General features: G+C 66.6%; 51 protein-coding genes and 3 tRNA genes (2 of these 54 running past the window's edge). 27 read left to right on the forward strand and 27 right to left on the reverse strand.

The window, feature by feature from the left end:
- Positions 1–1,553, reverse strand: the 5' portion of a protein-coding gene (hrpB, locus tag AC3A5N_RS13005; RefSeq protein WP_487737749.1) for an ATP-dependent helicase HrpB. Its footprint begins 889 nt before the window's first position; only the first 1,553 of its 2,442 coding nucleotides appear in the window; the start codon lies at positions 1,551–1,553; its stop codon lies off the left edge, out of view.
- Positions 1,554–1,754: 201 nt separating this feature from the next.
- Entirely contained in the window at positions 1,755–2,765 is a 1,011-nt protein-coding gene (locus AC3A5N_RS13010) for a polyprenyl synthetase family protein (RefSeq protein ID WP_487737750.1), read from the reverse strand.
- 78 nt (positions 2,766–2,843) lie between these two features.
- Here AC3A5N_RS13010 and AC3A5N_RS13015 point away from each other — a divergent pair, with 78 nt between their 5' ends.
- Complete coding sequence (locus AC3A5N_RS13015) at positions 2,844–3,149, forward strand: chorismate mutase (protein ID WP_487737751.1); 306 nt, start codon at positions 2,844–2,846, stop codon at positions 3,147–3,149.
- A gap of 9 nt (positions 3,150–3,158) precedes the next feature.
- On the opposite strand, the gene AC3A5N_RS13020 is transcribed toward AC3A5N_RS13015, so the two are convergent.
- The 5 genes from AC3A5N_RS13020 to AC3A5N_RS13040 form a co-directional block, all read right to left on the reverse strand.
- A complete protein-coding gene (locus AC3A5N_RS13020; protein ID WP_487737752.1) occupies positions 3,159–3,662 on the reverse strand; it encodes a hypothetical protein in 504 nt (167 codons plus the stop codon).
- An 83-nt stretch (positions 3,663–3,745) separates the two neighbouring features.
- The gene (locus tag AC3A5N_RS13025) at positions 3,746–5,083 is read right to left on the reverse strand and encodes a sensor histidine kinase (protein ID WP_487737916.1); all 1,338 of its coding nucleotides are present in this window, start codon (positions 5,081–5,083) and stop codon (positions 3,746–3,748) included.
- A gap of 112 nt (positions 5,084–5,195) precedes the next feature.
- On the reverse strand, positions 5,196–5,873 hold the full coding sequence (locus AC3A5N_RS13030; protein WP_119512900.1) for a response regulator transcription factor: 678 nt from the start codon (positions 5,871–5,873) through the stop codon (positions 5,196–5,198).
- A 104-nt stretch (positions 5,874–5,977) separates the two neighbouring features.
- Positions 5,978–6,280, reverse strand: a complete 303-nt coding sequence (locus AC3A5N_RS13035; protein ID WP_487737753.1) for a PepSY domain-containing protein — start codon at positions 6,278–6,280, stop codon at positions 5,978–5,980.
- 82 nt (positions 6,281–6,362) lie between these two features.
- Positions 6,363–7,079: an SIMPL domain-containing protein gene (locus tag AC3A5N_RS13040; RefSeq protein ID WP_487737754.1), complete on the reverse strand. Its 717-nt coding sequence runs from the start codon at positions 7,077–7,079 to the stop codon at positions 6,363–6,365.
- Positions 7,080–7,201: 122 nt separating this feature from the next.
- Here AC3A5N_RS13040 and AC3A5N_RS13045 point away from each other — a divergent pair, with 122 nt between their 5' ends.
- A complete protein-coding gene (locus tag AC3A5N_RS13045) occupies positions 7,202–8,776 on the forward strand; it encodes an amidohydrolase family protein (protein WP_487737755.1) in 1,575 nt (524 codons plus the stop codon).
- 50 nt (positions 8,777–8,826) lie between these two features.
- A complete protein-coding gene (locus AC3A5N_RS13050; protein WP_487737756.1) occupies positions 8,827–10,659 on the forward strand; it encodes an ABC-F family ATP-binding cassette domain-containing protein in 1,833 nt (610 codons plus the stop codon).
- 51 nt (positions 10,660–10,710) lie between these two features.
- Here the strand turns inward: AC3A5N_RS13050 and AC3A5N_RS13055 are convergent, their stop codons facing one another.
- Positions 10,711–11,187, reverse strand: a complete 477-nt coding sequence (locus AC3A5N_RS13055) for a DUF6456 domain-containing protein (RefSeq protein WP_487737757.1) — start codon at positions 11,185–11,187, stop codon at positions 10,711–10,713.
- A 93-nt stretch (positions 11,188–11,280) separates the two neighbouring features.
- Here AC3A5N_RS13055 and AC3A5N_RS13060 point away from each other — a divergent pair, with 93 nt between their 5' ends.
- Positions 11,281–11,853 carry a helix-turn-helix domain-containing protein gene (locus AC3A5N_RS13060; protein ID WP_487737758.1) on the forward strand — a complete coding sequence of 191 codons (573 nt, stop codon included), beginning with the start codon at positions 11,281–11,283 and terminating at the stop codon, positions 11,851–11,853.
- Complete coding sequence (locus AC3A5N_RS13065; RefSeq protein WP_487737759.1) at positions 11,850–13,034, forward strand: glycosyltransferase; 1,185 nt, start codon at positions 11,850–11,852, stop codon at positions 13,032–13,034. Before AC3A5N_RS13060 ends, AC3A5N_RS13065 begins: the two co-directional genes overlap by 4 nt.
- Before the next feature lies 1 nt (position 13,035).
- Here AC3A5N_RS13065 and secF read toward each other — a convergent pair whose 3' ends face one another.
- Genes secF through yajC form a run of 3 tightly spaced genes read right to left on the reverse strand, consistent with a single transcriptional unit; the run spans position 13,036 to position 15,957 of the window.
- Positions 13,036–14,013 carry a protein translocase subunit SecF gene (gene secF, locus AC3A5N_RS13070; RefSeq protein WP_487737760.1) on the reverse strand — a complete coding sequence of 326 codons (978 nt, stop codon included), beginning with the start codon at positions 14,011–14,013 and terminating at the stop codon, positions 13,036–13,038.
- Positions 14,014–14,026: 13 nt separating this feature from the next.
- Positions 14,027–15,622 carry a protein translocase subunit SecD gene (gene secD, locus AC3A5N_RS13075; protein ID WP_487737761.1) on the reverse strand — a complete coding sequence of 532 codons (1,596 nt, stop codon included), beginning with the start codon at positions 15,620–15,622 and terminating at the stop codon, positions 14,027–14,029.
- Between the two features lie 14 nt (positions 15,623–15,636).
- The gene (gene yajC, locus AC3A5N_RS13080; protein ID WP_487737762.1) at positions 15,637–15,957 is read right to left on the reverse strand and encodes a preprotein translocase subunit YajC; all 321 of its coding nucleotides are present in this window, start codon (positions 15,955–15,957) and stop codon (positions 15,637–15,639) included.
- Positions 15,958–16,168: 211 nt separating this feature from the next.
- On the opposite strand from yajC, the gene AC3A5N_RS13085 reads away from it, so the two are divergent.
- From AC3A5N_RS13085 to accC, 6 genes are all read left to right on the forward strand, one after another.
- Positions 16,169–16,245: transfer RNA gene (locus AC3A5N_RS13085), tRNA-Pro, on the forward strand.
- A 74-nt stretch (positions 16,246–16,319) separates the two neighbouring features.
- On the forward strand, positions 16,320–17,210 hold the full coding sequence (locus AC3A5N_RS13090; protein ID WP_487737763.1) for an HpcH/HpaI aldolase/citrate lyase family protein: 891 nt from the start codon (positions 16,320–16,322) through the stop codon (positions 17,208–17,210).
- A 74-nt stretch (positions 17,211–17,284) separates the two neighbouring features.
- The gene (locus AC3A5N_RS13095) at positions 17,285–17,698 is read left to right on the forward strand and encodes a holin family protein (RefSeq protein WP_487737764.1); all 414 of its coding nucleotides are present in this window, start codon (positions 17,285–17,287) and stop codon (positions 17,696–17,698) included.
- 25 nt (positions 17,699–17,723) lie between these two features.
- Positions 17,724–18,170: a type II 3-dehydroquinate dehydratase gene (aroQ, locus tag AC3A5N_RS13100; protein WP_487737765.1), complete on the forward strand. Its 447-nt coding sequence runs from the start codon at positions 17,724–17,726 to the stop codon at positions 18,168–18,170.
- Positions 18,171–18,247: 77 nt separating this feature from the next.
- Positions 18,248–18,730 carry an acetyl-CoA carboxylase biotin carboxyl carrier protein gene (accB, locus tag AC3A5N_RS13105; protein WP_487737766.1) on the forward strand — a complete coding sequence of 161 codons (483 nt, stop codon included), beginning with the start codon at positions 18,248–18,250 and terminating at the stop codon, positions 18,728–18,730.
- A 3-nt stretch (positions 18,731–18,733) separates the two neighbouring features.
- The gene (gene accC, locus AC3A5N_RS13110) at positions 18,734–20,083 is read left to right on the forward strand and encodes an acetyl-CoA carboxylase biotin carboxylase subunit (protein ID WP_487737767.1); all 1,350 of its coding nucleotides are present in this window, start codon (positions 18,734–18,736) and stop codon (positions 20,081–20,083) included.
- Here the strand turns inward: accC and AC3A5N_RS13115 are convergent.
- Together AC3A5N_RS13115 and AC3A5N_RS13120 are read right to left on the reverse strand one after the other, a co-directional pair.
- Positions 20,080–20,610 carry a hypothetical protein gene (locus AC3A5N_RS13115; RefSeq protein ID WP_487737768.1) on the reverse strand — a complete coding sequence of 177 codons (531 nt, stop codon included), beginning with the start codon at positions 20,608–20,610 and terminating at the stop codon, positions 20,080–20,082. The genes accC and AC3A5N_RS13115 overlap by 4 nt on opposite strands.
- Before the next feature lie 14 nt (positions 20,611–20,624).
- Complete coding sequence (locus AC3A5N_RS13120; RefSeq protein WP_119511419.1) at positions 20,625–21,089, reverse strand: Lrp/AsnC family transcriptional regulator; 465 nt, start codon at positions 21,087–21,089, stop codon at positions 20,625–20,627.
- A gap of 212 nt (positions 21,090–21,301) precedes the next feature.
- On the opposite strand from AC3A5N_RS13120, the gene AC3A5N_RS13125 reads away from it, so the two are divergent.
- The 4 genes from AC3A5N_RS13125 (at position 21,302) to AC3A5N_RS13140 (ending at position 24,276) form a co-directional block, all read left to right on the forward strand.
- The gene (locus AC3A5N_RS13125) at positions 21,302–23,005 is read left to right on the forward strand and encodes a histidine kinase dimerization/phospho-acceptor domain-containing protein (protein WP_487737769.1); all 1,704 of its coding nucleotides are present in this window, start codon (positions 21,302–21,304) and stop codon (positions 23,003–23,005) included.
- A 33-nt stretch (positions 23,006–23,038) separates the two neighbouring features.
- Complete coding sequence (locus AC3A5N_RS13130) at positions 23,039–24,037, forward strand: polysaccharide deacetylase family protein (RefSeq protein WP_487737770.1); 999 nt, start codon at positions 23,039–23,041, stop codon at positions 24,035–24,037.
- 60 nt (positions 24,038–24,097) lie between these two features.
- Positions 24,098–24,171: transfer RNA gene (locus AC3A5N_RS13135), tRNA-Ile, on the forward strand.
- A gap of 28 nt (positions 24,172–24,199) precedes the next feature.
- Positions 24,200–24,276: transfer RNA gene (locus tag AC3A5N_RS13140), tRNA-Pro, on the forward strand.
- Positions 24,277–24,376: 100 nt separating this feature from the next.
- Here AC3A5N_RS13140 and nhaA read toward each other — a convergent pair.
- From nhaA to AC3A5N_RS13160, 4 genes are all read right to left on the reverse strand, one after another.
- The gene (gene nhaA, locus AC3A5N_RS13145) at positions 24,377–25,561 is read right to left on the reverse strand and encodes a Na+/H+ antiporter NhaA (RefSeq protein WP_487737771.1); all 1,185 of its coding nucleotides are present in this window, start codon (positions 25,559–25,561) and stop codon (positions 24,377–24,379) included.
- A 183-nt stretch (positions 25,562–25,744) separates the two neighbouring features.
- Entirely contained in the window at positions 25,745–26,593 is an 849-nt protein-coding gene (locus AC3A5N_RS13150) for an undecaprenyl-diphosphate phosphatase (RefSeq protein WP_487737772.1), read from the reverse strand.
- Between the two features lie 361 nt (positions 26,594–26,954).
- Entirely contained in the window at positions 26,955–28,493 is a 1,539-nt protein-coding gene (locus AC3A5N_RS13155; protein WP_487737773.1) for an alkaline phosphatase D family protein, read from the reverse strand.
- Between the two features lie 69 nt (positions 28,494–28,562).
- Positions 28,563–31,193: a TonB-dependent receptor gene (locus AC3A5N_RS13160; RefSeq protein WP_487737774.1), complete on the reverse strand. Its 2,631-nt coding sequence runs from the start codon at positions 31,191–31,193 to the stop codon at positions 28,563–28,565.
- A gap of 475 nt (positions 31,194–31,668) precedes the next feature.
- Between AC3A5N_RS13160 and AC3A5N_RS13165 the strand changes: the two genes are divergently transcribed.
- From AC3A5N_RS13165 to AC3A5N_RS13175, 3 genes are all read left to right on the forward strand, one after another.
- Complete coding sequence (locus AC3A5N_RS13165) at positions 31,669–33,834, forward strand: TonB-dependent receptor (RefSeq protein ID WP_487737775.1); 2,166 nt, start codon at positions 31,669–31,671, stop codon at positions 33,832–33,834.
- Positions 33,834–34,943: a PepSY-associated TM helix domain-containing protein gene (locus AC3A5N_RS13170; RefSeq protein ID WP_487737776.1), complete on the forward strand. Its 1,110-nt coding sequence runs from the start codon at positions 33,834–33,836 to the stop codon at positions 34,941–34,943. Before AC3A5N_RS13165 ends, AC3A5N_RS13170 begins: the two co-directional genes overlap by 1 nt.
- Before the next feature lie 157 nt (positions 34,944–35,100).
- Positions 35,101–36,372 (forward strand): MATE family efflux transporter, encoded by a 1,272-nt coding sequence (locus tag AC3A5N_RS13175; RefSeq protein WP_487737777.1) that lies wholly within the window; start codon positions 35,101–35,103, stop codon positions 36,370–36,372.
- On the opposite strand, the gene AC3A5N_RS13180 is transcribed toward AC3A5N_RS13175, so the two are convergent.
- The gene (locus tag AC3A5N_RS13180) at positions 36,369–36,869 is read right to left on the reverse strand and encodes a DUF421 domain-containing protein (protein ID WP_487737778.1); all 501 of its coding nucleotides are present in this window, start codon (positions 36,867–36,869) and stop codon (positions 36,369–36,371) included. The two genes, AC3A5N_RS13175 and AC3A5N_RS13180, sit on opposite strands and share 4 nt — an antisense overlap.
- A 62-nt stretch (positions 36,870–36,931) precedes the next feature.
- A complete protein-coding gene (locus AC3A5N_RS13185; protein WP_487737779.1) occupies positions 36,932–38,311 on the reverse strand; it encodes a M20/M25/M40 family metallo-hydrolase in 1,380 nt (459 codons plus the stop codon).
- A gap of 112 nt (positions 38,312–38,423) precedes the next feature.
- Between AC3A5N_RS13185 and ettA the strand changes: the two genes are divergently transcribed.
- Positions 38,424–40,103, forward strand: a complete 1,680-nt coding sequence (gene ettA / locus AC3A5N_RS13190; RefSeq protein WP_487737780.1) for an energy-dependent translational throttle protein EttA — start codon at positions 38,424–38,426, stop codon at positions 40,101–40,103.
- Positions 40,104–40,238: 135 nt separating this feature from the next.
- Positions 40,239–40,589 (forward strand): nuclear transport factor 2 family protein, encoded by a 351-nt coding sequence (locus AC3A5N_RS13195; protein ID WP_487737781.1) that lies wholly within the window; start codon positions 40,239–40,241, stop codon positions 40,587–40,589.
- 22 nt (positions 40,590–40,611) lie between these two features.
- Here AC3A5N_RS13195 and AC3A5N_RS13200 read toward each other — a convergent pair whose 3' ends face one another.
- The 8 genes from AC3A5N_RS13200 to proB all read right to left on the reverse strand — a co-directional run bounded on the left by AC3A5N_RS13200 (position 40,612) and on the right by proB (position 49,452).
- Positions 40,612–41,049 (reverse strand): DUF2267 domain-containing protein, encoded by a 438-nt coding sequence (locus tag AC3A5N_RS13200; RefSeq protein ID WP_487737782.1) that lies wholly within the window; start codon positions 41,047–41,049, stop codon positions 40,612–40,614.
- 23 nt (positions 41,050–41,072) lie between these two features.
- On the reverse strand, positions 41,073–41,498 hold the full coding sequence (locus tag AC3A5N_RS13205; RefSeq protein WP_487737783.1) for a CBS domain-containing protein: 426 nt from the start codon (positions 41,496–41,498) through the stop codon (positions 41,073–41,075).
- Positions 41,499–41,808: 310 nt separating this feature from the next.
- Positions 41,809–43,995 carry an NAD-dependent DNA ligase LigA gene (gene ligA / locus AC3A5N_RS13210; RefSeq protein WP_487737784.1) on the reverse strand — a complete coding sequence of 729 codons (2,187 nt, stop codon included), beginning with the start codon at positions 43,993–43,995 and terminating at the stop codon, positions 41,809–41,811.
- Between the two features lie 4 nt (positions 43,996–43,999).
- Positions 44,000–44,650: a hypothetical protein gene (locus AC3A5N_RS13215; protein ID WP_487737785.1), complete on the reverse strand. Its 651-nt coding sequence runs from the start codon at positions 44,648–44,650 to the stop codon at positions 44,000–44,002.
- Positions 44,647–45,558, reverse strand: a complete 912-nt coding sequence (locus AC3A5N_RS13220) for an alpha/beta hydrolase family protein (protein ID WP_487737786.1) — start codon at positions 45,556–45,558, stop codon at positions 44,647–44,649. Before AC3A5N_RS13220 ends, AC3A5N_RS13215 begins: the two co-directional genes overlap by 4 nt.
- Complete coding sequence (recN, locus tag AC3A5N_RS13225; RefSeq protein WP_487737787.1) at positions 45,555–47,219, reverse strand: DNA repair protein RecN; 1,665 nt, start codon at positions 47,217–47,219, stop codon at positions 45,555–45,557. Before recN ends, AC3A5N_RS13220 begins: the two co-directional genes overlap by 4 nt.
- A gap of 71 nt (positions 47,220–47,290) precedes the next feature.
- Complete coding sequence (locus AC3A5N_RS13230; protein ID WP_487737788.1) at positions 47,291–48,097, reverse strand: outer membrane protein assembly factor BamD; 807 nt, start codon at positions 48,095–48,097, stop codon at positions 47,291–47,293.
- A gap of 203 nt (positions 48,098–48,300) precedes the next feature.
- A complete protein-coding gene (gene proB / locus AC3A5N_RS13235) occupies positions 48,301–49,452 on the reverse strand; it encodes a glutamate 5-kinase (protein ID WP_487737789.1) in 1,152 nt (383 codons plus the stop codon).
- 200 nt (positions 49,453–49,652) lie between these two features.
- Here proB and AC3A5N_RS13240 point away from each other — a divergent pair, with 200 nt between their 5' ends.
- From AC3A5N_RS13240 to AC3A5N_RS13270, 7 genes are all read left to right on the forward strand, one after another.
- A complete protein-coding gene (locus AC3A5N_RS13240) occupies positions 49,653–50,432 on the forward strand; it encodes a pyrroline-5-carboxylate reductase family protein (RefSeq protein ID WP_487737917.1) in 780 nt (259 codons plus the stop codon).
- Between the two features lie 46 nt (positions 50,433–50,478).
- Complete coding sequence (locus AC3A5N_RS13245; protein ID WP_487737790.1) at positions 50,479–51,744, forward strand: glutamate-5-semialdehyde dehydrogenase; 1,266 nt, start codon at positions 50,479–50,481, stop codon at positions 51,742–51,744.
- 305 nt (positions 51,745–52,049) lie between these two features.
- Positions 52,050–52,949 (forward strand): hypothetical protein, encoded by a 900-nt coding sequence (locus AC3A5N_RS13250; protein WP_487737791.1) that lies wholly within the window; start codon positions 52,050–52,052, stop codon positions 52,947–52,949.
- Positions 52,950–53,177: 228 nt separating this feature from the next.
- Complete coding sequence (locus AC3A5N_RS13255; RefSeq protein ID WP_487737792.1) at positions 53,178–53,429, forward strand: hypothetical protein; 252 nt, start codon at positions 53,178–53,180, stop codon at positions 53,427–53,429.
- Positions 53,430–53,580: 151 nt separating this feature from the next.
- Positions 53,581–54,660 carry a DNA cytosine methyltransferase gene (locus tag AC3A5N_RS13260; RefSeq protein ID WP_487737793.1) on the forward strand — a complete coding sequence of 360 codons (1,080 nt, stop codon included), beginning with the start codon at positions 53,581–53,583 and terminating at the stop codon, positions 54,658–54,660.
- Entirely contained in the window at positions 54,661–55,080 is a 420-nt protein-coding gene (locus tag AC3A5N_RS13265; RefSeq protein WP_487737794.1) for a very short patch repair endonuclease, read from the forward strand.
- 35 nt (positions 55,081–55,115) lie between these two features.
- Positions 55,116–56,393 carry the 5' portion of an ATP-binding protein gene (locus tag AC3A5N_RS13270; RefSeq protein ID WP_487737795.1) on the forward strand. It continues 342 nt past the right edge of the window, so 1,278 of the gene's 1,620 nt are visible here — the first part of the coding sequence; its start codon is at positions 55,116–55,118; the stop codon falls past the right edge of the window.

A 56,393-nucleotide genomic window follows, 5' to 3' on the forward strand; every position in this document is an offset into this window, starting at 1 on the left:
GAGGAATCGCGGCGGCGCGCCACGTTGTCGGGCAGGCCCGCGGCGAGGAGGATGGCCGATGGCACTTCGCCCCTCGCGCGCCCGGAGACTTGCCGCGTCGCCCGCTCCGCCCAGCGCGCCGCGAGCTTGCGGCTCGCCTCGGCGCGGGGGGAGCGGTCGGCGCTCCAGCGCTGCAGGCGCGCGGCGAGGTCCTCGTCCCGCCCGCCGAGGCCGCGTTCCTGGAGGAGCAGCGCGATCCTGGCCGCCTCCCGCGCGGCACCGTGCTCCGCGCCGAAGAGGACCATCGCCCCATGCGCCGGGTCGAGCGGCAGGGCCGCAAGCATCTCGCCGCGCGGCGTGATCCGCCCCTCGCCGTCCAGCGCGCCGAGCCGCATCAGGCGCTCGCGCGCGGAGGCGATCGAGGCGGCGGGCGGCGGGTCGAGCCACGCGAGTCCGGCCGGGTCCGCGGTGCCCCAGCGCGCGAGGCTGAGCGCGAGCGGGGCGAGGTCGGCGGTGGTGATCTCGGGCAGGTCGAACTCCGGGCGGCCGGGGTGCGCGGCCTGTTCCCACAGGCGATAGGCGACTCGGGGCCCCTGCCGCGCGGCGCGGCCCGCGCGCTGGCCCGCCGAGGCCTGGCTCGCCCTGCGCGTGACGAGGTGCGTGGTGCCGGCCGCCCGGTCGAACTCGGCATGGCGGGCGAGGCCGCTGTCGACCACGACCGAGACGCCGTCGAGCGTCAGCGAGGTCTCGGCGATGGCCGTGGCGAGGACAATGCGGCGGCGGCCCTGCGGATCGCGGCGGGTGGCGGCGCGCTGCCCGGCCGGTTCGACCTGACCGTGCAGCGGGAGGATTGGCACCTCGGGCAGGCGTTCGGCCAGCCGCTCGCGCACTCTCTCGATCTCGCGCACGCCGGGCAGGAAAGCGAGCACGTCTCCTGTCTCCTCGCGCCAGGCGGTGAGCACGGCTTGCGCCATGGCGTCTTCAATCCGCTTGTCGGGTGACGACCCCAACCATCTGATTTCGAGTGGAAAGGCCCTGCCCTCGCTCTCGATCACCGGCGCGTCGCCGCCCAGCAGGCGGGCGAAGCGCGCGCCGTCGATCGTCGCAGACATGATGCAGATGCGCAGGTCCTCGCGCAGGACGGCGCGGCTCTCGAGCGCGAGCGCGAGGCCGAGGTCGCTGTCGAGATGCCGCTCGTGCGCCTCGTCGAACAGCACGGCCGAGACGCCTGCGAGCTCGGGGTCCTCGACCACCCGGTTGACGAAGATCGCCTCGGTCATGACGAGCACCCGGGTCCGGGCGGAAGTTCGGCTGTCGAGGCGGGTCAGATAGCCGACCGTCTCGCCTGCTTTCTCCCCCAGCATCTCGGCCATCCGCTCGGCTGCAGCGCGCGCGGCGACCCGGCGCGGGCTGAGAAGGATCACCTGCCCGGTGCACCAATCCTCGCTAAGCAGCGCAGGAGCTACGGCGGTGGTCTTGCCCGCCCCCGGCGGCGCGACCAGCACCGCTGCGCCGGACGTGCGCAGGGCGGCGAGGACGTCCGGCAGGACGGCGTGGATGGGGAGGTCGGTCACGCGGGTGCCCTAACCCACCTTGTCGCCATGGCGAAAGCTAGATCGGGCGAGCATAGCCCTCTCCCCTTCAGGGGAGAGGGTTGGGAGAGGGGAACTCGCGCAACATCCACCGTCGTTGCGATTTCGGCCCCTCAACTCCGGCTAGCGAGCAAGCTCGCACGCCTGCGTATCTCTCCCCTGAAGGGGAGAGAGCAGGAACCCTCAATACCCCCGCATCACCGCGAAGTGCGCGGCTTCAGCCATGGCGGCGCGAGCCCTGCCGTCGGGGAAGATCGAGATGGCGTCGACCGCGCGGGCAGCGAAGTGGCGGGCGCGGTCGCGGGTCGCCTCGACCGCCTCGTACTTGCCGATCAGCGCGATGGCTTCGGCGAGATCGTCGTCGGACGTGCGGTGGCCGGCGATCGCGGCCTGCCAGAACTTGCGTTCCTCAGGCGTGCCGCGCGCGTAGGCGAAGATCACCGGCAGCGTCATCTTGCCTTCGCGGAAGTCGTCGCCCTGGTCCTTTCCCATTTCGGCAGCGTCCGAATCGTAGTCGATCGCGTCGTCGACGAGCTGGAAGGCGACGCCAAGGTTGCGGCCGTAATCGTCGAGCGCCTGCTCCTCCCGCTCACCGCATTCGGCGACCACGGCGCCGATCCGGCTGGCGGCGGCGAACAGGGCGGCGGTCTTGGCGCCGATGATCTGAAGATAGCGTTCCTCGCTCGTCTCGATCTGGCGCTGCGCGGTGAGCTGCGAGACTTCGCCCTCGGCGATGATCGCGCTCGCGCTGGAGAGGATCTTGAGCACCTTGAGGCTGCCGTCCTCCGTCATCAGTTCGAACGCGCGGCTGAACAGGAAGTCGCCCACCAGTACGGTCGCCGGATTGCCGAAGATGATGTTCGCGGCGGCCTTGCCGCGCCTGAGTTCGCTGCCGTCGACGACGTCGTCGTGCAGCAGCGTGGCGGTGTGGATGAATTCGACCGCCGCGGCCAGCTTGTGCTGGCGCGCGCCCTGGTAGCCGACCAGTTCCGCCCCCGCGAGCGTCAGCATCGGACGCAGGCGCTTGCCCCCACCCGAGATCAGGTGCCCCGCGAGCCGCGGGATCAGCGGAATGTCGCTCTGCATCCGCTCGAGAATCACGGCGTTGACCGCGTTCATCCCGTGGGCCGTCAGCGCGAGCATCGGGTCGAGCGTGGGGCGGCGGCGCGGCAGGGAAACGACGTCGGCTGTCATGGCGGGCACGCATTGCTGCGGCGGAGAGGGCTTGGCAAGCTTGGAATTGCGCGCTGCTGCGTGATAAGCCCCGCCGCGATGCCCGATTCCGAGCCCTCCACCGCAGGCGACGCGCAGCTCGCCGCCTTCCGCCGCAGCATCGACAATATCGACGCCGCCCTGATCCACATCCTGGCGGAGCGGTTCCGCATCACGCAGGCGGTCGGCGAGTACAAGGCGGCCAACGCCCTGCCCCCCGCCGATCCGGGGCGGGAGGAGAAGCAGATCGCGCGCCTGCGCAAGCTGGCCGAGGAAGCGCACCTCGACCCGGAATTCTCCGAAAAGTTCCTGCGCTTCATCATCGACGAAGTGATCCGCCACCACGAACGCGCGCGCGGCGGTTAAAGCAGCGCGTCAGTCGTCGCGGTCGCGCCGCCAGCGGCGATCGTCGCGGTCGCGATCACGGCCGCGCCAGCGGCGGTCATCGTCCCGGTCCCTGTCGCGCCAGCGCCGGTCGCGGTCCCAGCGGTCGCGATCACCGCGCCTGTCCCGGTCACGCCAGTCGCGCCGGTCGTCATCGCGGCGATAGCGCGACCAGTTCTCGCGCCGGTCGCCCCGGTCGCGGTAGCGGTCGCGGCGCGATTCCCAATAGCGGCGCGTGTCGTCGTCCCACCGGTAGCGCTGACCGCCGCGGTCGTAGATGTAATAGCCCGTGCCCGGATAGTAGTAGTCGTTGTGCCAGCCGTAATAGGGATAGGAGCGGCCGCCGTAGTACCCGTCGTAATAGTCGTCGTAGTACCCGCTGCCGTAGCCGACCGAGCCGCCGTAATAGCCGTAGCCGTCGCCATAGGTGCTGCATGCGCCGAGACCGATGGCCGCGGCGGCAAGAAGGGCGGATGCAATGATACGCTGGGCCATGGCGGCCTCTCCCGGGTAACGAAGTTCGGCTAACCGATTATGCGCGAAACGGCCTGCGGTTCCGAAGAACCCGGGCGAAGCGCTCAGGCCGCCCGCGGCAGGATCAGACGCACGAGCAGTCCGCCGAGGTCCTCGCTCTCGCCCAGATCCACGCTGCCGCCGTAGATCTCCGCCACGTCGCGCACGATGGCGAGGCCCAGGCCGGTGCCCGGCTTGCCGGTGTCGAGCCGCGCACCCCGGTCGAAGATGCGGATGCGCTCCTCCTCGGGAATGCCGGTCCCGTCGTCCTCGACCCAGATCACGCAGCGTTCCGCCTCGCGCTCGGCGTCGATCGTTACGAACACGCTGCCGCCGCCGTACTTGGCCGCATTCTCGATCAGGTTGCCGAGGATTTCGTCGAGATCCTGCCGCTCGATCGCGACGCGCACCTCGCGGTTGCCGTCGATGTCCAAGCGGACCTCCGGATAGAGCCGCTCGACTGCGCGGCGCACCGCCTCCGCGCTGTCCCACACGGTGGTCCGCGCATGGCCGACGGAGCGGCGGCCGACGGCGCGTGCGCGGGCGAGGTGATGATCGACATGGCGGCGCATGGCGCGCGCCTCGCGGATCACGGTGTCGGCGAGATCGGGCGCGTGCGCGGTGGCGGCGTTGTTGACCACCGTCAGCGGCGTCTTGAGGGCATGGGCGAGATTGCCGGCGTGGGTGCGCGCCTCCTCCGCCTGCCGCTCCGAATGGGCGAGGAGCATGTTGATCTCCTCCACCAGCGGCTGGACTTCGAGGGGCAGCGGGTCCGACACGCGGTTGCTGCCTGTCGTGCGGATGCGCTGGATCGCCGCGCGGATGCGGCGCAGCGGGAGCAGACCGTAGTAGCTCTGCAGCACGGCCATGGCGAACAGGCCGAGGCCGAGCGCGGCGAAGCTCCACACCAGGATCGAGCGGATGCGCGCGATCTGTGCGTCGAGGTTCTCGCGCGCGGAGGCGACCATGAAGGTCCAGCGGGTGTCGCTTTCGGGCAGGATCACCGTGCGCTCCACCACGCGCAGCGGCTCCTCGGGAAACTGCATGTTGTCGTAGAAGTGCGGCTCGTGATCGACGTGGTCGCCCTGCGGCTGCAAGGTCCGGTCCCACAGCGACTGCGAGGGCTGCGCGCCGAGCGAGAAGGATTCGAACCCCTCGCGCCCCTCGGCCGTGATCTGCCAGTACATGCCGCTGTTCGGCTCTAGGAAGCGCGGCTCGCCGATCGGGCGGATGAAGTAGACCTCGCCGTCCGGGCCCACCTCGGAGATCACGATCATCGTGTTCAGCAGGTAGCCGAGCTGTTCGTCGAAGCTGTTCTGGACCTGACCGGTCAGCGTCCGCTCGAGCGCGATCCCGCCACCAACCAGAAGCACAAGGATCCAGCCCGCGGCAATGAGCAGCATGCGCCGCGCGAGGCTGCCCGTGTGCGGCGTCTGACCGTCGCTCTCGCCGTCCGCAGCACCGTCGCCGGACGGAGCCTCCGGCTCGCCGGAGGCGGGCGCCGACTTCGGGGCGTCAGGCGCGCGGGGCGTCTGCGGGGTCGTCGAGGCTGTAACCGAGGCCACGGATGGTCGTGATGACTTCCGCACCCAGCTTCTTGCGGATGCGGGTGACGAAGACCTCGATCGTGTTTGAATCGCGGTCGAAATCCTGATCGTAGATGTGCTCGATCAGTTCGGTGCGGCTGACCACCTTGCCCTTGTGGTGCATGAGGTAGCTCAGCAGCTTGTATTCCTGCGCGGTCAGCTTGACCGGCTCCCCCTTGAGCGTGACGCGGCCCGAGCGTGTGTCGAGCCGCACGTCACCGGCGGTCAGTTCGCTGGAGGTATTGCCCGAGGCGCGGCGGATCAGCGCGCGCAGGCGGGCGATCAGTTCTTCGGTCTGGAACGGCTTGGCGAGATAGTCGTCCGCCCCGGCGTCGAGCCCGGCGACCTTGTCGGACCAGCTATCGCGCGCGGTCAGCACCAGCACGGGGAAGCCGCGCCCTTCGCGGCGCCACATGCCCAGCACGGTGAGCCCGTCGATCTCCGGCAGGCCAAGGTCGAGGATGACCGCATCGTAATCCTCGGTCGCGCCGAGGAAGTGGCCGTCTTCGCCGTCGGTCGAGAGATCGACGGCATATCCGTTCTGTTCGAGCGTGGACTTGAGCTGCTGGCCGAGCGTAGGTTCGTCCTCGACGATCAGGATGCGCATTGCTGGTTCGTTCCCCCTGGATCAGGCTGACGCTAAGTGGGCTTTCGGGGTGAACGCGTCAACAAGCGAGGGGGTTTCCCTCCCCGGCCCCATCCCACCCCGCATCAGCGGCTGCGGCGCACGACGCGGCCAGTGCGCGCGTCGACGTCGATGAAGGTCACACGGCCGTCGCGGATGAACTTGAGGCGGTAGATCATGGCCGTCGAATCGTAGGCCGGGCCGAGATATTCCGAACCCTTCATCCGCGGCAGCACGCGCCGTTCGATCTCGCGCAGGGGCAGCACATTGCCGGCGCGCATCTCGCGCCGCACCTCGCCCTGGTCGTTGCGCGACTGAGCAAGCGCCGGCGCAGCGAGGCCGGAGACGACCAGCGTGGCAGCAAGGCAGGAGGCGATGAGCTTTCGCATAGTGCCAACCTGCCTAGACTGCGCGGATTGAACAAGCTCTGAATGCACGCACTGCGCAGCGTTCAGCAAGAAAACCAGTGTTCTAGCGGGTCATCTCGTACTTGACGGTGACGGTTACGCCGGTGCCGACTTCGCCGGGCTCGATCTTGGTGCTGGCGCCAGCCTCTTGCACGTCCGCGCGCATCATCACCGGCTGCGGCCCGCCGTAGCTCTGGAAGGTTTCCGAGATCTCGAGCAGGCGCACGCCGGAGAAGCCGGCCATGCGGGCATATTCCTGGGCCATGGCCTGCCCACTCTGATAGGCCCTGGTGCGCGCCTCGCGCTTAGCGGCCTCGTCCGCCTCGAGCATGAAGTTCGGGCCGTAGATGTTGTTCGCCCCCGCCGAGACGAGCGCGTCGAGCACTTCGCCCGCCCGTTCTAGATCGCGCAGCTTCACCTGCACCTGGTTGTTCACGTCGTAACCCACGAAAGTGCGCGAGCCGCCGTTGCGGTCGAACTCGTACTGCGGGTTGAGGTTGAAGTTGGAGGTCTGGATATCGCGCGAGGCGATGCCGAGCTCGCGCAGTTTCGCGATCACCTGCTCCATCGCCTGCGCGTTCTGGCGCACTGCTTCCTGCGCGGTCGGCGCGCGGGTCGTGACCCCGGCGCCGATCTGGGCGACGTCGGGCGCGGAGTGGACGATCTCGTTCACCGTCAGCTCGACTACCGGCCCCTGGGCCTGGATCTGGACTTCGGCGGCGTGGGCGGTGGTTGCGGACAGCGCGGTCATGGCAAGCATGGGAACGGCGTAACGGATCATTGGGAAGCCTCCTTGGCGATTCTCGCCTTTTGTTGGGTCCGGCACGCTTACGCGTGGCTGAACCGGGTTGTTCCGAAGCGCCTTCGCGGCAATAGGGGTGCGCAAAGGGAGGACGGGTCAGAATGACGATCTTGCGCGCACTTACCATGATTTTCGTGCTGGCGTGGAGCGCCGCGGCCACCGCGCAGCCTGGGATGCAGCCGGTGCCCGACCGGCAGTCGGGCGAAGGCGAAGGCCCCTACACGACGCTGGTGATCCGCGGCGCGACGATGATCGACGGCACCGGCGGCCCGCCGATGGGGCCGGTCGACATCGTGGTCGAGCGCGACCGCATCGCCGGCGTTCACCTGACCGGCGCGCCGCAGGACGTTCTCGACAGTGCCGGCCGCACGATCGACGCCAGCGGCATGTACGTCATGCCCGGCTTTGTCGACGTGCACGGGCACAACGGCGACCCCGGCAAGGCGCCGCAGCCCTCCTACGGCTACAAGCTGTGGCTGGCGCACGGAGTGACGACGGTGCGCGGCGTCTCGTTCTACTTCGGCCCCGACCAGCCCGACCTCAGCGACGCCGCGCGCAGCGAGGCGAACACGATCGTCGCCCCGCGCCTGATCCCTTACGCCGCGTTCGGCGACAAGTGGGATGGCGGCACGCCCGACACGCCGGAAAAGGCGCGCGCCTGGGTCCGCTGGATCAAGCAGGCCGGCTTCCACGGGGTGAAGTTCTTCAACTCCGAAACGCCCCAAGTGCTCGGGGCTGCGCTGGACGAGGCGGACAAGCTGGGCCTCGGCACCGTCGCGCACCTCGCCCAGGTCGGCGTGGCCCAGGTCAACGCGCGCAAGGCGGTCGAGCTAGGGCTCGACGGCGTGACCCACTTCTACGGCCATTTCGAAAGCCTGCTGAAGGACGGCACCGTGCCGCAGTACCCGGCCGGCTACAACTATCTCGACGAACAGGACCGCTTCGGCGAAGTCGCCAGCCTCGCCGACCAGATCGTCGCGCCGGGCAGCGAGAAGTGGGACGAGTACGTCGACTTCCTGGTCGAAAGCGGCGTGACGCTGAGCCCGACGTTCAACATCTACGCCGCCAGCCGCGACGTGATGCGCGCCCGCACGCTCGAATGGCACGACAAGTACACCCTGCCCTCGCTGATGAACTTCTACGAGCCGAGCCTGACCAACCACGGCAGCTACTATCACGACTGGACTACGGAGGACGAAGTGGCCTGGCGCCATTTCTACCGCCCCTGGATGCGGCTGACCAACGAGTTCAAGAACGAGGGCGGCCGCGTCAGCGCGGGGTCCGACCCGGGCTATATCTACCAGACCTGGGGCTTCGCCTATATCGCCGAGCTGGAGATGCTGCGCGAGGCCGGGCTCAGCCCGCTCGAGGTGATTCAGGCCGCGACAATCAACGGCGCGCGCGAGATCTACGAGCCCGAGGGGATTGAGCCGCCGATGGGCAGCATTCGCGTCGGCAAGCTGGCCGATCTGGTGATCGTGCCAGAAAACCCGCTCGACAACCTCAAGGTCCTCTACGGCACCGGCCACAAGCGCCTGAACCGCGAGACGAACCAGATCGAGACCGTCGGCGGCGTGCGTTGGACGATCAAGGACGGCGTGGTCTACGACGCGCCGGCCCTGCTCGAAAGCGTGGCGCGGATGGTGGAGGAGCAGCGCGCGGCGCAGGGGCAGTAATCCCTTCGCTGCTTGCGGCAAGGCGCGCCCTCGCCTACCTCGCGCGCCTCATGGCACAACCACCGATCCTCTCCTGGGAAGGCCTCGGGCTGCAGCAGGGCGGCCGCTGGCTGTTCGGCGGGCCCGAGCAGGCCGACATCGACCTGCACATCGGCCCGCGCGACCGCCTGGCGCTGATCGGCCGTAACGGCGCAGGCAAGACCACACTGTTCCGCCTGATCGACGACCAGATCGAGGCCGACCGCGGCATCCGCAAGATCAAGCCGGGGACCCGGATCGTGCTGCTCGAGCAGGATCCCGATTTCACCGGCTGCGACACGCTGATGGACTTCGCCCTGCGCGGCGAGCACGCGCCTGCGGAACACGAGGTGGAGGCAATCGCGGGACAGCTCGGCATCGACATGAGCACCACGGCGAAAGGCGCGAGCGGCGGGGAGCGGCGCCGTGCCGCCATTGCCAAGGCGCTGGCGCAGGAGCCCGACCTGCTGTTGATGGACGAGCCGACCAACCACCTCGACCTCGCGGCGATCGACTGGCTCGAAGGCTGGCTCGACCGTTACAAGGGCGCCTTCCTCGTCATCAGCCACGACCGCACTTTCCTCAAGCGCCTGACCCGCGCGACGCTGTGGCTCGACCGCGGCGGGCTGCGGCGCAAGGAAGTCGGCTTCGGCGGGTACGAAGCGTGGGAAGAACAGGTCTATGCCGAGGAAGCCCGTTCGGCGGAGAAGCTCGACGCCAGGCTGAAGCTCGAGGCGCACTGGCTCGAGCGCGGCGTCACTGCGCGGCGCAAGCGCAATCAGGGGCGGCTCGAGAAACTATGGCAGATGCGTGCCCAGCGCGCGGCGATGATCGCACCCAAGGGCACGGCCAAGCTCGGCCTCGCGACCGAGGAGGAGTTCAGGTCCAAGTCGGTGATCGTGGCGGAGGGCGTCTCCAAGTCCTATGGCGAGCGCAAGATCATCCGCGACTTCACCCTGCGCATTCAGCGCGGGGACCGGATCGGCGTGGTCGGCGCCAACGGCGCGGGCAAGACCACCCTGCTCAAGCTGCTGACCGGCGAGATCGCGCCGGACGAGGGCACGGTCGAAATATCCAAGAAGCTCACCGGCGTGATGATCGACCAGCAGCGCAGCCTGCTCTCCGGCGACAAGACCGTGCGCCAGGTGCTCGCCGAGGGCGGCGACTGGATCGACGTGCGCGGGGTACGCAAGCACGTTCAGGGCTATCTCAAGGAGTTCCTGTTCGATCCGAGGGTCGTCGACACCAAAGTCGGGATCATGTCGGGCGGCGAGCGCAGCCGCCTGTTGCTGGCGCGCGAGTTCGCCCGCAAGTCGAACCTGCTCGTGCTCGACGAGCCGACCAACGACCTCGATCTCGAAACGCTCGACCTGTTGCAGGAAGTGATCGCCGACTACGACGGCACCGTGCTGATCGTCAGCCACGACCGCGACTTCCTCGACCGCACGGTGACGTTGACCCTCGGCCTGGACGGCAGCGGCTTGGTCGATATCGTCGCCGGCGGCTATGAGGATTGGGAAGCGAAGCGGAAGGAGCGCAGAGCTCCCCCCCCGCGTGCGGGAGGCGCTGGCGGTGGTTCTGCCAAGACACCGAACAAGCCCTCCCCCCAACCCTCGCCGGCAAACGGGAGGGGGAGCCAGAAGCTCTCCTACAAGGACCAGCGCGACTACGAGCTTCTGCCGGCGCGGATCGAGGAACTCGAAACGGCAATCGCCCGCGGCGAGGAGATCCTCGCCGACCCGGAGCTCTACACGCGCGACCCGCAGAAGTTCGCCAACATCAGCAAGGGCATCGAAAACGCACGCGCCGAGAAGGACGCGGCGGAGGAACGCTGGCTGGCCCTCGCGGAGATGGTCGAGGGCTGAGATCGCTTCCATTTTGCGTCAGGCAAATGAGAGGATCGCCGCACTAAGAGCTCAGGGGATGCGGTAGAAGTCGGCCACTCGCTCCAGCGCGATCTTCAGCACGACCTTGCCGCTGCGGGCCGGCCAGGAAAGTGCGCGTTCGGCACTGGGGAGGCTTTCGCAGCCGCAGACCACGCGCCACAGGATGTCGGCCAGGCCGCTGCCGGCCAGCGCGATAGCGCCGTCGAAGCGCTGTTTGGCCGCGATCTGGCTCTCGGTCGGGGAGAGGCCCGGCCCGCGGCCCTGCACTTTGATCCGGACCGGATCCCAGCGCATGGTGACGCTGGGGCCCAGCCGCGCGCGCTCGTAATCGGCGCGCAGGCACTCGCCGGCGGCGAACAGGCGGTCGGGCAGGTGTCCGCGCGCATGGAGCCAGGAGAGCGGCGATTCGGCGAGGTTCACGGTTACCGTCCGCCGGCTTCCCCCCGCAGGCGCCTTGCGGCTGGGGCCTTCAGGCGTGAGTTCACGTTCGGCGAACTTGCGGGACATGGCGATTCTCCTTGGCGGGCTTGCGAATCACCGCTTGCCAAAACGACACGCATGTAGGAAAGTGAAAACCAGATGGGTTAAGCGGGAAATGTGATGATCAACCGAATCCGGGATATTCGCAGGGAGAAGGGCCTGACCCTCGCCGATCTGGCCGCGGCCTGCGATCCGCCGACAACCGCGCAGACGATCGGGCGGCTGGAAACCGGCATGCGCAATCTCTCGACCAAGTGGATGGACCGGATCGGCAATGCGCTCGGCGTCGATCCTGAAACGCTGGTCCGTTCCGACAAGTCGCAGCACCCGCAGGTGGTCGCAACGCTCGGCCCGAGCGGCCCGGACGCTCTCCCCCGGTCGCGGGACGCGATTCCGCCCACCGAGCTAGGCGGCGACGCCCCGCTGGTGGTGCTCGCGGTCGAAGCTTCGGCCGGGCCTTACCTTGCGGGCGACCAGCTCTGGATGCGCCAGCTCAACCCGGACGAGGCGCCGCGAGCGATCAACCGCGACGTGCTCGTTCCGCGCAAGGGCGGACGCTTCGCCTTCGGGCGACTGATCGACCGGCAGGGCAATCTCGTGGGCATTCTCCCGCCCGGCGCCGGGCAGAAGCAGCAGGTGGTCGAATCGCCCCAATGGATCGCCGTTGCGGAGATGCTGGTGCGCCGGCTGTGACAACCCCTCGTCGCCTGCTTTCGATCGCGACGCTCTACCCCAATGCGCATACGCCGCAGTTCGGCACGTTCGTGGCGCGCTCGCTCGAAGCGTTGGCGGCGCGCGGCGACTGGCAGGTGACGGCGATCAACCCGATCGGCATCCCGCCGCTCGCGATCGGCCGCTATCGCGCATTGTCCAAGGCCGCGGTCGACGGTGTCGAGAACGGCGTCGAGGTGCACCGGCCGAGCTACATGCTGGTTCCGCGGGTCGGCGCGCGCATCAATCCGAGCATGATCGCTCGCGCGGTGCTCCCGCTTGCGCGCCGGCTGCACGAGGAGCGCCCATTCGATCTGGTCGATGCACAGTTCTTCTATCCGGACGGGCCCGCGGCCGCGTGGATCGCGCGCCAGCTCGGCCTGCCCTACGCGATCAAGGCGCGCGGGTCGGACATCACCTACTGGGGCGCCAAGGCTTTTGCGCGCGAGCAAATGCTCGAGGCGGCGGCCGGTGCGCGCGGGCTGCTCGCGGTCTCGGAGGCGCTGAAGGAGGACATGATCGCCCTCGGCATGCCTCCGGGCCGGATCGCGATCCACTACACCGGCCTCGACCGCGACCGCTTCCGTCCCCTCGCCCACTCGGGTCTGCGCACGAAGCTGGGCGCTTCGCTCCGCATCCCGCTGGGCGAGAAGGAGAAGGTGGTCACGGCGGTCGGCGCGCTGATCGACCGCAAGGGGCAGGACCTGGTGATCGGCGCGATCGCGAGCATTCCCGGCACGCGGCTGCTGCTGGTCGGCAAGGGGGAGGACGAGAAGCATCTGCGCAGCCTCGCGCGCGATCTCCGGGTGGAAGATCGGGTGCATTTCCTCGGCTCGGTCGATCACGACACGCTGCCGGTGGTACTCTCGGCCGCGGACGTGATGGCGCTTCCGTCGAAGAAGGAAGGGCTCGCGAATGCCTGGGTCGAGGCGCTCGCCTGCGGGACACCGATCGTGATCTCGGATGCGGGCGGCGCGCGCGAACTCGTGACGGGGCCGGAGGCCGGGTACGTCGTCCGCCGCGACATCGAATCGATCGCGGCGGCGCTACGCAGGCTGTTCGCCGATCCGCCGGCGCGCGAGCGCGTGGCGGCGACGGTCGAACGCTTCGGCTGGCCCGCGCACGCCGCGGAACTCGCGCGGCGTTACGTAGGGCTGATCTAGCTCAGACCTCGCCGCGCGCGGCCTTCTCCTGCCGGTCCGCCGCCGATTCCTGCGGCACGAAACTGTGCGAATCGACACCCAGCCAGATCAGGATCGGCGCGGCCATGTAGACCGAGCTGTAAGTGCCGACGAACAGGCCGAGGGTGATCGCGGCTACCATGCTGAACAGGCTCGCCGGACCGAACAGGAGCAGCGGCAGGAGTGCGATGAACAGCGTCAGCGAGGTCATCACCGTGCGCGCCAGGGTCTCGTTCACCGACAGGTCGAGCAGCTCGGGCAGCGGCATCTTGCGATACTTCTTCAGGTTCTCGCGGATGCGGTCGTAGATCACGATCGTGTCGTTCAGCGAATAGCCGATGATGGCGAGGATCGCGGCGATGCTCTGCAGGCTGAACTCCATCTGGAACAGTGCGAACATGCCGAGCGTCAGCGACACGTCGTGAAACAGCGCGAAGAGTCCGCCCACGCCGAACTGCCATTCGAAGCGGATCCAGATGTAGAGCGCCACGGCCAGCATGGCCGCAATCAGCGCTAGGGCTGCGTCCTGTCGGAATTCGTCGGAAACCTTGCCGGAAACATTCTCGTTCCCGTCGAGCCGGAAGTCGTCGAAGTTGGTCTGCAATTCGTCGACGATCTCGTTGGCGATCGTCTGCGCCGCCTCCGGATTGCCTTCGGCACTCTCCGGCAGCGGCACACGGATGGAGACCTGGTTGTCCTCGCCGAAGCGCTGCACAACCGGTTCGCCGTAGCCGAGATCGGCCACCCGGTCGCGCAGGTCGCCGATCGGGGCCTCCGTGCTTTCGGTAAAGGTCGCCGTGATGTTGAGGCCACCGGCGAAGTCGACGCCGTAGTTGAGCCCCTTGGTCAGTACCAGCCCCCAACTCGCGGCGATCAGCACCATGCTGATCACGTAGAACGGGATGCGCCACTTGAGGAACTTGATGTTCGTGTCGTCGGGGACGAGCTTGAGCAGTTTCATTTCCCGATCCCCTTTACAGATGAAGGTCCTGCGGCCGCGCCCTGCGCAGCCAGCCAGCGACCCAAAGTCGGGTCAGCGATACGGCGGTGAACACGCTGGTGAACAGGCCGATCACGAGCACGACGGCGAAGCCGCGCACCGGCCCGGTCCCGAACATGAACAGCAGCGCGCCGGCGATGAAGTTGGTGATGTTGGCGTCGAAGATCGCTCGGCTGGCTTCCTTGTAGCCGTTCTCCACCGCGGCGATCACGCGCCGCCCGCGTTTTCGCTCCTCGCGTATGCGCTCGTTGATCAGCACGTTGGCATCGACCGCCGCGCCGATCGTGAGCACGAAGCCGGCGATGCCGGGCAAGGTGAGCGTGGTGTTCATCGCCGCCATGATCCCGAGGATCATCAGCACGTTGAAGATCAGCGCGATCGTCGCATAGACGCCGAACCGACCATACGTGGCGATCATCAGCACGACCACGGCGACCGAGCCGACCATCATTGCGAGGATCCCGAGCCGGATCGATTCCGCACCAAGGTCGGGGCCGACGGTGCGCTCCTCGACCACTGTAAGATCCACCGGAAGCGCGCCCGACTGGAGCGAGATCGCCAGTTGCTGCGCGGTTTCGGGTGTGAAGTTCCCCGAGATCTCCGACACGCCGCCCAGAATCTGATCCTGGATCACGGGCGCCGAAATCACCTCGCCGTCGAGGATGATCGCAAACTGCTTGCCGACGTTCTCCGAGGTCAGCTTGGCGAAGCGGTTGCCGCCCTGCTGGTCGAACTGGATGACGACAACGTCCTGGTTTTCCTGATTGCGGCTCGCCTGCGCGCGGACCAGCGTGCTGCCGTCGATCCCGCCGAGGCGGTAAACCGCGAGGCTCTGCCCTGCAAAGGGGCTGTCGGGGGCGTAGGGAACGATCTGCTGCCCCGGTTCGACAACGCCCTGGACGAGATCGGAGGGGAGCGCATTCTCGTTGACGAGCTTGAACTCGAGCTTGGCCGTCCGGCCGACGAGTTCCTTGACCTGCTCCGGATCCTGCAGGCCCGGCACCTGCACCACGATGCGGTTGTCGCCCTGCCGGATGATGGTCGGCTCGCGGGTGCCGAGCGCGTTGATGCGCCGATCGATCACGTCCTGCGAGGAATCCATCGCCGCATTGAGTGCGGCGTCAAGACCGGCGTCGGTCGGCGTCAGCACGATCCGCGTCTCGTCGAGCACGGAGAGGTCCCATTCGCGCACCATGCCTTCGCCGTTCAGCAACGGCTCGAGCAGTTGCCGCGCACGGTCGACGTCGGCGACGCTCTCGACCATGAAGCTCAGCCGCCGGTCGGCGGTGGACACGTCACCGACGCGAATCTGCGGCTCTGCGCGGCGAAGCGTCGAGCGGACGGACTCCTCCATGTTGCGCAGGCGCTGAGTGACAATCTCGGCCGGATCGGCCTCGAGCAGGATGTGGCTGCCGCCCGCAAGGTCGAGACCGAGATTGACCTCGGGATCAGGCAGAGCCGCCGGCCAGCGAGCGCCCGAAAGGGAAAAGAGGGACGGAAGCGCGAGGACCGAGAGCGCCAGCGTCAGGCCCCAGAACCACCCCTTCTTCCACAGCGGGAAATCGAGCATTCGCTATCTCCCGCTCAGTCGTTGGCTGCAGCGCCGCCGGGCGGAACGATGTCGCCGATCGTGCTCTTCACCGCCTTGACGCGGACGCCCTGCGCCAGTTCGATCTCGGCATAGTGATCGTCGATCTTGACCACCTTGCCGACGAGGCCGCCAGCGGTGACGACCTGATCGCCCTTCTTGATGCCGGCGATCTTCTCGCGGTGCTGCTTCTGCTGGCGCATCTGCGGACGGATGATCAGGAACCAGAAGATCGCGATCATGCCGACGATCGGGAGCCAGCTGATCCACGCAGGCGGCGCATCTGCGCTGGCTGCCGCGGCAAGGAAATCGAGCATGAAAATGAGCCTATCGAGGTTGAGACCAGGAGTGTCGCGGGAACACGCGTGGCCCGATCGTTTCCCGGACCCCTCGCCTCCCCGGCGATCAGGTGGGCGCGCCTAGCAGCATTGCAAGTGGAGGGCAACGAATCGCGCGGGCGCCACGCCCCGAAGATCGATGCTTGCCAGCTCCGCACCCCCGCCTTATAGGGCCGCCCTCCACTGGATACGGGACGTAGCGCAGCCTGGTAGCGCATCACACTGGGGGTGTGGGGGTCGCTGGTTCGAATCCAGTCGTCCCGACCAGTGGCCCAACTTCATCGCCGATATTGCACCTCCGCCGCTTCGCACCTAGGCGCGGCGCGCAGGAGGATTTGCCGATGAACGCATCAAGCACCCGCCCCCGTATGCGGTCATGGCTGTTCGCCCCCGGCGACAGCGAGAAGAAGATGGCCAAGGCCGCCGACGGGCCGGCAGACATCGTGCTGCTCGACCTTGAGGATTCGGTCGCACCCGAGCGCAAGCCCCTGGCGCGCGAGATGGTCCGCGACTTCCTGGCCGGACGCGCCGACCGCGAGCGGCTGTGGGTGCGGATCAACCCGCGCGCGAGCAGCGAAGCGCTGCACGACCTGGAAGCGGTCATGCCGTCCGCGCCGGGCGGATTGCTCCTGCCGAAGGCCGAAGGCCCCGAGGATCTGGAGGCGCTGGACACATTTCTCATCCGGCTGGAAAAAGCGCACGGGATCCCGCGCGGGGCTACCCGGGTCGCCGCACTGGTGACGGAGACGCCGAAGGCGATGTTCCGCACCGGCGACTACCAGGGCGCGCCGCGGCTCGTCGCGATGAGCTGGGGGGCGGAAGACCTGTCCTCCGCGCTCGGCGCGCGCGTCCAGTTCCGGCCCGACGGCGGCTACATGCCGACTTACGAGCTCGCTCGGAGCTTGTGCCTGCTCGGCGCCGCGGCGGCGGGCGTGGCGGCGATCGAGACGATCCAGGCGGACTTCCGCGATCTCGACGGCCTACGCGAACGTGCCAGAATGGTGCGTAGCCAAGGTTATCGCGGGATGCTCGCGATCCACCCGGCGCAAGTCGAGGTGATCAACGAGGCCTTCACGCCGGGCGAGGACGAGATTGCGCACGCCCGCGCGGTGATTGCGGCCTTCACAGCGAACCCCGGCGCAGGCACCGTGGGTCTCGACGGCACGATGCTCGACCGGCCGCACCTCGCGCTGGCGCAGGCGCTGCTCGCCGATGCGGGAGTGGACGTCTAGCTCGACAAACAGCTTTCCTACATGAACCGATATGGTTACATGAGCGGGCGAATCGCAAGCAGCGGAGCGCAGCCATGCCCATTATCGAATCGCTAATCGGCCCAATCGCCTCGATCATCGACAAGATCATTCCCGACAAGGAAGCCCGAGCGAAGGCCAAGCTCGAGCTGCTCGCACTGGAGGGCACGCACGAGCTGAAGCAGATCGAGACGCGCCTCGCCGCGATCGTCGCCGAGGCCAATTCACGCGATCCATGGACCAGCCGCGCGCGGCCGAGCTTCCTTTATGTGATGTACGCGCTCATGCTTTTCGCGCTGCCGATGGGGGTGATCTCCGCCTTCGACCCGCAAGCCGCGCAGAACGTCAGCGCCGGCATGACCGCCTACCTGCGCGCCCTGCCGACCGAGCTCTATACCCTCTTCGGCACCGGCTACCTCGGCTACACGGCCGCCCGCCAGTGGGGGAAGGCAAAGGGCGTCGACAGCTGAGGCTCCCTCGCGCTAAGCGGGCGGAATGAGCGTGCCGATCACCAATACCGTCTATGTCCTCAACGGGCCGAACCTCAACCTGCTCGGCATGCGCGAGCCGGAGATCTACGGCGCCGACACGCTCGACGACATCGCCGCCATGCTCGACGACCGCGCCCGCGACCTGGGTCTCGAGATCGAGATGCGCCAGTCCAACCACGAGGGGCATCTGGTCGACTGGCTGCACGAGGCGCAGGCCGAAGGGGCCAGGGCGGTGCTGCTCAACGCAGCGGCCTATACCCACACCTCGATCGCGCTGCTCGATGCGATCAAGGCAATCCGCACGCCGGTGATCGAGGTGCACCTCTCCGATCCTTCGACCCGCGAGCCGTTTCGCCACCACTCCTACGTAGGGCTCGCGGCGGTGAAGACCGTCCAGGGCCTCGGCGCACGGTCCTATCTGGTGGCGCTGGAGGCCGTCGCGGAATTGTAACTTCGGCGCGGCCCACCCCTTGCCAGTCCGCCCGGAGCCGCGCATAGGCGTCCGCCTGTAGCGAACAAGGGTTGTTTATGGCCGAAAACAAAGGCAGCGCCGGGCGCAAGTCCGGCATGGACGTCGATACCGGGCTGGTCCGCGAACTGGCCGAACTGCTCGCGGAAACGGGGCTGACCGAGATCGAGGTGGAAGACGGCGACCGCAAGGTTCGCGTTGCGCGCGGCGGCGTGGCCGCAGCGCCGATGACCTACTCCGCGCCCGCCCCGGCCGCAGCGCCTGCTCCTGCCGCCGCGGGCGAGCCCGCCCTCGCGCAGGACGATCATGCCGGCGCGCTCAAGTCGCCGATGGTCGGCACCGCCTACCTCGCGGCCGAACCCGGCGCCGATCCCTTCGTGAAGGTCGGCGACAGCGTGAAGCAGGGCGATACCCTGCTGATCGTGGAGGCGATGAAGGTCATGAACCCGATCGCCGCCGACAAGTCCGGCACGATCAAGGCGATCCTGGTCGAGAACGCGCAACCGGTCGAATTCGGCCAGCCCCTGATCGTCATCGCCTGAACCATGGGTATTTCACGCATCCTGATCGCCAACCGCGGCGAGATCGCGCTGCGTATCCACCGCGCGGCGCACGAGATGGGGATCGAGACGGTCGCGGTTCACTCGACCGCGGATGCCGATGCCATGCACGTGCGGCTTGCCGACCATGCGGTGTGCATCGGCCCGCCGCCGGCGGCGGAGAGCTATCTCAACGTCGCCAATATCATCTCGGCGGCCGAGATTGCCCAGGCGGACGCGATCCATCCGGGGTACGGCTTCCTTTCGGAGAACGCCAAGTTCGCCGAGATCGTCGAGGCGCACGACATTGCCTGGATCGGCCCGAAGCCCGAACATATCCGCACCATGGGCGACAAGGTCGAAGCCAAGCGCACCGCCGGTGCACTGGGCCTCCCGCTCGTGCCCGGTTCGGACGGTGCGGTCTCCGACTATGACGAGGCGCGGCGGATCGCGGCCGAGATCGGCTATCCGGTCATCATCAAGGCGGCGAGCGGCGGCGGCGGGCGCGGAATGAAGGTCTGCACCGCCGAGGACCAGCTCGAAACGCTGATGAAGCAGGCCGGGAACGAGGCCAAGTCCGCCTTCGGCGACGCGACCGTCTATATCGAGAAGTATCTCGGCAATCCGCGCCACATCGAATTCCAGGTGTTCGGCGACGGGCGCGGCAACGCGATCCATCTGGGCGAGCGCGACTGCTCGCTCCAGCGCCGCCATCAGAAAGTGCTCGAGGAAGCGCCGTCCCCCGTGCTGACGACCGAGGAACGCGACCGCATGGGCATGATCTGCGCCGACGCCATGGCCAAAATGGCCTATCGCGGCGCGGGCACGGTCGAGTTCCTGTGGGAAGACGGCGAGTTTTACTTCATCGAAATGAACACTCGCCTGCAGGTCGAGCATCCGGTGACCGAGATGATCACCGGCATCGATCTGGTGCGCGAGCAGATCCGCGTCGCCGACGGCAAGGACCTGTCGTGCCGCCAGGAAGACATCGAGTTCAAGGGCCACGCGATCGAGTGCCGCATCAATGCGGAAGACCCGTTCACCTTCGCCCCTTCGCCGGGCAAGGTGAACTACTATCACGCTGCGGGCGGCATGCACGTGCGCGTCGATAGTGGCCTCTATGCCGGCTACTCTATCCCGCCTTACTACGACAGCATGATCGCCAAGCTGATCGTCTACGGTCGCACCCGCGAACGCTGCATCATGCGCCTCCGCCGCGCGCTGGAGGAAATGGTCGTCGAAGGCGTGAAGACCTCGATCCCGCTCCACCAGGAACTGATCAAGCAGCCGGACGTGCTGAACGGCGACTACTCGATCAAATGGCTCGAGGAATGGCTAAAAGAGCGGGGGAGCTAGCGAAAGCTTCGTTGCCCCGGAAAACCCGATCTGTGCAAGGCATTGAACCAGCGCTTCAGGTTGGTGATATCTGCCTCTTCACAATTGGGTATTTTCACCCGTTTCTCTGACTTCAATTCGATCAGGAGATCGGATCGGAGCGCAGTCGACCGATGGTGGAGATTTGCCACATCCGACCACGCGACATCCACCTTTCGAACTGTGGGATGAAATCGCAGTCCGGCCTCATCAAACGTCAGTGCGACGCTATCGACCCATCGCCGCGCAAATTTCTGAAATTCGTAAATCAGCACGATGACGAGTGCCACGAACGGCAGGCTCACGCCGTGCCAGCGCATCTCGGCGAGCGCCCGAAAAGCCGCCGCTCTATGTCCGCGAACTTCGGAGAGATCGAAACCGGCATCGAAAGCGAGGACGGCAAACAGGCCGCTGGCTCCAAGAAGCATTAACACAACGATGAACAGGCAACCCGAACGGAAACGCACGATTCCGCAGGATTCCCCGTCAGTCGGCGAACTCTCGGCCAAGGTTATCTCCGCCGTTACTCCAACGGCACCCCAGGCTCATGTTTGGCCGTCCGGATCGTCAGCGACGTCTTCACGCTCGCCACGTTCGGGGCCGGCGTCAGCTTGCTGGTCAGAAATTCCTGGAAGCTCTGCAGGTCGCGGCTGACGATCTTCAGGATGAAATCGATCTCGCCGTTGAGCATATGGCATTCGCGCACTTCGGGCAGGCCGCGCATGTGCTCCTCGAACTCGCGGAGCGCGTTCTCGGCCTGGCTCTTGAGGCTGACCATCGCGAACACGGTGATCGCGAAGCCCAGCTTCGATGCGTCGAGCTCGGCGTGGTAGCCCTTGATGACGCCTTCTTCTTCGAGCGCGCGGACGCGGCGCAGGCAAGGCGGCGCGGTCAAGCCGACGCGGTGCGCGAGTTCGACGTTGGTCACGCGCCCCTCGTTCTGCAGCTCGGCCAGCAAACGCCGGTCAATGTCGTCCAGATTCGCCATTGTGGGTGCCCCCAACGGACTCCGCGCACGAAGGCACGGCACGTAATGAACTAAACTGGCCCCATCGTCACCAGTTGGCTAATTTTATTATCCTTGCCAGCAATTGTCCCGCTTTGCAACGCGCTCTGCGTGCCGCTCCCGCTGCTGGGGGAAAGTGTTAAACGGCGCGTTCCCGGAACGCCTTCGGGCGCCTATATGTTGCCGTAGGATCCATGCAGTTCGACGATCGCCTTGCCACAGTGCTGCGCCACCGCGCGAGCGACGGACGTGCCGCGCGCACGCAGTTCCGGCAATTGCTCGACCTGCTCGGCGCCCGGCGCGGCGCCTACGACCGCAACCTCCTCTCCGCCGCCTGGCTGCGGCTCGGCGCGCTGGGGGAGACGATCCCTGCGCCTGACCGCGCGGCGATGATTCGCGATACCGGCTGGCGCTTCCGCAATCCGGAGCTGGCCGCACACCTCGCGGAGGACGAGCCCGAAGTGGCGGCCGCCGCCCTCGCGCGCGCCGATCTCGCCGAAGAGGACTGGGAGGCGCTGATCCCGCGCCTGCCGATCCGTGCACGCGGATTCCTGCGCCTGCGCAGCGGCTTGCCGCCGCGCGCAACGAACCTGCTCGACCGCCTGGGCATCCACGATCGCGGGCTCCCCGTCCCGGACCTCGCCGTGCAGCCCGCCAGCGAAAGCCGGAACCAGCGCGAAGACCCGCGTTCACGCGAGCCGCTCGAGCTCACCATTCCGGCGAACGACAGCGGCGAAGCCGGAGAGGAAAGCGCGATCGGCGCGCTGGTCCGGCGGATCGAGGCGTTCCAGCGCGCCCGCGCGAAGAGCGCCACGGCCGACACCTCCCCTCGCCTGCCCCTCGGCGAACAGGAGGATACGGCGCGCCCGCCGCTCATGGGCTTCGCCTTCACCACCGACAGCGAAGGGCGGATCGACTGGGCCGAACCGCAGGTCGCGCCGATGGTCGTGGGCACGCATCTTATGACCGACGAAATCCGCAGCGCCCTGAGAGCCTGGCAGCGAGTCGAACGCGCGCCGGTCGAGCTGCGCGGCGCGCCGCAGATCGCGGGCGAGTGGATCGTCGACGCCGCCCCGCGCTTCACCGTCCCCGGCGGCCGGTTCTACGGTCTCGCGGGCAAGTTCCGCCGTCCGGCGCCGCACCGGGTCGCCGGCGCCGCGCCCGATGCCGCGATCGAGGCGGACCGCATTCGCCAGCTGCTCCACGAGTTGCGCACGCCGGTCAATGCGATCCAGGGCTTCGCCGAGGTTATCCAGCAGCAGGTCTTCGGCCCGGTGCCGCACGAGTACCGCGCGCTCGCCGCCAACATCGCCGCCGACAGCGCGCGGATGCTCGCCGGGTTCGACGAGCTCGACCGGCTCGCCCGGCTGGAAACCGGCGTGGTCGAGGCGCTCGAGGGCGACTGCGATTTCGCGCTGCTGTGCCGCGGGCTGGCGAAGCAGCTCGAAGGCGTTCTCGCGCCGCGCATGGCGAAGTTCGAGGCGGACATTCCGCTCTCCCCGCTGGTCGTGCCGATGGCCCTACGCGAGGGGGAGGCGCTCGCCTGGCGTCTATTCGCCACGCTGGCAACCGCGCTCGGCGCGGGCGAGGCGGTGGAGGTCGCGATGCGCGCGGAGGGCGATGCGATGGCGCTGACCGCCACACTGCCCGCCGTGCTCGCAACGGAAGAGGATGTGTTCGCCACCGCTCCGCGCCCCGCACCGGGCGCCCTGAGCGCCGGGATGTTCGGCGCCGGCTTCGCCCTGCGCCTGGTCCGCGCCGAAGCCCGCGCGGCCGGCGGCGACCTCGAACATGTGGACGAGCGGCTGCGGCTCACGCTGCCGCTATTGACCGCTGCGAGGGGCGATCCTAGCCCCGGTTCGAACCGCCAAGAAAGGCGACGACCGCAAGCGCGCTGAACGATGCGGCCCTCGCGTCCGGGAGTGCAGCGCATGAACCAGCCGAGGACTGCCCCGCCGCCACCCGGTCCCAAGGCGCGCTTCGTGAACGGATTCGGGCGGCGTGTCCTCCTCACCGTCGATACCGAAGAGGAGTTCGACTGGGACGGTCCATTCACCCGCGACCAGCACGGGCTCGACCACCTGCCGCGCCTGCGCAACTTCCAGGAATTCTGCGAGGGCCTCGGCGTCGTACCCAGCTATCTGGTCGACTGGCCCGTGGCCACGTCCTCGCTGGCGAAGGACATTCTCGCGGGGCCGGTCAGCCAGGGCACGGCGGAAGTCGGCATCCAGCTCCACCCGTGGGTCAATCCTCCGTTCGAGGAGGAGGTGAGCGAGCGCAACTCGTTCGCCGGCAATCTCGCGCCCGACATAGAGCGCGCCAAGTTCCTGCGCCTGCGCGACGCGATCGCGGAGAACTTCGGCGCGAGCCCCCAGCTCTACCGCGCGGGCCGTTACGGCTTCGGCCCCGAGACCACCGAGCTGCTGCGCGACGCAGGGGTCGGGATCGACACCTCGTTCCGCCCGCTGTTCGACTACAGCCACCGCCACGGCCCCGACTACAGCGGCTATCCACTCGAACCGTTCTGGCTCGATGGCGAGAGGTCCGTCCTCGAGCTGCCCCTGACGACGGTCTACTGGGGCATGCTGCGGCGGCAGGGGCGGCTGCTGCACCCGATGATCGCGCGCATGCCGCGCATGAGCGGCGCCTTTGCCAACCTCGGCCTGCTCGAACGTATCCCGCTGACGCCCGAAGGAACCACGATCGACGAGGCGATCCGCGCGCTCGACATGGCGTTGGACGACGAGCTGCCGCTGATCGTGCTGTCATTCCACAGCCCCTCGCTCGCGCCCGGATATACTTCTTATGTCGAGACCGACGCCGATCTCGACGCGCTCTACGATTGGTTTCGCGCGGTTTACGCCTATCTTGGCCAGCATGGCGTGAAGCCGACGACCGTGGCGGAGATCATGCGATCGGTGGCAACGTAGCAAGCCATCTTGCCACCTGCCGGGCCGCAAGCTAGGCGCGACACGCTGAACGGTATCCATGGGCCTGTAGCTCAGTTGGTTAGAGCTGGCCGCTCATAACGGCTAGGTCGCGGGTTCGAGTCCTGCCGGGCCCACCGGATACCTGCAACGGCCAGATCAGGTCGGGGAGTGGCGCAGTCCGGTAGCGCGCTTGCTTTGGGAGCAAGATGTCGCAGGTTCGAATCCTGTCTCCCCGACCAAACCTTCTAAGCCTTTGAAAACGCCTTTATTAACGAGCGAGGAAGGATCTGCTCGCAAGCCGTCTGCCACCTGCACCGGAGCGCCAGCACAATCTCTAACTCAGCGCGACGGAGAAGGCGGCCAGTCACTGCGAGCCCATCGAAGTAGTGCAAAGCCGATGAGCCCCGACACCAGGGAGCCCGCCAGGATGCCGATCTTGGCCTCGGTTTGGATGAGCGGATCACCGGGAAATGCAAGAAGGGTGATGAAGAGACTCATGGTGAAGCCGATGCCGCATAGCAGTGCGGTTCCCGCCATCTGAACGCGGCTCGCGTAGGCGGGCATGTCGGCAAGGCCCAAGCGAATGGCCACCATCGAAAAGCCAAACACACCGATAACTTTGCCCACGAGCAAGCCGAGCCCGATGCCGAGCGTGACTGGCGCCGCAAGCGCCGCTGCTGGCAATCCGAGGAACGGCACGCCAGCGTTTGCCAACCCGAAGATTGGCACGATCAGGAAGCCCACGGGTATGTGAAGCGCGTGCTCCAGTCGATGAAGAGGGCCGCGGTTCTCAGCGTCGGAGCGGCCAGGCGTGGGCTGCAGCGGGATCGCAAAAGCGAGGATCACGCCGGCGAGCGTGGCATGCACCCCTGAGCGCAGGACGAACAGCCACAACACAAGTCCCAGGAGGAGGAAAGGTGCGAGCCGGCGTACGCCGAACCGGTTGAGCGCGATCAGGGCAACGGTGATGGCAGCTGCGGCAGCCAGATCCGGCAAGGACAGCCCCGCCGTGTAGAACAAGGCGATGATGATCACGGCGCCGAGGTCGTCGATGATGGCGAGCGCTGCCAGGAACACCCGTAGCGATGCCGGGACGCGGTCGCCCAGGAGAGAGATGACGCCAAGAGCGAAAGCGATGTCGGTCGCCGCCGGGATCGCCCAGCCGCGAGCCGTCGCGCCGGTATTGAACGCAAGGTATATCAAGGCGGGCACCACCATTCCGCCAACAGCGGCGATCCCCGGCAAAGCACGGCGCGGCCAGGTGGACAGCTGTCCATCCAGCACCTCGCGCTTGATTTCCAAACCGACGAGCAGGAAGAATACCGCCATCAGGCCGTCGTTGATCCAGTGGCTGAGCGACAACGGACCCACGTAGGTGTGCAGGATCGCCTCATAAGCCGCCGCCGCAGGCGAGTTGGCGAGCAAAAGCGCAAGCGCTGCCGCCCCCATGAGGACAAGTCCGGCTGAGGACTGTCCCTCAAGAAACTGGCGCAAGGCGCTGGGGCGATGATGCTTGGGGGCCATCGAGGTGTTCTCCGGGCAGTTGCATTCTCGCTGGCGGCCCGACCAACGATCAACCCTGTTCACCTCTGGACGGCGAACACCCGCTTGAGCCTATCGCATCGGAATATGCGAAGCGCAACCGCCCGCACGAACCACCTCTCCGATCCTGCGAGACTGCAGGCAGCGGCAGTTGCCGACGATCGCTCAGCCGGTTCTCAGCGCACCGCCTGCGAGGAGGAGCACGAGCAGAGCCCCCAAGCCCAGGCGGTAGAGAACGAATGGCAAGTAGGATCCGGTTTTCAGCCAACGCATGAGCAGAGCGATCGCCGCCCATGCACTGAAGAAGGCGAAAACGGCACCCGTTGCTGCGTCGGCTGTAAGCCTGACGTTCCCTGCTCTGGCCAGATCGAAGGACGTCAACAGTCCGGCCGCAAGGATGGTGGGAATCGATAGCAGCATCGCGAAACGCGCCGAAAGACTTCGATCGAGCCCGAGAAAGCGTCCGGCGGTCATACATATGCCGCTTCGGCTGACTCCTGGAACAAGAGCCACACATTGAGCGGCCCCGATGAGCAACGCGTCACGTAGCTTCATCTTATCGATGTGGCGGATCTCCTCGGCTCGGCGGTCCGCACTCCACAGGAGGAGACCGAAGAGAATGGTCGTGGCGGCGATGAGCTCGACACTGCGTGCCATGTCGGTGACGGCGCCCCTCAGGAGAAAGCCTGCACCGAGAATGGGAGCAGTTGCGGCCGCTACATTTATCAGCGTGCAGGCGTTCGCCGAGCGGACACCGGTGGCCAGATCGAACAGACCGGCCCCCATCATGCGGACCTCGCCGCGAAAGTAGATCAGGACCGCGCCAAGCGAGCCGAGGTGTAGCGCAACATCGAATGCCAGTTCTTCCGCTGCGGACATTTCGCCGCTGGCCAGCCCGAGCCACTGCATCAACGTGCGGCCCAGAATAAGATGCGCGGACGAGCTTACCGGCAGGAACTCGGTAGCGCCTTGAATGAGGGCGAGTAGAAGTTGTTCCAGGAAGGTCATGGGCATGCCATGGCGCACGAACGAGCAAGGTGACACCCCTCGCGGGCCGACGTATCACCGGCGGAAGGCGAATTCCTCCTAGAGCCGAACAATAGCGAGTGAGAGGCGCGCTGAAACCGTGCCTCCCATGCAGCGCAATACCGGTGCACGAGGCGGAGCGTGTTTCCCGTCTCGAACACGTCGAAGCGCTGCTGCGAGCCACGCAGGTTGAAGTCACCCCCGAACACCACCGGACGATCCAGCGCCGCTGCTGAGAGAAACATTGAGAGGGCCTGCACTTGCCGTGCATGAGGCCGAATACCGGACGCTAAGAATCTTTGGCGCAACCCCGAAAGCATCACGCCTTATTAAGGGCGTCGGCGGCGCTCTAAAGGCCAAAACCGGGCACCCCGCTCTCGATGGCGAAGGTTCTGAGCGTAGAAGTTGTTGTCTGAGGATCGGTCGCGTCGGCGGCGGCGCGCATTGTCAGTATGCTACTTTCCGGCGTGACATCGACGATCGAGTAGCCGCGGCGTTGGGTTTCTGCGAACCGCATCTGAGGGGTCTTGCGCAGTAGATCGTCAGGTGCCGAGCCGCTTGTCGAGCTGAGCGACCCACCGACGAAGGCCGGCGCGATGACGGGACCCTCGGGTTCGAGCGAGAGTTCAGAGGCTATGAAGGCGTGGCTGTTGCCGCCTATCACGACCGGATTGGATATTTGCGCATCGCGCAGGAAGGCGAGGATGCGGTCACGCGCGGCGGGGTAGCCGTCCCACCCATCGACCCCGAAACGAGGGTCGCCAGTCTGCGGATCGATCTGCGAGGATTCAGCCATGGCAAATTGCTGACCAATGACATTCCAGCGCCCATTGCTCCCAGCAAGCTCGCCGAACAGCCAGCGTTCCTGCTCGGAGCCCAGCATGCTGCGCGACGGGTCGAGGCGTTCGGCGCAATCCGAAACCGTCTTGCGATCGGGCGACAGGTCCGGGCAGGGCCTGTGATCGCGGTACTGACGGGCATCGAGCATCTGGAATCGCGCCAGATTGCCCCAGGCGAGACTGCGGTAAAGCTGCATCTGCGGCCCCACCGGGATGGACCGCCGCCGAAGAGGCATGTGTTCGTAATAGGCTTGGTAGGCGGCCGCGCGGCGGACCAGAAACGAGGGGCTGTCGCCGCCATCCTGCGATACATCGCCGCTGTAGTTGTTCTCGACCTCGTGGTCGTCCCAGATCGTGAGCCAGGGCGCGGCCGCGTGAGCGGCCTGAAGGTCGGGATCGGTCTTGTACAGCGCATGGCGGCGGCGATAGCTCGCCAGGTCCGCAGCATGCTCGTCCGGATGGCGCCGCGGCCCCCGGTCCCGTCCGGGCCGCTCGTAGATGTAGTCGCCCAGAAACAGCACGAGCGCGGGATCGTCCGCAACGAGTTGCCGATAGGCACCGTAGTATCCGGTTTCGTAGTGCTGACAGGCCGTGAAGGCATAGCGCAGGGCCTGCACATCGGCATCCGGGGCAGGCGCGGTGCGGGTACGACCAATACCGCTCGTCTCGCCGGCAGTGTGGAAGCGGTAATAGTAGACGCGGTCGGGGCGGAGGCCGTCGACTTCGACATGCACCGAATGCGCCGCCTGCGGGAGTGCCCAGGCCGTGCCTTTGCGTGCCACGCGGGTGAACGCTTCGTCCTCAGCCACTTCCCATCCGACCGTAACGGCCTCAGCCGGCATGCCGCCATGGTCATCCAGCGGGGACGGCGCCAGGCGCGTCCAGAGAACCACCCCGTTGGCCTCCGGATCGCCCGAAGCGATGCCGAGCGTGAACGGGTGCGCGGCAAATCGCGGCTGCGCCAGGAGACGCTGGCCATAGGTGGGGAGCAATGCCGTACCGGCGACGATAGAGGCGCGAAGCAGAAGATCCCGGCGGGTCGTGGGCATGATCTCGTCTCTTTCAAAGCGTTCCAGGAAAGGAGAGGCCCGGGCGTGTTCAAGCCCGGGCCCGATTGGTCAGAGGCGGAAGTTGGCGCGGAGGTACCAGGTGTTCCCCACCTCGAGACCGGCCCGGAAATATTCGTGATCGGGGCCGGTGGTGCGCCGCCGGTCGGCTCCGAAGATATTCCGCCCCTCGAGGCGCAGTTGCAGACGCGGCGTCACCGCCCAGCGCGCCGTGAGGTCGAACGTCGTGAACGGCTCGATGTAGATGTCCTGCCAGGCATTGGCGGCAAAGCTCTCGACGTATCCGCCCTGGTGATTCATCGCGAGGCGCAGTTCCGACCCGCCGCCCAGATCGTAGAAGACGGCCGCGTTCGCCGCGATGTCGGACTGGTATTGCAACTGATCGCGTTCGAGCAGTTCCTCTCCTTCGAGGTAGGTGGTCGAGCCCTCGGTCCAGATGAAGTTGGCTTGGGCGCCGATGCGATCGAGCGCATGATAGACGTTGCCGAAACTGTTGTTGATCAGGCCGATTTCGATGCCCTGGTAGGTCGTGTCCTCGCCATTGATCGGTTGGGAAACCGTATAGGCCTCACCCCCGATCACCTCCTGCGAGCTGACGGTCAGGATGTCGTCCGTGATCTTCTTGTAGAAGCCGGTCAGCGTCGCCATGCCTCGCCCGGCGTTGAAGTAGTATTCGAGGCCGAGATCGAGATTGGTGGACCTGCGCGGTTGGATATGCGGGTTGCCGCGAGTGATCACCAGTTCGGTCCGGTCGACGTCTTCCACGGTGGCGATGGTCTCGGGATTGGGGCGACCGAGCGTCTGGCTGGCTGCAGCCTTGATGCGCAGCGACGGTGTTAGCGCGAGATTGGCCGTCGCGTAAGGAAGCAGGTGGGTGTCCTTGCCTGCGTACCGGACCTGGTCCGACTGCAGCACGCCGTCGAGCACCTGCGCCATGTCGGCAGTGAAATCGACATGATCGAGCCGGGCGCCGGCATCGAGCCGCAGCATATCCGAGGTGAAAGTCCCGTTCACATAGGCTGCGGCGATCTTTTCCCGATAGCTGTAATCGTTGACGCGAGTGCGGCGGTCGCTTTCCGCGTCGTCAACGGGCACACCGGGAACAACCTCGGCGTAAAACCGACCGCGATCGAGCCAGAGCGCGGGATGGCTGTAACCAGGCGTGTTAAAGTCTGGAGTGAAAGCGTAGCCGGCGAGGCTGGTGCCGTTCTCGTAGACGATGGCGCTGTTGTCGCGCTCCAGGTCCATGTCCCGGTAGGATGCGCCCAACGCGAAGCCGATACCGCGATCGTCCTGACGATTGTTGAAGCCGTAATCCAAGCGGCCTTCGTAGACATGGGCAGTGGCCTCCCGCACATCCTCGTAATGATTGTTGGTCGCGTAGTTGGCCGCCTCGAGATAGGCATTGCCGTTGTCGAGAATGAACGGCACGCTTTCGTTGGTCAGGTCGTAGGTAAGCCGCGTGCCCGCCGCGTAGTCGAACGCGACGAAGGGCCGCCATGAACGATACCAGGCGTAGGAATAGCCGAGGTCTGCCGACAGATGGCCACGATCGCCGATTGCAATGTCGTTCAACCATTGCAGGCCCCGCTGATCGCGCTCGAAGCTGTTGTAGCGCCACTGGGTGTCTGCGTTGCGCACCCGCATGGTGCCGGTATTCTCGGTCTGATCCTGCGCCTGGTCGAGACGATAGACTCGGTTGGTGTTGCGGGTTTCCTGCTCGTCGGAGAAATAGGCGAAGCCGAACAAGCTTGAGCTGACGCGGTCGCTGGGCCGGTACTCCAGACGCGCCGTGCCCCCGAACTTGGTGAACTTGTTGGTGTAGTTGTGCGAGACGAAGGAATTGGGCGCGGCAAATCCGTTCCAGTCCTCGGAGTCCGGCGTCGTCTGCTGACCCGCGTCGTTGAAGTAGAGCCGGTTGGCGATGGCGTCGTTCGACTGCGTGCGCGGACGCACTTCGTACATCCCGGTCACCACCAGCCCCCAGCTCTCGTCGGCGCCGAAGCGCGGGGACCAGATCGCACTCAGCGACGGACCGATCGGGCTGTCCTTTTGATCCGCAAAACTGTTGTCGTCGGGCACGTCCATATAGCTGGTGTAGCTTGCTCCCGCAGTGACGCTCAGCGGGGCCCGCAGCGGATCGAACGCGCTAACGGTGACGATATCGATCAGCCCGCCCAGCGCCCCGGCATCCAGATCCGGCGACAGTGTCTTGTAGGCGCGCAGCTGCTGAACGGCCTCGCCGGGAATGACCTGCAGATTGACCTTGCGGGTGCCTTCCCCGTGATCGCCGGTCGTGGCCAGGGTCAGCCCGTTCATCGTCACCGGCACGAAGTCAGGGTGCGTACCCCGAATGGACGCGAACTGGCCGATGTCGTCATTGTAGACCGTGCTGACGCCAGTGATGCGGCGCAGCGATTCCGCAATCGTGATGTCGGGCAGCGCGCCGATCTCGTCGCGCGAGAGAGAATCGACGATCGCCGTCGCCTGCCGGCGTGTCTCGATCTCCGCCTGATTCTGCAGCGCGGAGCCGGTGACCACGATCTCGGCGATTTCCGCATTGGCAGACGCATCCTGCGCAAGCGCGGATGAGGCACCGAGGGCTAAAATCGAGGTGCCAAAAAGCAGATGAGGCGCAAGCGTGCGGCCCGCGTTTGCGAGCACGGGAACGGTGATGGACATGAGACCCCTTCAATCGAAACCGCCGGAAGAGCCGGTCGGCCGGGGGCCTAAGCGCGCGGTGTTTCGGTTCGAGGTCGGGGAGATGTCAGGCGTAAGTCAGCGCCGCCTCGACAAACCGTCTCACACTCGATGGATCATGCGCACATGCGCGGTGGCCAGAGTCGGCATCCATCACCGACCGCCCGAAACATCGAGCAGGGCCCGGTGCAGTATGAGGCCTCGTCACCGAGTAGCCGGAGAATCGCCTGTGCCACTTCGTGCAGCGCGCCGGCCCGCCCGAGCGGCGATGACGAACCGAGCTCCCGCGCCCAGTTCGCCGGTCCACCCGATGCATGAATTTTCGGTCTCGACAGTTCACCAAGACCGACCAGCCCAGTTCCCCGGCTGCGGCTTTCCCCGGCACATGCTCAAAGATGCTATTGCGAGCTAGTTGCAGTACTGCTAGCGGACCCGCCACATAGTTCAGGGGGTTCCCATGTTTGTCCGCGTTTCGTTGCCTGCTCTCGCCGTTGCACTTGCCTGGTCCGGCGGTGCCGCCGCTCAGTCGGCCAGCGCCGAGGAAGCGGAAGGCGACGCGGAGATCATCGTCAGCGCCACGCGTACCCAGCTTCCGCCCAGCGCCCTGCCGCTGACGATCGACGTCGTCGGCACCGAAGCGCTGCAGCAGCAGGTGCAGATCTCGGGCTCGACGGTCGATGCGGTCTCGGCCCTGCTGCCCTCGTTCTCCCCCACGCGCGAGAAGCTCTCCGGCTCGGGCGAGAGCCTGCGCGGCCGCTCGCCGCTCTACGCGATCAACGGCATCCCGCAGTCGACCCCGGTCCGCGACGGCTCGCGCGACGGATACACGATCGATCCGTTCTTCATCGACCGGGTCGAGGTGATCTACGGCTCCAACGCGCTGCAGGGCATCGGCGGCACCGGCGGCGTGGTGAACCAGGTCACCGTCGGCGCCCCGGCTGAGGACGGTGTCGCCGCGCGCACGCTGCTGCAGGCTTCGGCCGCCGACGGCTTCGACGGCTCGGCGATGGGCGGCAAGATCGGCTCGCTCGTCGGCTACCGCGCGGGCGCCTTCGATGCGACGATCGGCGCGACGTTCGAGCAGCGCGGTGCCTATCGGGACGGACACGGCAACAACATCGGCGTCGACGGCACCCAGGGCGAGGTCCAGGACAGCGACTCCTGGTCGGTGTTCGGCCGCTTCGGCTACCAGCTCAGCCCGAGCGCGCGGCTGGAAGTGATCGCCAACCGGTTCGAGCTGCAGGGCAACGGCAACTACGTGCTCGTGCCCGGCAATCGCGACGAAGGCATCCCCGCCAGCAGCGAGCGCGGGGTCATTCAGGGCGATCCGCCGACGAACCGCGCCGAGCTGCTCTCCGCCGCCCTGACCGACGACGATCTCGGCGGCGGCGCATTCGCCGTGCAGGCCTTCTTCAGCCGCACGCGCGACGTGTTCGGCGGCCTCGTCACCGACACGTTCCAGGATCCGGCCATCGATCCGACCGGCAATCTGTTCGACCAGTCGGCGAACCTGTCGCGCAAGATCGGCGGCAAGATCAGCTACGAGCGCGCCGTGCCCGGTTTCGAAGATCTGACCGTGACCGCCGGCTTCGACGCGCTGTTCGACCGCACCGAGCAATATCTGGCCCAGACCGGCCGCACCTGGGTGCCGGAAACCGACTTCCGCAGCCTCGCGCCGTTCGCGCAGGCGAACCTCGCGCTGTTCGGCGGTGCCGTGCGCCTGGCGGGCGGCCTGCGGTACGAAGACGTCAAGCTCGAGGTCGGCGACTATCAGACGCTCGCCTCTTACGGCGCGGACGATCCGGACGACCTTTCCACCTACGAGCCCGTCTCCGTCGCGGGCGGCAGCCCCTCGTTCAACGACGTGCTGTGGAACGGCGGCGTGATAGTCGAGCCGATCGCGGGCCTGCGCGCCTACGGCAGCTATGCCGAAGGCTACACGATCGCCGACGTCGGACGCATCCTGCGCGGGATCAAGGACGAAGGCGTCGACATCGACAACTACCTCGCGCTCGAGCCGGTCATCTCCAACAACCGCGAAATCGGGCTTGAATGGAAGCGCGGGGCGATCGACGCCGGCGTCAGCTATTTCTGGTCGTCGAGCGACCTCGGATCTCTGCTCGTGCTCGGGCAGGACGGCATCTTCAGCGTCTCGCGCCAGCCAATCCAGATCGAGGGGCTGGAGGCGAACATCGCCTGGCGCACGCCGCTGCCCGGCCTCACGCTCAGCGCAGCTTACAGCGATATCGAGGGCCAGACCGACAGCAACGATGAAGACGAACTGGTGAACAACGATCTGGACGGCGCGAATATCTCGCCGGACCGGCTCAATCTCTCCGCCGACTATCGCAGCGGCCCGCTCAGCGCCCGGCTGCAGTCGCGCTTCTACCTGTCGCGCACCTTCAACGACGTTAGCGTGGACACGGACTTCGAGGGCTACACGCTGCTTGACGCCTATCTGGCCTATCAGACGGGCGCTGGTGAATTCGCACTCGCGGTGCAGAACCTGGCCGACAAGTACTACCTCACCTACGACAGCGACACCGTGCGCACGACGGACAACAACCGCTTCTACGCCGGCCGTGGGCGAACCTTCACGTTGAGCTGGCGCGGCGCTTTCTGATGCGCCTGCTCGCCCTCCTGCACGGCTGGGCCGGGGGCATCCTCGGCCTGTTGCTGGCGGTGATCGGCCTCAGCGGCACGGTGCTGGTGTGGGAGGAGAGCTGGATCGGCCTGCCGGGAGCGGACGATCCGCTGACGGCGGACCCGGCCCTGATCGGGCAGGCCGTGGCAGCGGCGATCGCGGAGGATCCGGCGCTCTCGCGTATCACCTTCGCCAACGACGACATGGGCCTCCACCAGGCGATCTACGCCGACGGCGGCGGGGCCTATCTCACGCAGGCCGGCATGGTCGTCGACCGCTGGGACAACATGTGGGGCCGGCCGGAACTGTGGCTGTTCGACCTGCACCACTACCTGTTCATGGGCGAGATCGGCGAATACGTGACCGGCGCTCTCGGCCTGCTGTTGCTGGCCTTCGCGGTGACGGGATTGATCCTCTGGTGGCGCACCCGCAGGTCCTTCGAACTCCGCCTCTGGCCGGCGCGGTTCACCAAGGGCGCGATCATCCGCCAGCACCGCGATATCGGCGCGGTCGCCTCGCCGGTGCTGATCCTGAGCGCGCTGACGGGCGCCTTCATGATATTCCCCGCCGTGTCGGAAGCGCTGCTGACGCCCTGGGCGGAGTCCACCGAGGCGGCCGCGCTGGTCCAGCCGGAAACGCCCGCACCGGGCGACTCCGCCGCCGACTGGCCGGCCGTCATGGCCAATGCGCAGGCCGCTTTCCCCGACGCTTTCCCGCGCCGTCTGACGCTGCCGCAGGAGCCGGGCGCACCGCTCACACTACGGCTGAAGCAGAACTTCGAGTGGACTCCCAACGGCCGGACCTACGTCTATCTCGACCCCGCCACAGGCGCCGTTCTCGGGACAGACGATCCTGCCGCCCGCGACACAGCCTCGGCGATCACCGAGAAGTACTACCCGGTCCACGCCGGCAAGGTCGGCGGCACGGCCTGGCGGGTGGTGCTGACATTCTCCGGCCTCGCGCTCGTGCTCCTCGGCACGCTCGCGACCTGGAGCTTCTGGTTCGGCAGCAAGCGGTCGAAGTCACGGAAGCGCCCGCAGGCCGCCGCGGCGCGCGCGTTGGTGCCGCGCCAGGCGGACCTGCCCTGACCGCACGGCCCCGTAGCGCGGCGCCGGATTAGCGGTTACGGCTGGCGCGCTCCGGCCGGACCTGCGGCGGAGGCTGCGAGGAGCCAAGGCGATTTCCACCCCATCCCCCGCCGCCACGCTCGACACCCGGGTCATCTGGGCCATCGCCCTGCCCGCGATGGTCACCAATGTCGCGACCGCGCTGATCGGGGTCGGCGACATGTGGATCGTCGGGCGGCTGGAGGATGCCGCGGCGCAAGGCGCGGTGGACGTCGGCGCGCGGCTGTTCGCGGTGCTGTTCACCGTCATGAACTTCCTCAAGACCGGCACGACCGGGCTCGTCGCGCAGGCGGGCACGCGCAGCGGCACGCAGGAACAGGCGGCGATACTGCTGCGCGGGGCGACGATCGGGATCGCGATCGCGGCCATGCTGCTGATTGCCAAGCCGGTGCTGATGCCGGCGCTGCTCGGCCTCCTGGGCGCGGAGGGCGAGGTGCTCGCGGCCGCGCGCACCTACGCGGAGATCCGCTACTGGACCGCGCCGGGCGTCATGCTCAACCTCGCGCTGATCGGCTATCTCGTGGGGCGGCGGCGGATGGCGGCGGTGCTCATGTTCGAGGTCGCCTACAACTTGCTCAACGTCGCGCTGGGGCTGTGGTTCGTGCTCGGCCTCGACATGGGGATCGCGGGCGTCGGCTGGTCGAGCTTCGCCGCGGAATACGCCAAGCTCATCGCGGTTGCGATCTTCGTGCTGCGGGGCGAGCAGGGGCGCACGATCCTCGACGCCGCGCGCGAGCGCACGGTGCTGCGTTGGAACAGCCTGCGCCCGTTCCTCTCGCTCAACCGCGACCTGTTCCTGCGCACGGTGGTCCTGATGGTCGCCTTGGCCGCGTTGACCCGGCTGAGCGCCGAGCGTGGCGCCGTGGTGCTCGCGGCGAACGGCATCCTCTACCAGATGTTCGTCTTCACCGCGCTGCTGCTCGACGGGTTCGAGAACGCGGCGCAAGTGCTCAACGGCGAACGCGCGGGCGCCCGCGACCGCGAGGGTTTCGCGCGCTATATCAAGGCGATCCTGCTGCGCGGCTTCGGCGCGGCGGCGCTGGTCGCCCTCGCCTTCGCGCTGCTGGCCGATCCGATCCTCGCGAGCTTCGCCGCAACCGACGCCGTGGCCGAGGCGGCCCGGCAGCAGGCGTTCTGGCTAGTTCTGATTCCCTTCGCCGGTGTCGCCGGCTTCGTGTTCGACGGTGTCTTCGTCGGCGCGAGCTGGACGCGGGCGCTGCTCGTCTCGATGCTCGGCGCGGCGGCGGTCTATGCCGGCGTGCTGTGGCTCGCCTGGCCGCACGGCAACTGGGGCCTGTGGCTCGCCTTCACCCTGTTCCTCGTCGCGCGTGCGGCGATCCAGGCGGCAATGCTTCCGGCACTCATGCGCCGCGGGTTTGCCGCAGCTTAGCTTCTCGAGCCACCAGCCCGATCCACACCCCGAAGCAGGCGTTCGCTTCCGCTTTCACCCTGCAAGACGCTGACGTCGCCCGTCGTCTCGAGCACGACCGCGCGCACTTGCGAGAGATCGCGAACGTCGGCCTCGCGCAGCTTGGCGAACAGGTCGCTCTCGGCCACGCGGGTCCGGTCGAGCGCGTCACGCAGAATCTCGCCGTCGCGCATCAGCAGCACCGGTTCGTTCTGGATGATCTTCTCGACCGCCGGGGAAATCCTGCGCAGCCGTGCCGCCCCCCATTGCGCGAGAAACAGCCCCGCCATCGCCACCAGCGGCTGAGCGAAACCGCTCCAGGTGTCCGCTTGCGATGCTCCGGCGACGAGGCTGCCCAGTGCAATGGTCATGACGAAGTCGAAGCTCGTCATCTTGGACAGCGAGCGCAGCCCGTTGACCCTGACGAGCAGCACCACCCAGGCGAGCGCTGCAACCGCGAGCAGCAGGCCGCGCGCCACTATGTCGAGCGTGTCGTTCGCAAACAGGATCGGCCGGTCCTTCCGTTACCGGCCGATCAACGTCACTCGCCCTTGATCGGTCCCGGCTCGTTGGCGAGGATGCCGACCACCTGGGTCCACACCGCCACGTTCTGGCGGAGCTGCACCGGATCGACCTTGTCGAGCGTGTCGTCGGGCGTGTGGTGCAGGTCGAAGTAGCGCGTGCCGTCCTGCGCGAGGTCGATGATCGCGCTGTTCTGATCGCGCACGATGTTGATGTCCGCTCCGCCAGTCGCCACGCCGGTGCCGTTGGAGACGCCGAAGCGCGCGACGGCCGCCGCGATCTTCGCGTGCAGATCCGGATTGCTCTCGCGGAAATTGCTCTCGAACTGCCAGATGCGATCCGCGCCGAAATCGCTTTCCAGGCCGACCGCGATCGGCTCGTCGATATGCGCGGCGGAATAGGCCTTGGAGCCCCACAGCCCGGTCTCTTCCGCCCCCGCGAACAGCACGCGGATCGTGCGCAGCGGCTGGCCCGCAGCGGCCACGTGCTTCGCGGCCGCGGCGACGATGCCGCAGCCCGCGCCGTCGTCGATCGCGCCGGTGCCGAGGTCCCAGCTATCGATATGGCAGGCGACGAGCACCGGCGGCAGCGAGGGATCGCGCCCGACGATCTCGCCCACGACGTTGCCGCTCGTGGTGGTCCCCAGATCGCGCGGCGTGAAGACGAGCCTCATGCGGATCGGCTGCCCCTCGGCGCGGTCGAACATCCGCTCGAGGTTCGCCGCGTCGGGCAGCGACAGTGCGCCCGCCGGGATCGGCGCCAGGCCTTCGGGGAACGAGGTGCCGCCCGCATGCGGGTTGCGGTGATAGTCCGTGCCGACCGACTTGATCACGCTCCCGACCGCGCCCTTGCTCGCCGCGATCCCCGCACCGACCCAGCGCGCCGGGCCCGCGAAGCCGTATTGCGAGCCGTCCTGCGTGGGCGTCATGTCGTGGCTGATATAGGCGATCTTGCCCTCCAGACTCCCCGCCGGCGCGGCCTGGAGCGCCGCGACGCTCTCGAACTCGACCACTTCGGCGGTGATCCCCTCCGGCCCGGTCGAGGGGCTGCCGCCGAGCGCCGTCACGTGGAACGGCTGCGGGAACGGGCTGACGATCTCGGCGGTTTCGATGCCGCGGACCCAGGTCTCCATCTCGAACGGCTCGTCGGCGACGTTGGCGAAGCCGTTGGCCTTGAGCCATGCGACCGACCAGTCGCGCCCGCGCTTCTCGGCCTCGGTGCCGGCCTGGCGCGGCCCGACTTCGGTCGTGATTCCCTCGACGAAGTCCCACGCGAGCGTGTCGCTTTCGAGCGCAGCATCGGCGCTGGCGGCAGCGGCGGGAGTTTCGGAAGCGACGGCCTGCGCGGCGGCGAGCGTCGGGAGCGATGCGGCGGCGAGCGCCAGTGCCAGAGTCCTCATGGCCGCGCTTGCTATCGGCGTCTTGCGGCCAAGTCCAGCTTGCCCGCGCCCTCCCCAACGCCTATCTGCGCGCCAACTCTCAAAACACCCGTTTGTACCCGAAGGACGACTGATGGCCGCCCAATACGCATTCGTCATGAAGAACATGACCAAGACTTTCCCCGGTGCTCCGAAGCCGGTGCTGCAGGACATCAACCTGCAGTTCTACCAGGGCGCCAAGATCGGCATCGTCGGCCCCAACGGCGCGGGCAAGTCGACCCTGATGAAGATCATGGCCGGCATCGACACCGACTTCACCGGCGAGGCCTGGCCGGGTGAGAACATCACCGTCGGCTACCTGCCGCAGGAGCCGCAGCTCGACGAAAGCAAGACGGTGCTCGAGAACGTCAAGGACGGCGCGCGCGAGGTGGCCGACATGGTCGACCGCTTCAACGCGATCAGCGCCGAGATGGGCGATCCGCAGGACGACACCGACTTCGACGCGCTGATGGAGGAGATGGGCACGCTCCAGGAGAAGATCGACGCGGTCGACGGCTGGACGCTCGACAACCAGCTCGAGATCGCCATGGAGGCGCTGCGCTGCCCGCCCGGCGACTGGCCGGTCACCGATCTGTCTGGCGGTGAGAAGCGCCGCGTGGCGCTCACCCGCCTGCTGATCCAGAAGCCCAGCATCCTGCTGCTGGACGAGCCGACCAACCACCTCGATGCCGAAAGCGTCGAATGGCTGGAGAACCACCTCAAGGAATATGCCGGCGCGGTGCTGATGATCACCCACGACCGCTACTTCCTCGACCACGTCGTCGGCTGGATCCTCGAGCTCGATCGCGGCAACTACTTCCCTTACGAGGGCAACTACTCGACCTATCTCGAGAAGAAAGCCAAGCGCCTCGAACAGGAATCGCGCGAGGAAAGCGGGCGGCAGAAGTCGCTCAGCCGCGAACTCGAGTGGATCCGGCAGACGCCGGCCGCGCGCCAGACCAAGTCCAAGGCGCGTATCCGCAAGTTCGAGCAGCTTCAGGAATCGCAGAACGACCGCAAGCCGGGCAAGGCGCAGATCGTCATCCAGGTCCCCGAACGCCTCGGCGGCAAGGTGATCGAAGCCGAGAATATCTCCAAAGCCTACGGCGACAAGCTGCTGTTCGAGAATCTCTCGTTCATGCTGCCGCCCGGCGGGATCGTCGGCGTAATCGGGCCGAACGGCGCCGGCAAGTCGACGCTGTTCAAGCTGATCACCGGCCAGGAACAGCCCGACAGCGGCACGATCGAGATCGGCGAGACGGTACGCCTCGGCTTCGTCGACCAGAGCCGCGACCATCTCGATCCGAAGAAGAACGTCTGGGAGGAAATCTCGGACGGGCTCGACTACATGAAAGTGAACGGCAACGACGCGAGCACGCGGGCCTACGTCGGCGCGTTCAACTTCAAGGGCCAGGACCAGCAGAAGAACGTCGGCAAGCTGTCGGGCGGTGAACGCAACCGCGTCCACATGGCCAAGATGCTCAAGACCGGCGGCAACGTGCTGCTGCTGGACGAGCCGACCAACGACCTCGACGTCGAGACGCTCGGCGCACTGGAAGATGCGATCGAGAACTTCGCCGGCTGCGCCGTGGTCATCTCGCACGACCGCTTCTTCCTCGACCGCCTGGCGACCCACATCCTCGCTTTCGAGGGCAACAGCCACGTGGAATGGTTCGAAGGCAACTTCGAAGCCTACGAGGAAGACAAGCGCCGCCGCCTCGGCGACGCCGCCGACCGCCCGACAAGGCTGGCGTACAAGAAGCTGACGCGCTGACCACCTGCTCCCTCCCGCTCGCGAGTGGGAGCAGGCGCGATCTAACTCTCGATCGGGAGCGGGCGAGCTCCGCCGCCCTCACCACTTATGAAACAGTTGCCCGGCGCCGGCGTTCTCTCATCAAAGGAGAACGTGATGCGGTCGACCAGGGACGTTATCGAAGATCATCTCGCGCTACGTCGCGAGCACGACCTGGATACCGATATCGAACGGAACTACGCCGACGATCTGGTCGTGCTTTCGAAAGACGGCGTGTTCCACGGCAAGGACGGGATTCGCCAGACGGCGAAGATCCTGCGCGAAAACCTGCCCCATGCGACGTACCGCTACGAACTGGTCCAGGTCGCGGAGGATTACGCCCTGCTGGGCTGGACCGCGGAAGCCGCCAATGGTGCGCGCACCCGCCATGGCGCCGACGCCTTTGTGGTCAAAGACGGGCTTATTGCGGTGCAGATCATCCACTTCGACGTCGACCGGCCGGGCTAGCGACGAGCCCCCGGGGCGAGGCTCAGGCCACTTGCTCGGCGCTGCGCCAGAGGTCGCGGATGCCCTCGGGCAGGATCGCCTTGACCTTCTCGACCTGCCCGGTGTCGATATTGCGCGACAGCACGTCGAACACGGCCCGGATCGCCTCCTCCGGATCGACCGGGCGCGTGTCGGCGAGCCATTCGGTCACTTCGGCGACGAACTCCTCGCGGTTGCAGCGGATCGGCTGACGCGCCGGCTGGTACTGGTCGTAATAGACCCCACGCACGAGCAGCGGGAGCTGCGCGCCGAGGTGCGCCGCCTCCTCCACCGGCAAGCGGTCACGCAGCTTGTGCAGCACCGTGCTCAGCGCTTTCCACGCGACCTGCCGATCGGGGCCGAGCCGCTCCATGATCTGGTCGAGCCAGATGTTGGTCGTCTGCAGGGTCTTGTCGAATACCTCGAGGCCGTTGGCGCTCATCGGTCTTCTCCTTGGTTGGCGCGTCAGGTGGCGTGAAGGCCACCGGGCTGCGCGATCTGGCTCAGCGCTTCGCCCGTATCGCGCTCGTCCTTCTTGGCGAGATCGCCGATCGAGACGATGCCCACCAGCCGCTTGTCGCGATCGACCACGGGCATGCGGCGAAGCTGCTGGTCGCCCATGTTCTCGAGCACTTCCTCCGCGTCGTCGTCGGCGTAGCAGTACCGGACCTCGCCGCTCATCGTCTCGCGCACGGGCGTGTCGCACTCGCGGCCTTTCGCCACGGCGCGGATCGCGATATCGCGGTCGGTGATCATCCCGACGAGGCGCTCGTCCTGCCCTACCGGCAGCACGCCGGCATCGATCCGTTCCATGATCCGCGCGGCTTGCTGGATCGTGTCGTCCGGGCTCGCGACCTGGACGTCTCTCGTCATACATTCGCTGACTTGCATTGCTGATCTCCGCTTGGCTGGGTGACTTGCCCGGCGCGGCGACCCGCGGCCGGCGCGCGGAGCAAGGGCGCGGAAATGTCCGCGTCTATCCGGCCAATGGATGGCCGCCGATAACGTTGCGTGCGCCGCCGCAGGCAGGCCACGGCTCGGCCCGGTGGTGGGAGACTGGCCGGACCTCCTCCACCCTCCCGTCATCCCAGCGAAAGCTGGGATCGCTGGCCGCACCGGCCGACCTGGCGGCACGCGACCCCAGCTTTCGCTGGGGTGACGGGAGAAAGTTAAGGGGGCGCGCTGATCGGCGCCGTCCCCCTCAATCCGCCGCTTTGACGATCTCCGCCCAGGCGGCCTCGTCGATCACCTCGATGCCGAGTTCCGCCGCCTTCTTCAGCTTGCTGCCCGCGCCGGGGCCGGCAACCACCAGATCGGTCTTCGCGCTGACGGATCCCGCGGCCTTCGCGCCGAGCCGCTCGGCCTGGGCCTTGGCTTCGTCGCGGCTCATGGTCTCGAGCTTGCCGGTGAACACGACCGTCTTGCCGGCGACCGCGCTGTCCTTCGTCTCCACCACATAGGGCGGCGGGTCGACTACACCCGCGCCGGGCTTGCCGCCGATCAGGTCGTTCCAGACGTCGCGGTTGTGCTCTTCATGGAAGAAGTCGGCCAGCGCGAAGCCGACCGCTGTGCCGATCCCGTCGGCGCGCACTTCGAGGATGTCCTTGATCGCCTCGACCATGCGCGCGTTGAACTTGCCCGCCGATTCATCCTCGCCGCGCGGGTTTTCCTCGCGATAGGCATGAATCGCGGCGGCCTTCTCCGGCAGGCGGCGGATATCGCTCAGGCCCTTCATCAGATCCCGTGCGGTGACCGCCCCGACATGGCGGATGCCGAGGCCGAACAGCAGCCGCGCGGCGTCGGGCTCGCGCTTGGCCGCGATGCTCGCCAACAGGTTGTCCACAGACTTGTCCTGCCAGCCCTCGAGCGCGAGAATTTCCTCGCGGCGGTCCTTCAGGCGGAAGATGTCGGCCGGGCTTTCGAGCCAGCCCAGGGCGAAGAACTGGTCGATGGTCTTCTCGCCCAGCCCCTCGATGTCGAGCGCGCCGCGGCTGACGAAATGCTTGAGCCGTTCGGTCCGCTGCGCGGGGCAGATCAGCCCGCCGGTGCAGCGGACATCGACCTCGCCTTCCTCGGCAACGGCGTCGCTGCCGCAATCGGGGCAGGTCTCGGGGAAACGATAGGCCGGGCGCTCGGCATCCCGCGTCAGGTTCTCGACCACTTGCGGAATCACATCGCCCGCGCGCTGGACCTTGATCCGGTCGCCGGGCCGCACGCCCAGTCGCGCGATCTCGTCGCGGTTGTGCAGCGTGACGTTGGTCACCGTCACTCCGCCGACAAGCACCGGGGCGAGGCGGCCGACCGGCGTGAGCTTGCCCGTGCGCCCGACCTGAATGTCGATCGCCTCCAGCGTGGTCTCGGCCTGCTCCGCCGGGAACTTGTGCGCCAGCGCCCAGCGCGGCGCCTTGGCGACGAAGCCGAGCCGCTCCTGCCAGTCGAGCCGGTCGACCTTGTAGACCACGCCGTCGATTTCGTAGCCAAGCTTTCCGCGCCCCTCGCCGATCGCGCGGTAGTGCGCGAGCATCTCCTCCAGCGAATGGCAGAGCTTGAGGTCCGGGCTGATCGGCAGGCCCCATTCGCCGATCCGCCGCATGACCTCGAATTGTGTTTCCCCCGGCACCTCGGACGCGGCGCCCCAGCCGTGCGCCCAGAACCGCAAGGGCCGGCTGGCGGTGACGGTGGCATCCTTCTGCCGCAGCGAGCCGGCGGCGGCGTTGCGCGGATTGGCGAACTGGCGGACTTTCGCGGGGTCGAGATCCTCCCCCTTCGCCTCGGCCTGCGCCCGCGCCTCCTCCATCAGCCGCCCGTTGAGCGCGAGGAAGGCTTCGCGCTCCATATAGACCTCGCCGCGCACCTCGAAGACTTCGGGCGCCCCACTGGGCAGCGTCTGCGGAATATCCGCAATGCACGCGACGTTGGCGGTAACGTCCTCCCCCACTTGCCCGTCACCACGCGTCGCAGCCCGCACCAACTCCCCATTCTCGTACCGCAGCGAGCACGACAGCCCGTCGATCTTGTCCTCGGCCGTGAAAGCCAGCGGCTCGCCCTCGCCGAGAGCGAGATAGCGCCGCACGCGCGCGACGAAATCCGCCACCTCTTCCTCGGCGAAGGCGTTGTCGAGGCTCATCATGCGAACCTCGTGCGTCACCTTCGACAGCGGCGACCCCGCGACCGCATGCCCGACCGCCTGCGACGGCGAGTCCGCCCGCACGAGATGCGGAAACCGCTCCTCCAGCTCCGCATTGCGGCGCACGAGGGCGTCGTATTCCTGGTCGGTGATCTCCGGCGCGTCCTCGGCATGATAGAGCCGGTTATGCCGCGCGATCGCCCTCGCGAGCCGCATCAGTTCGTTGGCGGCCTCGGCTTCGGAAAGGGTCTCGTCGGCCATCGTGTCAGAACTCCACCCGCGCAGGCGGCGGCTGCTTGTCGAACGCCTCGCCCGCGAACGCGCCATCCCGCTCGACCCAGTGGAGGAAGAGGTGCGCGGACCACCGGTTCGGATTGGGCGTGGTCCGCCCGTGATGGTGGTGCACCCCCTTGTAGAGCACCGCATCCCCCGGAACCATTTCGATCGCGACCGCGTCCTCCCCGTCCGCGAACGCCGCGTCGGCGCGGGCATAAGGCTCGACGATCGGCTCGCGCACGACCTCGAGCGGCCAGGGCTTGTCGTCGGCATAACCGAGCGTGAGCGACAGGCTGTGCTCACACGCCGGACGATCCCCGTGCACGCGGCAGATGTCGCCAGCGCCGTAGAGCCGGAAATAGCAGTATGTCGGCAGCAGCGGCACGCCGACTTCGCCCTGCACCGCCGCGGTGAGACCCCAGTGGAACGTCGCGAACAGCGGGTAATGGTAGCCGTAGATCTCGACCGCCGGCCGCGCGAGCAACGGCCCCTCCTGCCGGAGGCGCGCAAGATCGACCTTCTGCCGGGCGAAATCCGTCTTCATCCGCGCCAGCAAGCCGGTCGCGACTTCGCGCGAGACCAGACCTTCCAGCAATCGGTAGCCGTCGCGGTGATAATCGCCGGCCTTCGCCTCGCTCACGGTGTCTCTCCTGCGGAGTTCTCCCCACGCAGCACTTTCAGCATGGCCGGTTCGTTGGCGACATAGGTTTCCGAGCCCGGCGTGAGGACGTCGAAGTGACCGGCGCCGGGGTTCTCTCGAACCTCCAGCCGCGTGCCGCCCGCACGAATCGCGGCTTGCGCAGGCTCCGGCGGGGATGGAAGAACGGCCTGGACGAACAGCAGCTCGTCGAGCATCGGCGGGTGCGCGAGCGGGGAAATTGCGGCGTGGCGGGCGGGATCGCCGCCCATGAACGGATCGACCGCGGAAAACTCGCACAGGGCGTCGAACGCCGCGCGCTCGGCCCCGACATCCGCGGGGCCGTCAAGGACGATCGCCGCGCGCACCGACAGCGGCTCGCGCGCGCCCAGCGGGCCGTCGCTCCCCTGCGCCATCGCCAGCCACTGGGCCGGCAGCGCGCCGGCCGAATGGCCGACCAGCGTCACCCGCGCGCGGTCGATCGGGTGCGCGGCCGCAACCTCGTCGATCAGCGCGGCCGCCGCCTGCCAGTCGGCAAAGCTGCCCGGCCAGCCGCCCCCGTCGCCGACCTCGCGGTAATCAAGGTTGAGGCTCGCAATCCCCTGCCCCTGCCAGCGGGTCGCGAGCGGCGCCATATAGGCCTGGTTGGCCACGCCCGCCTTCCAGCATCCGCCGTGGAAGATCACCGCGAGCGGGAACGGCCCTTGCCCCGCCTCGGCCCTTTCCGGCAACCGCAACTCGGCAAACCCGCGCGGATGATCGGCATAGCGCAGCACCGCATCGGGCTCCGACGGCGCGAGATGCACATCGGTGCCGAACCTGTCGCCACTGGCGGGCGCAACCGGCGCGGTCTCGGCCGAGGACGAGCTCGCCGCCATCAGCAAGACGTTCCCGAGCGCGGCATGCCTCACACCCCCTCCAGCAGCCGGTCCGCCTGCGCGCGCGCCTCGGGCGTCACTTCGGCGCCCGAGAGCATGCGGGCGATTTCCTCCTGCCGTCCGCTTTCGTCGAGCAGCAGGACGGAGGTCTTGGTGACGGTCCCCTCGCTCGACTTGGCGATCAGATAGTGCACGCGGCCGCGCGCGGCGACTTGCGGACTGTGCGTCACTGCGAGCAATTGCCCGCCGCTCGCCAGCCGTGCGAGGCGCTCGCCGATCGCGCTGGCGACCGCGCCGCCGACGCCGCGGTCGATCTCGTCGAAGATCACCGTCGCCGCCCCGCCCTGCTCGGCCAGCGCAACCTTGAGCGCGAGGATGAAGCGCGACAGCTCGCCCCCGCTGGCGATCTTGGCCAGCGGCGCGAAGTCGGCACCCGGATTGGTCGCGATCAGGAACTCGACGCTGTCCAGCCCGTGCGGCCCCCAGCGTTCCTCGGGCAACCGGGCAACCGCGGTGCGGAAGCGCGCCGCGTCGAGCTTGAGCGGCGCCAGCTCCTGCGCCACCGCTTCGTCGAGCTTCGCCGCCGCAGCAAGGCGCGCCTCGTGCAAGGCGCCCGCGCGCTCGCGGTAGCGCTCGCCGGTCTCGCGCGCGGCGGCTTCGAGTGCGTCGAGCTCGGCCTCCCCGCCCTCGATGGCATCGAGCGCGGCGCGGAACTCGCGCATCCTGTCGGGCAGTTCGTCGACCTCGCAGCGGTGCTTGCGGGCCAGCGCGCGCAAGTCGAACAGGCGGGTCTCGGCGGCTTCCAGCGCGGCGGGATCGTGGACCAGCGCTTCCGCCGCAGCCTGCAGCTTCTCCTCCGCCTCGCCCGCCTCGATCACCGCGCGGTCGAGCGCCGTGAGCGCTTCGGCCAGCAGCGGGTGCTCGGGCGCGATCCGGTCGAGCCGCCGCGCCGCCACCCGGAGCGAGGCGAGCGGCGAATCCGACCCGTCCCACACGTGGCGCAGTTCCTCGAGGTCGCCCGAGAGCCGCTCGCCCTTCTGCATGTCCGCGCGCGCCTCCGCCAGCCGCGCCTCCTCACCGGCTTGCGGCTCGAGCGCCGTCAGCTCTGCGAGATGCGCCAGCAGCAGGTCCTGGTCGGCCTTGGCTTGCTCGATCGCCGCGCGCGCGCTCTCCAGCTGCTCGTCCGCCGCGCGCCATGCGTCCCATGCGGCGGCGACACCGGCGGTATCGGCCCCGGCATAGCGGTCGAGCAGCGCCCGGTGCCCGCGCGGATTGACGAGGCCGCGGTCGTCGTGCTGCCCGTGCAGCTCGACCAGCGCGGGCGCGAGCGTGCGCAGCAGCGCGACGCTGACCGGCTGATCATTGACGAAGGCCTTGCTGCCCCCGTCGGCGCGCACCTGACGGCGGATAATCAGCGGCTCGCCGGGATCGATCGCGATCTCTGCATCATCGAGCGCTTCGGCCATCGCATCGGGCAGCCGCGCGAATTCAAAGCTCGCAGTCACGCTCGCACGGTCCTCGCCGGCGCGCACCAGCATGGTCTCCGCCCGGTTGCCGAGCACGAGGCCGAGCGCGTCGAGCAGGATCGACTTGCCCGCACCCGTCTCGCCGGTAAGCACACCGAGACCACGCCCGAAATCGAGATCGAGCGCTTCGATCAGCACGACGTTGCGGATGGACAGACGGGTCAGCATGACTGGCCCGATTCTCTAGCCGGAATGAGAAAGCACGTCACCAACCGGCGCGCGCTTGCGAACAGGCGCGATCAGCTGGCGGTCACGCCGGCTGCGTGGTCCTGCACCAGGTCGTAGGCTTTCTCGTACCACTCGTTGCCCGGGTAGTTGGCGCCGAGCACGGCGGTGTATTTCACCGCCTCCTCGGGAATGCCGAGCGCCAGGCTGCTTTCCGTCAGGCGGTAGAGCGCTTCGGGGGCGTGGCTGGTGGTCTGGAAGTTGTCGACCACGTTCTGGAAACGGATCTGCGCCGCCAGCCAGTTGCCGCTGCGCTGGTAGAAACGCCCGATCTCCATCTCCTTGCCGGCGAGGTGATCGTTGACGAGGTCCAGCTTCAACCGTGCGTCGGACGCGTATTCGGTCTGCGGGAAACGCCGCACGACCTCGTTCAGCGCGGTGCGCGCCTGCTCGGTGATCGCCTGGTCGCGGTGCACGTCGCTGATCTGCTCGTAATAGCTGAGCGCGATCAGGTAATAGGCGTAAGGCGCGTCCTTGTTGCCCGGGTGGATCGACAGGAAGCGCTGCGCGCTCTGGATTGCCTGGTTGTAATCCTTCGCCACGTAATAGCTGAACGCGCTCATCAGCTGCGCGCGGCGGGCCCAGGGCGAATAGGGATGCTGACGCTCGACTTCGTCGAACAGCGCGGCGGCGAGCTTGGCGTTGCCGCTGTCGAGCCGCCGCTTGGCTTCCGCGTAGAGCGTCTCCACGTCGCGCGCGACATAGGCGAGCGAATCTTGGGGTCCGCCGCCACCGCCGGCACAACCTGCGGTGAGGACAGCGGCCGCGCAGGCAGTGGCGGCGAAAGCGAGCTTGAGCGGCGAACGCGGACGTGTGGTCATGGCAGCGGCCTATACCGCCGCACTCGCTGAACGCAAAGTGAAGTTGGCGAGGGAGTGGGCCGCCATCCGGTCATCCAATCCCGCCATCACTTGTCCGGGTCATCAATTATGCGCGTCATCCCGGCGAAAGCCGGGATCGCCCTCCACCAGGTCGTCGTTCGCTGCACGCGATCCCGGCGTTTGCCGGGATGACGACAAGCCGGTCACGACGACGCAGTCATCCCCGCAGGCGCGTCCCACAGCAGATGCCGGTTATCCAGCATGACGAGATTGTTCGCACGGATGATCTCGCCCTTGGTCTTGTAGCCCAGCAGCTGCTCGGGCGGGGTGTCGGGATTGACGATCATCACCCGGATTTCTTCCGAGGTGAAGTCGCTCAGGCCGCGTGCGCGCTCCACGCCGTCGGTGTCGTAGAGGTGCAGCACGTCGCCGCGGGTGAAGTCGCCGTCCATCGCCTGAATGTCCTCACGCCGGATGGAGCGCTTGTTCTGTACCAGCTCGTCGGCGAGTTCCTTCGAAACCTCGACGCTGCCGGCCATCTGCAGGCGATTGGCGATCCAACCGTCTTTGCCCGACATGGGATTCGGGTTGGGAAGGCAGCGCGTGCAGCGCCGCTCGCCGTTCAGCACGGCGGACAGCGGGCGCTCGTACTCGCCGTTGGCGATATAGGTCATGCAGCCCGCTTCCTGCGCCATGTTCGCGGCCTTGAGCTTGGTCGTCATGCCGCCGGTGCCCAGCGTGCTCGTGCCGGTGGTCGCGGCCATGTACTCGCCCACGTCGTGGACTTCTTCGACCAGCCTGGCGCCCGGCTCGCTGGGATTGCGGTCGTAGAGGCCGTCGACGCAGGTCAGGATGATGAAGTCCTTCGCGCCGACCATCTGCGCCACTTTGGCGGCCAGCCGATCGTTGTCGCCGACGCGGATCTCCTCGGTCGTGATCGTGTCGTTCTCGTTGACGATCGGCACGACGCCCGCCTCCAGCAGCCGGTGCACGGTGTTGCGGGTGTTGAGGAAGCGGCGGTGGTGTTCGAAGTCGCCCAGCGTCAGCAGGACCTGCGCGATGTCAAACCCGTACTCGTGACCAACCTGCTTGTAGGCGTTAAGGAGCAGCGGCATGCCGCAGGCGGCGGCGGCCTGCTTGTCGCTGACGCCCGCGCTCTCCGGCGTTTCGCCGACAGTCTTGAGACCCAGCGCGACCGCTCCCGAAGAACAGAGGATCACGTTGTAACCTTCGTTGCGAAGGCGGGTGACATCCTCCAGAAGCCGTTGAATGAAGCTGAAGCGCGGGGTGAGCAGGTCCGAATTCGCAAGCAGGGCGGAACCAATCTTGACGACGATGTTTCGATTCTCGGCCACGACGATAAAATCCACTCCTTGAAAAATTCCGGTCGGTACGTAGATAGCCATTGTGCAATGCACAACCGGGAACACGGAAAAAGTTCACTTGCGGCGCGGCGTTCGACCGTTGCGATCGAATTCGTTATCGAGCCCCGGCCACATCCATCGAACTATTCATTTATAGCGAGGGGCGACACTTGAATTTCAATAACATACTCATGATCGGCTGCGGCAAGATGGGTGGTGCACTTCTCAATCACTGGATGAGCGGCGGGGAGAACTTTACCATCGTCGATCCCGCGCTCGAGTCCGCACCTTCGCCCGCTCGGCTCGTTTCCGATCTCAACGCTCTCGGCGAGGAAAAGTTCGATGTCGTGATCGTCGCGATCAAGCCGCAGATGATCGACGACGTGCTCCCCGACTATGCGAGCCGGCTGGCCGAGGGCGGCTACGTGCTGTCGATCGCCGCCGGCTCCTCGGCCCAGCGCATCGCCCGTGCAATGGCCGGCGCGGGAGAGGGGGCGCCGGTCGTGCGCGTCATGCCCAACCTGCCGGCAGCCGTCGGCCAGGGCGTCAGCGGGCTCTATGCCGGCCCGGAGGTCGGCGCCGACCAGCGCGCCCACGCGTCCGCGATGATGGAGCGCGCGGGCACCGTCGTGACCGTCGACGACGAGGACCGGCTCGACCGCGTGACCGCCGTCGCCGGCTCCGGCCCCGGCTATGTGTTCGAGATCGCCCGCGCCTATGTCGCCGCCGCGCAGGAACAGGGCTTCAGCGCGGAAGATGCCCGCGCCATGGTGCTCGGCACGATGGCCGGCGCGCTCGCCATGGCGATGGAGGACGGCGCGCCCGACCTCGAAACGCTGCGCAATTCGGTGACCAGCAAGGGCGGCACCACCGCCGCCGGCCTTGCCGCGCTCAATGGCGACGAGACGCTCTCGCGCCTGATGCGCGTAACGCTGCAGGCGGCCTACGACCGGGCGGTCGAGCTGCGCTGACTTGCGGCGCGCTCCCGCTCATGACACGAACGACACGAGGATTCCGATGAACGACCAGACACTCGATCCGCAGATCCACATCCACGAGCTCGGCCGCCGCGCGCGCGATGCGGCGCGCGGGCTGCTCGCCGCCAGCACCGAAGCGAAGAACGCGGCGCTGCGCGAGGCCGCGAAGGCGCTGCGCGAAGCCACGCCCGCGCTGCTCGAGGCGAACGCGGCCGATGTCGCGAGCGTCGAGGGCAAGAAGCCCGACAGCTTCATCGACCGCCTGCGCCTGACCGAAGAGCGCATCGAGGGCATGGCCAAGGCGCTCGAGGAGATCGCCGAGCTGCCCGACCCGGTCGGCCGCAAGCTCGCCACCTTCGATCGGCCCAACGGTCTGAAGATCGAGCGCGTCGCCGTCCCTATCGGCGTGATCGGCATGATCTACGAATCCCGCCCCAACGTCGGCGCCGACGCCTCGGCCCTGTGCCTCAAGTCGGGCAATGCGGTGATCCTGCGCGGCGGTTCGGAGAGCCGCAACTCGACCCGCGAGATCGTCGCCGCGATGCGCGCCGGGCTCAAGGCCGCCGGCCTGCCGGAAGACGCGGTGCAGACCGTCCAGACGACCGACCGCGAGGCCGTCGCCGAGCTGCTGCGCGCGGTCGACCACGTCGATCTCGTCATTCCCCGCGGCGGCCGCGGACTGGTCGAGCTGGTGCGCGACCAGGCGAAGGTCCCCACCCTCCTCCACCTCGACGGCAACTGCCACAGCTACGTCCACGCGGCGGCCGACATCGACGAGGCGGTGCAGGTCATCCGCAACGCCAAGCTCCGCCGCACCGGCGTCTGCGGGGCGACCGAGAGCATCGTCATCGACCGCGCGGTCGCGGGCGAAGTCGTGCCCAAGCTCGCCGACGCGATGGCCGCCGACTGCGAGCTGCGCGGCGATGCCGAGGCGGTCGCGCTCGACAGCCGGATCAAGCCCGCGACCGAGGAAGACTGGGACACCGAATACCTCGACCCCGTCGCCAGCGTGAAGATCGTCGGCGGGCTCGACGAAGGCATCGCCTGGGTCGACACCCACTCCAGCCACCACACCGACGCGATCCTGACCGAGGACGCCGACGCCGCCCGCCGCTTCCTCACCGCAATCGACAGCGCCGTGGTGATGCACAACGCCTCCACCCAGTTCTCCGACGGCGGGGAGTTCGGCATGGGCGCGGAAATCGGCATCGCCACCGGCAAGATGCACGCCCGCGGCCCCGTCGGCCTCGAGCAGCTCACGAGCTTCAAGTACCTGGTGTATGGGGATGGGCAAACTCGTCCTTGACGAGTTTGTTTTTTGTTTAGCCTCAAGCGCCGGCGGGCCCATCCGGGCCCTTGGCTTCCGCGCCAGTAGGCGCGGCGGCCGGTCGGCCTTGCGGTCCGCTGGTCGCGGACCGGACCAGCTCTCCACAGCCATGGCCGGGAAAGCTCCGTTCGGCGACAGCCGACCGCAAGGGCGACGGCCCGCCCACAGGCGCCCCGTAGCGAAGCGGAGGGAGCAGCGCCGAGGACGCGCGCGCGGATGCGCGTGCGAAAGAACAAACAAAAAACATTTTCCTACAGCACACCTCATGTGCTGTAGAATCGAAAATGACCCGCCGCACCGACAGTCGCGAGGCCCGCCTGCCCGTCCGCGCAGGCGAATTGCCCGCCTTCACCCCCGTCCCGCGCGAGCGCCCGCGCCGCGACGGCTGGACCGAGCAGCGCCAGCGCGCCTTCATCGAGGCGCTGGCTGACACCGGCAGCGTCGACGCCGCCTGCCGCGCCGTCAACATGAGCCAGCCCGGCGTCTACCAGCTCCGCCGCGAGCCGGGCGCGGAGAGCTTCCGCCAGGCGTGGGAGGCCGCGCTCCAGCTCGGCGTCCAGCGGATCGAGGACGTCGCGATGGAGCGCGCGCTCAACGGCGTCGAGGTGCCCGTCTACTCCTACGGCAAGCTCGTCGGCACCCGCCGCACCTACAACGACCGGCTGCTCATGTTCATGCTCCGCAACCGCGCGCCCGAGCGCTTCACCGAAGGCAAGGCGAAAGGCCTCGGCGCGATCGGCAAGATGGAGCGCGACCGCCTGAAGAAGCAGTGGCGCAAGGAATGGGAGGAGGAGCAGGAGCGCGAGGCCTCGGAGGCCGACCACCACGCCGCCGATTTCGTCGAGCGCATTGCCGAGATGCACGTCCGCTGGTGGGCCCACCTCAGCCCCCGCACCCGCGCCGCCTACCGCGAGTTCCGCCGCCTCGAAGCCCTCGACGAGGGCTGGCGGACCCGCAGCGACGCCCCCGAAGCCGACACCGCCGCGGCCGAGGCCGAATACACCGAAGTCTTCGCGGGCGACGGCCGCTCCCGAGCCGCCCTCCTCGGCGAGGCCTGCGCCATCGGCGACGACCGAACCTGCCCGGAACTGGAGAACGGCGAGGCCGGCGAGGAGCCGGAGGAGCCCCCACCCGCCAAACCCGCCGGCCCGCGCATCAGAACGCTGGGGGACGACAGGTGGTAACCTCCTCCCCTCCCGCTCGCGGGAGGGGCCGGGGGAAGGCCTGTCCCCTCCCCACACACAAGGCCTGGAAAGCCCCGGTCCGCGACCAGCGGACCGCAAGGCCGACCGGCCGCCCGGAGCGCTCCGCGCGGAGGAAGCCAAGGGGCGCGGATGCGCCCCGCCCGGCGTTTGAGGGCGCAAACAAAAGACTCCTCGCCTCTTGGTCCCACGTTGCCGTATAGAATCCGAATGACAACGGCATTCGACACGATCGCAGCCGGGCTGGCCGAAGCCATTGCCTATGCCGAAGGCGACACTACCAAGGGCCGCGTCGTTGCGCGCCTCGACGTCAAGGAGATCCGCGCCAAGACCGGACTCAGTCAGGCGAAATTCGCTGCCAAGCTGCGCGACTCGGAGCAGCACCGGCGCTCCGGACGCCCCGGCGCGGACGTTACTGAGGACGGTGGATGCAGACCCGAAGGTGGCACTAGGATTGATTGAGCGGGCGGCGGGCTAATCTGTATGCTGCCCAGAATTTGCTGTCCCGAACCCATCGATGGAGCTAGCGCGACGTTGTGGGAAAATCGCGTAGGGCACTCACGCGCCTTGCCGCGTCAGCACTTTTCCGCAACATAGCGGTCCCATGCAGTGCATGCGGGCAATTGATCTGTTTTGTGGGACCGGCGGCTTCTCGCGCGGCGCGCATGCGGCGGAATTCGACGTCGTCGCGGCCTACGATTTCGATCCCGACCTAACCTATTCGTACGGCGTCAATTTTCCGAGTACGAAGCTGTTTCATAGGGATATTTCGCAGCTCACGGGCGCGGAAGTGCTTGAGAATGCGAATGGCCCGGTCGACCTAATTTTCGGTGGACCGCCATGCCAAGGCTTCAGCATGATCGGGAAGCGAGACGAAAAAGACCCGCGCAGAAGCCTCCTGAAGAAGTTTTTCGAGATCGTAAACGACGCGCGACCATCCGCATTCGTTATGGAAAACGTCGAAGGCCTGATGCTCGGATCTGCCCGTCGAGAACTCGATGAAGCGATCGCGCAACTTACCGGATACGAAGTTTGGGACCCCACGGTTTTGGACGCTGCCGAATTCGGCGCGGCGACCAAGAGGCGCAGAGCATTCGTAGTCGGCTACTTGCCTGATCGCTGTGCGCCGATCACGATCAATGACCTCGAAACTTTCAAACGTGAACCAGCGACCGTCAAAGACGCGATTTTCGATCTACGGTCTCCAGTGCCCGTCCGAAGCGACGAGGATGGAACGGATATATGGCGTTTGCGCAAGAACGCCCGAAGCAGCGACTACTCGGCCGCCCTGCATGCCGATGATCGGATATTCACCGGCAACAAACGAACAGAGCACCTAGACCGGGTCGTCCAAAGGTTCAGTTCAATCATACCTGGGGGATTCGACCCGATTGGAAAATATCCTCGTCTCAAATGGGACGGTCAGTGCCCAACCCTTCGAGCAGGAACGGGAGCGGACAAGGGATCGCATCAAGCGGTTCGACCCATCCATCCCGAGGAAAACAGGGTCATAACAGTTCGCGAAGCGGCGCGCCTCCAAGGCTTTCCGGACATACACCGTTTCCATCCTGCGATCTGGCATAGCTTCCGACAGATCGGAAATTCCGTCTCGCCGATAATTGCTGAGGCAGTTCTCTCAGCAGTTCAACAGAAACTCGCGGAAGGTCCGGCGCTCGCCGAAGCCGCAGAATAGATGGTCGACCACATTTCACCAGAACGTCGTTCGTGGTTGATGTCGCAGGTGAGAAGCAAAAATACTACGCCTGAAATGCGCGTTCGGCGAGCAGCCCATGCCTTGGGATTACGATTTCGCCTTCATCGAAACGACCTCCCCGGCAAGCCGGATCTCGTATTCCCAAAACGCCGCGTAGCTCTATTCGTACATGGGTGCTTTTGGCATCGGCATGAAGGCTGCAAGAAAGCCTCCACCCCCAAAACCCGGACTGAATTCTGGGAAGAAAAATTTAAGCGGAATATGGCACGAGACAGACAGGCGACTAAAGAACTGAGAAAGTTTGGCTGGGAACCTAAAGTCGTGTGGGAATGCCAAACGAGGGACTTACGCGAGTTGCAAAAGTGCCTTATCGATATGTTTGGCTTAGGAATTGCTTGATCACAGAGGGGGGTGAGTTGGCAAAGCAGCAGTCTATGGCGATCAAGCAGGGGATCGACGAGGAGTTCCTGCTTGAGACTTTGACGCGCGACATTTCTCCCAACGAGGCGCTCTTCGATCTAATCGACAACGCGATTGATGCGGCTCGCAATTCAATTCCCGCCAACGCGAAAAAGGACGACCGCGGCCTCCCCGCAGATTATTCAAGGTTCAGGATTGCGCTTCGCGTAGTCCCTGGATCGGTTGCCGTTTCCGATAACTGCGACGGCTTTCACCGGACCACCCTTAGAGATGAGGCATTCATCCTAGGAAAGCGCTCAACTCACCGACAAGGGGTAGGCTACTTTGGCCTAGGCATGAAGCGAGCGCTCCTTGCGCTTGGCAAGACGTACGCCCTTTCAACAAACAGAGCAGACTTTTCAGCCACTGTCCGTTTCACGTCAGAAGATCTATCGCTCACCCAAGGACTCACGGCAGAGATTAGAACATCCAGAAAAGCGACGCGGACAACCTTCCTTATCAAAGACCTGCAGCCAAGCGCAGCACACTACTTCTCGGGAGACTTGGACGACGTATCCATCGAACTCTCTCGTCGGTACGGGGGTTTTTTAAAGAAGGGTTTAACTATTTCTTTGAATGGGAATCGAATTCTTGGATTTACACCGGGGGTTAGATCACGAGGACCAGTTAAGCCCAAGAAGTGGCATTCTAAAATAGATGGTATCGATGTATTCGTTCAATCTGGAATGCACGCAAAATATCGACACACTGACGAAAAGGATTATGATCGAAGGGTGAACTCCTTACTTACAGATGAATTCGGATGGTATATTGTATGCAATGATCGGACGATTGAAGTTGCTTCTAAGGAAAAGAACCTTGGATTTTCGACCTATTGGCATCCCGAATACAACGGATTTCTCGGGTGGGTTCATTTCGTATCCAATGATCCTGAGAAGCTACCTTGGGATACTAAGAAATCCGAGATCGATCCGAACTCGGCGATCTTCGCTCAAATTGTCGAACGACTTGAAGGTTTTTCAGATGATTTTCGAACATCAAATCGCCAGTCTAGGAAATCGAAGACGAAAAACGGCCGAACAAAAAACCAGACAAGGCCAAAAAACCAGTCGTTGAAGAAGTCGAAGACTGGTAAGACATTCCATATCAACGATGTAGATGAGTTACTGCCAAAGATGGACGTGGCGTGGAATGATCGAAAATTATCTTCCCTGATAACCGAGGCGAGCGAGCTCAGTCTGGAATTTTCATTTTCTGGATCTGCGCTGCTTAGAATGATCGGAGAACGCGCA

It is taken from the genome of Pelagerythrobacter sp. Soil_C_18, assembly GCF_057657235.1.

Coding starts and splice junctions, on each gene's coding strand:
- AC3A5N_RS13010 (WP_487737750.1), bottom strand. CDS start 2,765: ATGACAGCCGACGTCGTTTCCCTGCCGCGCCGCCGCCCCACGCTCGAC.
- AC3A5N_RS13015 (WP_487737751.1), top strand. CDS start 2,844: ATGCCCGATTCCGAGCCCTCCACCGCAGGCGACGCGCAGCTCGCCGCC.
- AC3A5N_RS13020 (WP_487737752.1), bottom strand. CDS start 3,662: ATGGCCCAGCGTATCATTGCATCCGCCCTTCTTGCCGCCGCGGCCATC.
- AC3A5N_RS13025 (WP_487737916.1), bottom strand. CDS start 5,083: ATGCTGCTCATTGCCGCGGGCTGGATCCTTGTGCTTCTGGTTGGTGGC.
- AC3A5N_RS13030 (WP_119512900.1), bottom strand. CDS start 5,873: ATGCGCATCCTGATCGTCGAGGACGAACCTACGCTCGGCCAGCAGCTC.
- AC3A5N_RS13035 (WP_487737753.1), bottom strand. CDS start 6,280: ATGCGAAAGCTCATCGCCTCCTGCCTTGCTGCCACGCTGGTCGTCTCC.
- AC3A5N_RS13040 (WP_487737754.1), bottom strand. CDS start 7,079: ATGATCCGTTACGCCGTTCCCATGCTTGCCATGACCGCGCTGTCCGCA.
- AC3A5N_RS13045 (WP_487737755.1), top strand. CDS start 7,202: ATGACGATCTTGCGCGCACTTACCATGATTTTCGTGCTGGCGTGGAGC.
- AC3A5N_RS13050 (WP_487737756.1), top strand. CDS start 8,827: ATGGCACAACCACCGATCCTCTCCTGGGAAGGCCTCGGGCTGCAGCAG.
- AC3A5N_RS13055 (WP_487737757.1), bottom strand. CDS start 11,187: ATGTCCCGCAAGTTCGCCGAACGTGAACTCACGCCTGAAGGCCCCAGC.
- AC3A5N_RS13060 (WP_487737758.1), top strand. CDS start 11,281: ATGATCAACCGAATCCGGGATATTCGCAGGGAGAAGGGCCTGACCCTC.
- secF (WP_487737760.1), bottom strand. CDS start 14,013: ATGAAACTGCTCAAGCTCGTCCCCGACGACACGAACATCAAGTTCCTC.
- secD (WP_487737761.1), bottom strand. CDS start 15,622: ATGCTCGATTTCCCGCTGTGGAAGAAGGGGTGGTTCTGGGGCCTGACG.
- yajC (WP_487737762.1), bottom strand. CDS start 15,957: ATGCTCGATTTCCTTGCCGCGGCAGCCAGCGCAGATGCGCCGCCTGCG.
- AC3A5N_RS13090 (WP_487737763.1), top strand. CDS start 16,320: ATGAACGCATCAAGCACCCGCCCCCGTATGCGGTCATGGCTGTTCGCC.
- AC3A5N_RS13095 (WP_487737764.1), top strand. CDS start 17,285: ATGCCCATTATCGAATCGCTAATCGGCCCAATCGCCTCGATCATCGAC.
- aroQ (WP_487737765.1), top strand. CDS start 17,724: ATGAGCGTGCCGATCACCAATACCGTCTATGTCCTCAACGGGCCGAAC.
- accB (WP_487737766.1), top strand. CDS start 18,248: ATGGCCGAAAACAAAGGCAGCGCCGGGCGCAAGTCCGGCATGGACGTC.
- accC (WP_487737767.1), top strand. CDS start 18,734: ATGGGTATTTCACGCATCCTGATCGCCAACCGCGGCGAGATCGCGCTG.
- AC3A5N_RS13120 (WP_119511419.1), bottom strand. CDS start 21,089: ATGGCGAATCTGGACGACATTGACCGGCGTTTGCTGGCCGAGCTGCAG.
- AC3A5N_RS13125 (WP_487737769.1), top strand. CDS start 21,302: ATGCAGTTCGACGATCGCCTTGCCACAGTGCTGCGCCACCGCGCGAGC.
- AC3A5N_RS13130 (WP_487737770.1), top strand. CDS start 23,039: ATGAACCAGCCGAGGACTGCCCCGCCGCCACCCGGTCCCAAGGCGCGC.
- nhaA (WP_487737771.1), bottom strand. CDS start 25,561: ATGGCCCCCAAGCATCATCGCCCCAGCGCCTTGCGCCAGTTTCTTGAG.
- AC3A5N_RS13150 (WP_487737772.1), bottom strand. CDS start 26,593: ATGCCCATGACCTTCCTGGAACAACTTCTACTCGCCCTCATTCAAGGC.
- AC3A5N_RS13155 (WP_487737773.1), bottom strand. CDS start 28,493: ATGCCCACGACCCGCCGGGATCTTCTGCTTCGCGCCTCTATCGTCGCC.
- AC3A5N_RS13160 (WP_487737774.1), bottom strand. CDS start 31,193: ATGTCCATCACCGTTCCCGTGCTCGCAAACGCGGGCCGCACGCTTGCG.
- AC3A5N_RS13165 (WP_487737775.1), top strand. CDS start 31,669: ATGTTTGTCCGCGTTTCGTTGCCTGCTCTCGCCGTTGCACTTGCCTGG.
- AC3A5N_RS13170 (WP_487737776.1), top strand. CDS start 33,834: ATGCGCCTGCTCGCCCTCCTGCACGGCTGGGCCGGGGGCATCCTCGGC.
- AC3A5N_RS13175 (WP_487737777.1), top strand. CDS start 35,101: ATGGTCACCAATGTCGCGACCGCGCTGATCGGGGTCGGCGACATGTGG.
- AC3A5N_RS13185 (WP_487737779.1), bottom strand. CDS start 38,311: ATGAGGACTCTGGCACTGGCGCTCGCCGCCGCATCGCTCCCGACGCTC.
- ettA (WP_487737780.1), top strand. CDS start 38,424: ATGGCCGCCCAATACGCATTCGTCATGAAGAACATGACCAAGACTTTC.
- AC3A5N_RS13195 (WP_487737781.1), top strand. CDS start 40,239: ATGCGGTCGACCAGGGACGTTATCGAAGATCATCTCGCGCTACGTCGC.
- AC3A5N_RS13200 (WP_487737782.1), bottom strand. CDS start 41,049: ATGAGCGCCAACGGCCTCGAGGTATTCGACAAGACCCTGCAGACGACC.
- AC3A5N_RS13205 (WP_487737783.1), bottom strand. CDS start 41,498: ATGCAAGTCAGCGAATGTATGACGAGAGACGTCCAGGTCGCGAGCCCG.
- ligA (WP_487737784.1), bottom strand. CDS start 43,995: ATGGCCGACGAGACCCTTTCCGAAGCCGAGGCCGCCAACGAACTGATG.
- recN (WP_487737787.1), bottom strand. CDS start 47,219: ATGCTGACCCGTCTGTCCATCCGCAACGTCGTGCTGATCGAAGCGCTC.
- AC3A5N_RS13230 (WP_487737788.1), bottom strand. CDS start 48,097: ATGACCACACGTCCGCGTTCGCCGCTCAAGCTCGCTTTCGCCGCCACT.
- AC3A5N_RS13240 (WP_487737917.1), top strand. CDS start 49,653: ATGATCGGCTGCGGCAAGATGGGTGGTGCACTTCTCAATCACTGGATG.
- AC3A5N_RS13245 (WP_487737790.1), top strand. CDS start 50,479: ATGAACGACCAGACACTCGATCCGCAGATCCACATCCACGAGCTCGGC.
- AC3A5N_RS13250 (WP_487737791.1), top strand. CDS start 52,050: ATGACCCGCCGCACCGACAGTCGCGAGGCCCGCCTGCCCGTCCGCGCA.
- AC3A5N_RS13255 (WP_487737792.1), top strand. CDS start 53,178: ATGACAACGGCATTCGACACGATCGCAGCCGGGCTGGCCGAAGCCATT.
- AC3A5N_RS13260 (WP_487737793.1), top strand. CDS start 53,581: ATGCGGGCAATTGATCTGTTTTGTGGGACCGGCGGCTTCTCGCGCGGC.
- AC3A5N_RS13265 (WP_487737794.1), top strand. CDS start 54,661: ATGGTCGACCACATTTCACCAGAACGTCGTTCGTGGTTGATGTCGCAG.